The 57,671-nt window shown below is 64.7% G+C and carries 43 protein-coding genes and 1 riboswitch (1 of these 44 running past the window's edge); of the genes, 29 read left to right on the forward strand and 14 right to left on the reverse strand.

What is annotated here, in order from left to right:
• Positions 1 to 378: 378 nt before the first annotated feature.
• Both ACVOLQ_RS11060 and ACVOLQ_RS11065 read right to left on the reverse strand, forming a co-directional pair.
• Complete coding sequence (locus ACVOLQ_RS11060) at positions 379 to 1,047, reverse strand: glutaminyl-peptide cyclotransferase (RefSeq protein WP_481528036.1); 669 nt, start codon at positions 1,045 to 1,047, stop codon at positions 379 to 381.
• 47 nt (positions 1,048 to 1,094) lie between these two features.
• Positions 1,095 to 2,315, reverse strand: coding sequence for a tetratricopeptide repeat protein (locus ACVOLQ_RS11065; RefSeq protein ID WP_481528037.1), 1,221 nt, complete (start codon positions 2,313 to 2,315; stop codon positions 1,095 to 1,097).
• A 529-nt stretch (positions 2,316 to 2,844) separates the two neighbouring features.
• On the opposite strand from ACVOLQ_RS11065, the gene ppa reads away from it, so the two are divergent.
• Positions 2,845 to 3,390 (forward strand): inorganic diphosphatase, encoded by a 546-nt coding sequence (ppa, locus tag ACVOLQ_RS11070; protein ID WP_313173520.1) that lies wholly within the window; start codon positions 2,845 to 2,847, stop codon positions 3,388 to 3,390.
• 161 nt (positions 3,391 to 3,551) lie between these two features.
• Entirely contained in the window at positions 3,552 to 4,667 is a 1,116-nt protein-coding gene (locus ACVOLQ_RS11075) for an HDOD domain-containing protein (protein WP_313493889.1), read from the forward strand.
• Between the two features lie 220 nt (positions 4,668 to 4,887).
• On the opposite strand, the gene ACVOLQ_RS11080 is transcribed toward ACVOLQ_RS11075, so the two are convergent.
• From ACVOLQ_RS11080 to ggt, 9 genes are all read right to left on the reverse strand, one after another.
• On the reverse strand, positions 4,888 to 7,746 hold the full coding sequence (locus ACVOLQ_RS11080) for a TonB-dependent receptor (protein ID WP_313173522.1): 2,859 nt from the start codon (positions 7,744 to 7,746) through the stop codon (positions 4,888 to 4,890).
• A gap of 61 nt (positions 7,747 to 7,807) precedes the next feature.
• The gene (locus tag ACVOLQ_RS11085; RefSeq protein WP_313173523.1) at positions 7,808 to 8,710 is read right to left on the reverse strand and encodes a helix-turn-helix transcriptional regulator; all 903 of its coding nucleotides are present in this window, start codon (positions 8,708 to 8,710) and stop codon (positions 7,808 to 7,810) included.
• A gap of 133 nt (positions 8,711 to 8,843) precedes the next feature.
• Positions 8,844 to 11,117 carry a winged helix-turn-helix domain-containing protein gene (locus ACVOLQ_RS11090; RefSeq protein WP_481528038.1) on the reverse strand — a complete coding sequence of 758 codons (2,274 nt, stop codon included), beginning with the start codon at positions 11,115 to 11,117 and terminating at the stop codon, positions 8,844 to 8,846.
• A 242-nt stretch (positions 11,118 to 11,359) separates the two neighbouring features.
• Positions 11,360 to 12,037, reverse strand: coding sequence for an ion channel (locus ACVOLQ_RS11095; RefSeq protein ID WP_313173525.1), 678 nt, complete (start codon positions 12,035 to 12,037; stop codon positions 11,360 to 11,362).
• A 68-nt stretch (positions 12,038 to 12,105) separates the two neighbouring features.
• Positions 12,106 to 12,696 carry a DUF4136 domain-containing protein gene (locus ACVOLQ_RS11100; RefSeq protein WP_313173526.1) on the reverse strand — a complete coding sequence of 197 codons (591 nt, stop codon included), beginning with the start codon at positions 12,694 to 12,696 and terminating at the stop codon, positions 12,106 to 12,108.
• Positions 12,697 to 12,801: 105 nt separating this feature from the next.
• A complete protein-coding gene (thiC, locus tag ACVOLQ_RS11105) occupies positions 12,802 to 14,676 on the reverse strand; it encodes a phosphomethylpyrimidine synthase ThiC (protein WP_481528039.1) in 1,875 nt (624 codons plus the stop codon).
• Between the two features lie 115 nt (positions 14,677 to 14,791).
• Positions 14,792 to 14,893: riboswitch (TPP riboswitch) on the reverse strand.
• 42 nt (positions 14,894 to 14,935) lie between these two features.
• On the reverse strand, positions 14,936 to 17,314 hold the full coding sequence (locus ACVOLQ_RS11110) for an NHL repeat-containing protein (protein WP_481528040.1): 2,379 nt from the start codon (positions 17,312 to 17,314) through the stop codon (positions 14,936 to 14,938).
• Entirely contained in the window at positions 17,302 to 18,444 is a 1,143-nt protein-coding gene (locus ACVOLQ_RS11115; protein ID WP_481528041.1) for a YncE family protein, read from the reverse strand. The genes ACVOLQ_RS11110 and ACVOLQ_RS11115 overlap by 13 nt, the downstream gene beginning before the upstream one ends.
• 211 nt (positions 18,445 to 18,655) lie before the next feature.
• Positions 18,656 to 20,359 (reverse strand): gamma-glutamyltransferase, encoded by a 1,704-nt coding sequence (gene ggt, locus ACVOLQ_RS11120; protein ID WP_481528042.1) that lies wholly within the window; start codon positions 20,357 to 20,359, stop codon positions 18,656 to 18,658.
• A 153-nt stretch (positions 20,360 to 20,512) separates the two neighbouring features.
• Between ggt and ACVOLQ_RS11125 the strand changes: the two genes are divergently transcribed.
• Genes ACVOLQ_RS11125 through ACVOLQ_RS11195 form a run of 15 tightly spaced genes read left to right on the forward strand, consistent with a single transcriptional unit; the run spans position 20,513 to position 37,915 of the window.
• Positions 20,513 to 21,307 carry a prepilin-type N-terminal cleavage/methylation domain-containing protein gene (locus ACVOLQ_RS11125; protein WP_313173532.1) on the forward strand — a complete coding sequence of 265 codons (795 nt, stop codon included), beginning with the start codon at positions 20,513 to 20,515 and terminating at the stop codon, positions 21,305 to 21,307.
• Between the two features lie 4 nt (positions 21,308 to 21,311).
• Positions 21,312 to 21,887 (forward strand): hypothetical protein, encoded by a 576-nt coding sequence (locus ACVOLQ_RS11130; RefSeq protein WP_481528043.1) that lies wholly within the window; start codon positions 21,312 to 21,314, stop codon positions 21,885 to 21,887.
• On the forward strand, positions 21,884 to 23,266 hold the full coding sequence (locus ACVOLQ_RS11135) for a hypothetical protein (protein ID WP_481528044.1): 1,383 nt from the start codon (positions 21,884 to 21,886) through the stop codon (positions 23,264 to 23,266). Before ACVOLQ_RS11130 ends, ACVOLQ_RS11135 begins: the two co-directional genes overlap by 4 nt.
• Positions 23,263 to 23,787: a hypothetical protein gene (locus ACVOLQ_RS11140; protein WP_481528045.1), complete on the forward strand. Its 525-nt coding sequence runs from the start codon at positions 23,263 to 23,265 to the stop codon at positions 23,785 to 23,787. Before ACVOLQ_RS11135 ends, ACVOLQ_RS11140 begins: the two co-directional genes overlap by 4 nt.
• Entirely contained in the window at positions 23,784 to 24,404 is a 621-nt protein-coding gene (locus ACVOLQ_RS11145) for a hypothetical protein (protein ID WP_481528046.1), read from the forward strand. Before ACVOLQ_RS11140 ends, ACVOLQ_RS11145 begins: the two co-directional genes overlap by 4 nt.
• A gap of 1 nt (position 24,405) precedes the next feature.
• Complete coding sequence (locus ACVOLQ_RS11150; RefSeq protein WP_481528047.1) at positions 24,406 to 25,194, forward strand: type II secretion system protein; 789 nt, start codon at positions 24,406 to 24,408, stop codon at positions 25,192 to 25,194.
• Positions 25,184 to 26,956: a pilus (MSHA type) biogenesis protein MshL gene (mshL, locus tag ACVOLQ_RS11155; RefSeq protein WP_313173538.1), complete on the forward strand. Its 1,773-nt coding sequence runs from the start codon at positions 25,184 to 25,186 to the stop codon at positions 26,954 to 26,956. Before ACVOLQ_RS11150 ends, mshL begins: the two co-directional genes overlap by 11 nt.
• A complete protein-coding gene (locus ACVOLQ_RS11160) occupies positions 26,953 to 27,840 on the forward strand; it encodes a hypothetical protein (protein WP_481528048.1) in 888 nt (295 codons plus the stop codon). Before mshL ends, ACVOLQ_RS11160 begins: the two co-directional genes overlap by 4 nt.
• On the forward strand, positions 27,837 to 29,246 hold the full coding sequence (locus tag ACVOLQ_RS11165; protein WP_481528049.1) for an AAA family ATPase: 1,410 nt from the start codon (positions 27,837 to 27,839) through the stop codon (positions 29,244 to 29,246). Before ACVOLQ_RS11160 ends, ACVOLQ_RS11165 begins: the two co-directional genes overlap by 4 nt.
• A complete protein-coding gene (locus ACVOLQ_RS11170; RefSeq protein WP_313173541.1) occupies positions 29,233 to 30,948 on the forward strand; it encodes a GspE/PulE family protein in 1,716 nt (571 codons plus the stop codon). The genes ACVOLQ_RS11165 and ACVOLQ_RS11170 overlap by 14 nt, the downstream gene beginning before the upstream one ends.
• Positions 30,945 to 32,201 (forward strand): type II secretion system F family protein, encoded by a 1,257-nt coding sequence (locus ACVOLQ_RS11175; protein ID WP_313173542.1) that lies wholly within the window; start codon positions 30,945 to 30,947, stop codon positions 32,199 to 32,201. The genes ACVOLQ_RS11170 and ACVOLQ_RS11175 overlap by 4 nt, the downstream gene beginning before the upstream one ends.
• Before the next feature lie 14 nt (positions 32,202 to 32,215).
• A complete protein-coding gene (locus ACVOLQ_RS11180) occupies positions 32,216 to 32,896 on the forward strand; it encodes a type II secretion system protein (RefSeq protein WP_481528050.1) in 681 nt (226 codons plus the stop codon).
• Between the two features lie 14 nt (positions 32,897 to 32,910).
• The gene (locus ACVOLQ_RS11185) at positions 32,911 to 35,532 is read left to right on the forward strand and encodes a hypothetical protein (protein ID WP_481528051.1); all 2,622 of its coding nucleotides are present in this window, start codon (positions 32,911 to 32,913) and stop codon (positions 35,530 to 35,532) included.
• A complete protein-coding gene (locus ACVOLQ_RS11190) occupies positions 35,529 to 36,620 on the forward strand; it encodes a type II secretion system protein (protein WP_313492862.1) in 1,092 nt (363 codons plus the stop codon). Before ACVOLQ_RS11185 ends, ACVOLQ_RS11190 begins: the two co-directional genes overlap by 4 nt.
• A complete protein-coding gene (locus ACVOLQ_RS11195) occupies positions 36,617 to 37,915 on the forward strand; it encodes a type II secretion system protein (RefSeq protein WP_481528052.1) in 1,299 nt (432 codons plus the stop codon). The genes ACVOLQ_RS11190 and ACVOLQ_RS11195 overlap by 4 nt, the downstream gene beginning before the upstream one ends.
• A gap of 184 nt (positions 37,916 to 38,099) precedes the next feature.
• Here ACVOLQ_RS11195 and ACVOLQ_RS11200 read toward each other — a convergent pair whose 3' ends face one another.
• Complete coding sequence (locus tag ACVOLQ_RS11200) at positions 38,100 to 38,948, reverse strand: AfsR/SARP family transcriptional regulator (RefSeq protein WP_313173547.1); 849 nt, start codon at positions 38,946 to 38,948, stop codon at positions 38,100 to 38,102.
• Positions 38,949 to 39,591: 643 nt separating this feature from the next.
• Between ACVOLQ_RS11200 and ilvC the strand changes: the two genes are divergently transcribed.
• From ilvC to ACVOLQ_RS11260, 12 genes are all read left to right on the forward strand, one after another.
• Positions 39,592 to 40,566 (forward strand): ketol-acid reductoisomerase, encoded by a 975-nt coding sequence (gene ilvC, locus ACVOLQ_RS11205; RefSeq protein ID WP_313173548.1) that lies wholly within the window; start codon positions 39,592 to 39,594, stop codon positions 40,564 to 40,566.
• 38 nt (positions 40,567 to 40,604) lie between these two features.
• Positions 40,605 to 42,332 (forward strand): acetolactate synthase 2 catalytic subunit, encoded by a 1,728-nt coding sequence (gene ilvG, locus ACVOLQ_RS11210; RefSeq protein WP_313173549.1) that lies wholly within the window; start codon positions 40,605 to 40,607, stop codon positions 42,330 to 42,332.
• Entirely contained in the window at positions 42,316 to 42,567 is a 252-nt protein-coding gene (locus ACVOLQ_RS11215) for an ACT domain-containing protein (protein ID WP_313173550.1), read from the forward strand. Before ilvG ends, ACVOLQ_RS11215 begins: the two co-directional genes overlap by 17 nt.
• A gap of 111 nt (positions 42,568 to 42,678) precedes the next feature.
• Positions 42,679 to 43,779, forward strand: coding sequence for a threonine dehydratase (locus ACVOLQ_RS11220; protein ID WP_481528053.1), 1,101 nt, complete (start codon positions 42,679 to 42,681; stop codon positions 43,777 to 43,779).
• Positions 43,776 to 45,329: a 2-isopropylmalate synthase gene (locus tag ACVOLQ_RS11225; RefSeq protein WP_414717093.1), complete on the forward strand. Its 1,554-nt coding sequence runs from the start codon at positions 43,776 to 43,778 to the stop codon at positions 45,327 to 45,329. Before ACVOLQ_RS11220 ends, ACVOLQ_RS11225 begins: the two co-directional genes overlap by 4 nt.
• Positions 45,330 to 45,364: 35 nt before the next feature.
• Positions 45,365 to 46,783 carry a 3-isopropylmalate dehydratase large subunit gene (leuC, locus tag ACVOLQ_RS11230; protein ID WP_481528054.1) on the forward strand — a complete coding sequence of 473 codons (1,419 nt, stop codon included), beginning with the start codon at positions 45,365 to 45,367 and terminating at the stop codon, positions 46,781 to 46,783.
• Between the two features lie 85 nt (positions 46,784 to 46,868).
• Complete coding sequence (gene leuD, locus ACVOLQ_RS11235; protein WP_481528055.1) at positions 46,869 to 47,447, forward strand: 3-isopropylmalate dehydratase small subunit; 579 nt, start codon at positions 46,869 to 46,871, stop codon at positions 47,445 to 47,447.
• Between the two features lie 343 nt (positions 47,448 to 47,790).
• The gene (gene leuB / locus ACVOLQ_RS11240) at positions 47,791 to 48,852 is read left to right on the forward strand and encodes a 3-isopropylmalate dehydrogenase (protein ID WP_481528056.1); all 1,062 of its coding nucleotides are present in this window, start codon (positions 47,791 to 47,793) and stop codon (positions 48,850 to 48,852) included.
• Positions 48,853 to 48,981: 129 nt separating this feature from the next.
• Positions 48,982 to 50,331, forward strand: a complete 1,350-nt coding sequence (gdhA, locus tag ACVOLQ_RS11245) for an NADP-specific glutamate dehydrogenase (protein WP_313492868.1) — start codon at positions 48,982 to 48,984, stop codon at positions 50,329 to 50,331.
• A gap of 359 nt (positions 50,332 to 50,690) precedes the next feature.
• The gene (locus tag ACVOLQ_RS11250; RefSeq protein ID WP_313492869.1) at positions 50,691 to 51,959 is read left to right on the forward strand and encodes an aminotransferase class I/II-fold pyridoxal phosphate-dependent enzyme; all 1,269 of its coding nucleotides are present in this window, start codon (positions 50,691 to 50,693) and stop codon (positions 51,957 to 51,959) included.
• On the forward strand, positions 51,956 to 52,216 hold the full coding sequence (locus ACVOLQ_RS11255; RefSeq protein WP_481528057.1) for a hypothetical protein: 261 nt from the start codon (positions 51,956 to 51,958) through the stop codon (positions 52,214 to 52,216). The genes ACVOLQ_RS11250 and ACVOLQ_RS11255 overlap by 4 nt, the downstream gene beginning before the upstream one ends.
• Positions 52,216 to 53,025: a hypothetical protein gene (locus ACVOLQ_RS11260; RefSeq protein ID WP_313492870.1), complete on the forward strand. Its 810-nt coding sequence runs from the start codon at positions 52,216 to 52,218 to the stop codon at positions 53,023 to 53,025. Before ACVOLQ_RS11255 ends, ACVOLQ_RS11260 begins: the two co-directional genes overlap by 1 nt.
• Before the next feature lie 35 nt (positions 53,026 to 53,060).
• Here the strand turns inward: ACVOLQ_RS11260 and ACVOLQ_RS11265 are convergent, their stop codons facing one another.
• A complete protein-coding gene (locus ACVOLQ_RS11265) occupies positions 53,061 to 56,012 on the reverse strand; it encodes a ligand-binding sensor domain-containing protein (protein ID WP_313173127.1) in 2,952 nt (983 codons plus the stop codon).
• 143 nt (positions 56,013 to 56,155) lie between these two features.
• Positions 56,156 to 57,671: the 3' end of an efflux RND transporter permease subunit gene (locus ACVOLQ_RS11270; protein ID WP_313492872.1), read on the reverse strand. It continues 1,646 nt past the right edge of the window; the window shows 1,516 of its 3,162 coding nt (coding positions 1,647-3,162); its start codon lies off the right edge, out of view — the gene reads right to left on this strand; its stop codon occupies positions 56,156 to 56,158.

A 57,671-nucleotide genomic window follows, 5' to 3' on the forward strand; every position in this document is an offset into this window, starting at 1 on the left:
CACCCCAACCCCTCTCCCGCATGCGGGAGAGGGGCTTCTGTATCCGGCGACGTGAAGGTCGGAAGCTGCAGGTAATGTCTCCGCAACCAACGGCACCTGCAGGAGCGGCGTAAGCCGCGAAGCTGATGGCGTAGTCGTCATGTTGGTGCAGTTGGCGCCGTTGTTGGCGCCGTTGCCGTTGTTGAAGCCAACAGCGAGAAGCTGCCCTCACCCCAACCCCTCTCCCGCGCGCGGGAGAGGGGCTTTGTATCCGGCGACGGGAAGGTCGGAAGCTGCAGGCTGTGTCTCGGTAACCTGCGGCAGCTGTAGGAGCGGCGTAAGCCGCGAAGCAGATGGCGTATCAGCCACAAATGCTCGGTGGTACTGCCACCGCTCCAATCAACGCGGCCGCTTCACCGCATACACCCTGCCGTCGTTGCCGCCGCCGCAATAGAACAGCTCGCCGCCATCGCCTTCCAGGCCACTGACGCTGATCCCGTCCGGCATCTGCAGGCGTTCCAGCACCGCGCCGGTATCGGGCTGGACACGACGGATGTCGCTCTGCCCGGCCTCGCCAGTGGCATGCCAGAGTTCGCCATCCACCCACGACACGCCGGTGACGAAACGGTCGGATTCGATGGTGCGCAGGATGGCGCCATCGGCGGGATCAATCTGGTGGATTTTCCGCTGGCGGTATTGGCCTACCCACAGGCTGCCCTCCGCCCATGCCATGCCCGAATCCGTGCCACCGCCGGGTGCGGGAATCGTCGCCAGCACCTCACCACTTCGCGGGTCGATCTTGTCGATGCGCGCCTCGGCGATCTGCCAAAGATAGGTGCCGTCGAACGCCGTGCCTGCGTCACAGGGCAACGCCAGGCTGCGCACGGGTTCGCCACTACCCGGATCGAAGGCCACCAGGGCGGCACCCGTGGCAGCCCAGACGTTTTGTCCGTCGAAACTGACGCCGTTGACGGTGTCCGAGCCGGCAAACGGGCCGTACTCGCGAATCACCTCGGCGGGTCGAACCTTGCCTGCCGCCATGGCAGGGTCGAGTGCTTGTGTGTTCATCGCTGCAATCTCCTGGCATGTCCGTGTTTGGCTGCCTGGCAATCAAACTAGTCAATCGGTAGCGCAGCAGGGAGTAACAAGATCGTCGTGAATCCGCCCAGCGGCATCGCCCGCCAGCGCTGCGCGCGGCCACGCCCTTGCGCATACACGCGCCCTGCCGCCTCCAGTTCCAGCAGCGCCCGTTGCACATTGCGTTGGCTGCTGCCCAGGGCCAGTCCCAAGGCCGACGAAGACCAGGCCGCGCCATCGGCAAGCAGCGCGATCACTGCAGCCAGTTCCCCTTCGATCGGCGGCACCAGCACCCTCACCACGCTGGCGCTGCGGGGAGACAAGCGGAAACCCACAGGCGTCGCTTCAATGTGCGCCTGCACCGTGATGAGCCTGCGCAGGCGGCCGATCTCCACCCGCAACCGTGCCCGCAGCGTGTCGTCGTAATGACGCATGCCGAACGCACGCATGATCAGCACCTCGCGATCCACCTCGGCCGGCCAGGCCGCGGCCAGCGCCCGAGCAAGCGCGAGCAACACCGGCCGCCTCGCCAGTGACAACCAGCAGTCACCTATCCTGATGCCGCGCCGGCAAGCGTCCACGATCAGCGCGCCCGACTCCAGCAGCGCCTGTACCTGATCGATGCACAGCAGCTGATCGATACCGTTGCCAAGACAACGTGCCGCGGGCTGGTCCAGCTTGAGCAAGGCTTGGTCCACCTCCACCCGTAATGCGGCAATGCCTGCACCTGCGGCAGCGCTACGCGCATGCGCGAGGGCCGTGCGTGCCTGGCCGATCCGCATCCGTCGCAGGGCCAGCGTTGCCGCCGTCAATCCGGCCATGGCAGACAGCGCCGCCGGCAGTGGCTTGCTCTCCAATCGCGCCAACGCATCCGCGGCCTCCTGCAACCTGCCCAGCAACAGCCATCGCCGCGCGAGAATCAGCCAGGCCTGCAGCGCATTGGCATGATCGCCGCGCGCGTCCAGCACCCTTGCAATGGCAATCAGCGGCTCGGCGTTACCGCCGAGCTCACGCAATGCCAGCGCCACTTCGGCCTCGGCCAGCTCACAGCGCGCGCGCGCCACTACTTCGTGCCCGCCGAAGCCACGCCGCGCATTCCGCAGCAGTTCTCGCGCGCGCGGCAAATCACCCAGTTGGGCCATGGCGATCCCGCGCAGCGCCAGCGCTGGCGGATCCTCGCGCAATGCGACGTGCTTGAGTGCGGTCAGAACGTCGCCGGTGGCAAGGGCACGCGCGGACGCGGAGATCAGGGAGTCCATGGGTGCAGGCTAGCCGCGGTCGTGCGCGGATGCACTTGTTCGGCGCAGCACCGCGAGTGACGGCTGGACCGTTGTGGGGGGCCGATGGGCAGTGCCCCCCCATTGCGCCGCCTGCGTGGCGCGGCGTAATCGCCAGAAGTCCCGGCGCAGCCCCCGCGCGTGCGCTGGTGGAGTTCGGCATGCAGACACCCTGATCTTGCCTCCCTGGATGCCGTCACAGGTTTCGCCGCCCCTGCAGGGCATCCGCGCCGGTACTCGCCGCAGCGGGGGCCCTTCACTGATCAGCGGTCCGTTCAGGCCTGGCATTGCTGGACATGGACGCCGTAGCGGCAAGCCGCGGGCGCCGAACTGGCTGAGCGGGGGCGGCAGAGCGACGGGCCAGCAGGAAATGATAATGATTCCCATAACCTCCATTCAGGCAGGCGCCCTTCCGTCGGTTCAGCCCGCTCGCCGCGGTTTGGTGCGCCGCAATAGCCGTGGGCGTAGAATGGAGCTCTTTTTCAACCAACAACGATTCGGAGTCAGCGCAATGGGCCTGAAACTGGTCTCGCCGGGCAAGAACCCGCCGGAAGAAATCAACGTCATCGTCGAGATCCCGAAGGATTCGGAGCCGGTGAAGTACGAAATGGACAAGGAAAGCGGCGCGATGTTCGTCGACCGCATCCTGTCCACCCCGATGCGCTACCCCTGCAACTACGGCTTCGTGCCGCAGACCCTGTGCGGCGACGGCGACCCGGCCGACGTGCTGGTGGTGCTGCCGCTGCCGCTGGTCCCGGGTTCGGTGGTGCGCTGCCGTCCGGTTGGTGTGCTGAAGATGAGCGACGAAGCCGGTAGCGACGAGAAGATCCTGGCCGTGCCGGTTGCCAAGATCTTCAGCGGCTACGCCCATGTCGAAGATATCGCCCAGGTGTCCAGCCACTGGCTGGAGCGCATCGGTCACTTCTTCGAGCATTACAAGGACCTGGAGAAGGGCAAGTGGGTCAAGATCGAAGGCTGGGGCGATGCCGCTGAAGCCAAGCGCATCCTGAGCGAAGCCCACAAGACCTACCTCGCCACCCAGGAACAGGACGTCTGATTGCGCCCGCGCACGGTCGTAACACCCGGCCCTGCGTAGCGACAACCATCACGTTTTTCTCGTAGAGGGCATGACCCTTTGCCAGCGATTAGCTACATTGACAGGCCGGTTTCCGGCCTGTTTTTTGTTCGGATTTTGCGTTTTGTCCAAGGGGAAGTGTCTTGCGAATCCTGTTAGTCGGCGGCGAAGCCAGCCTGTCGGCCGAGCTGCTTGAGTACATCGGCGATCTCGGCGACGAGTGGGAAGTAGAGTCGGTCCCGGACGGCAGTGCCGCCATCGTCGCAGTGTCTTCCGCCACGATCGATGCGGTCATTGTTGCGCCGGTTCTGCCCGACCTGGCCCCGGCCACCCTGCTCGGCCAGATCCGGACCCTGCGTCCGGAAACCATCCGCATCGCCCTGATCGACGGCGACAACAGCCAGCGCGTGCCATCGGCGCGCATCATCGGTGTCGCCCACCGCTTCCTGCCGCTGCCGCTGCCACCCGAGATCCTGCTCGAGGCGCTGACCAGCCTGGAAGAACTGCGTGAACTGCTGGACAGCCCGCGCCTGCGCCAGGCCATCGGTCGCATCGAGAAACTGCCCTCGCCGCCGCACCTGTACCTGAGCCTGATGCACGCGCTGGAAGAGGACGAGGAGAGCAACGCGGCGGAGATCGCCAAGCTGGTTGCAGCCGACCCGGCCATTGCCGCCAAGGTGCTGCAGCTGTCCAACTCCGCGTTCTTCAACAATGGCCGCGCGATCTCCGATCTGCGCGGCGCGGTGACCCGCCTGGGCATGGCAACGCTGCGTGACCTGGTGCTGGCCAGCGAAGTTTTCGCCCTGCCCGGCATGTCCGGGCCGGATCGCAACACCATGCAATCGCGTGCCCTGCTGGCCTCGCGCCTGGCCGCGAAAATGCTGCCGTCCGCCAGCGCCGAGCTCGGCTCGACCGCGGCATTGCTGGCCGACATCGGCCTGCTGCTGCCGGGTGTGCGCGACGAGCGCCAGCCCGCCGAGGCCGACGAAAGCCGTCCCGGCCATGCGGAAGCCGGTGCCTATCTGATGGGCTTGTGGGGCCTGCCGATGCCGATCATCGAGGCGGTCGCCTTCCAGCTGCAGCCAGGCCGTTCCAATGTGCGCAGCTTCTGGGTGGCCGGTGCCGTCCACGTCGCCACCGCCCTGGCCGCTGGCACCGCGGTGGATGAGCAGTACCTGGCCAATGTCGGCGTGTTGCCCAAACTCGAACAGTGGCGTGCGATCGCCGACGAGATGATGGGCCTGAGCGTGGACGCCTGAGCCAGCGTCGCATCGGCACGCATGACCAGCAGTGAATGACAACGGCCGCCCAGCGGCCGTTGTTGTTTTTGCAGGGCGCACCCGGTTGCCGTGCCGTGCGTTGTGCAGCGCGCCCCCGCTCCCCCGGGCTGCGCGCGCCTACCCGGGCCAGGCAACACACCAAAAAGAAGGGTGGGCCTTTCGGCCCACCCTTCGTCACGCATCACAGTGCTTCAATGGATCAGAAGCGCTGGGTGTACTTCATGTACAGGAAACGGCCGATGTCGAAGCCGCCGTAGTAGGCGAAGTCGCTGTTCGGAGCCGAGTACTGCAATGCACCGCGGTGGTTGAACACGTTGTTCGCGCCCACTGCGATGGTGGCATCCCACGGCGCCTTGTAGCTGACCTGCAGGTCGTGGAAGGTGTTCGAACCGGTGGTACGCAGCGGAGCCTTCTCACCGTTCTCATAACGGTTCGGCAGGTCACACCAGCCCTCGGCCTTGGAAACGCAGGTTTCCTTCATGCCCGAGTAGTAACGCGCGGTGTAGTTCACACCGAAGTCGCCGTACTCCCAGTTCACGCCCAGGTTCGAGCGCACGCGGAAGATACCCGGCGAACCAACGTTGCCGACGATGATGTTCTGGCCCTTGCTGTTCTGGCCGACTTCGTCGTACTTGGCGGTGTAGGTGGTCTGCGAATCGATCGAGATCTGACCGAACGACATTTCCGGCAGACGGTACTTCACACCCAGGTCGTAACCTTCGGTTTCCATCTGACCCAGGTTGGCCAGGCCGTAGAACATGTCGCTGATGTGGCCATCTGCAGCACGCACGACGTTGGCGCAACGGCTGTTGTCGCCCAGCACGTAGCAGTCACGCAGGATGCGGTTGACGCTGTCGGAGATGATCATGTCCTTGATCTGGTAGTTGTACCAGTCAAGCGAGATGTCCAGACCCTGCACCCAACGCGGGCTCCACACAACACCAATGGTCTTGCTGGTCGAGGTTTCCGGCTTCAGCGCCGGGTTGGAACCGGAGATGAACTGGTCCGGCGTCTGGCACGGGTAGGTGGTGCACGGGATCAGACCCTGGCCCAGCTGGGTGTAGCCCAGCGGCACGCCAGCAGCATTACATGCTGCATTGCCGTTGACGCTGCCCGGTGCGCCGATGCCGCACGGATCGGTGTACTTCTCGAAGCTGCCACCGATGCCGCCGTACATGTTGTCGACCGACGGAGCGCGGAAGCCTTCAGCGTAGGTACCACGGACCAGCAGTTCATCCAGCGGACGCCAGGTCACGCCGAACTTGCCGTTCACGGTGTCGCCGAAGTTGCTGTAGTCCGAGTAACGGCCAGCAACGTTGATGGTCAGTTCCTTGGCGAAAGCCATGTCGGCCAGCACCGGGATGTTCAGTTCGAGGTAGACCTCGTCCAGATCATACTTGCCGTTGGTGGTGCTCTGCGGCAGGCCGGTGTACTCGCCCGACTGCATGAACGCGTCCGGCACGAAGCGGCCTTCTTCTTCACGGTGCTCGACACCGATGGCGAAGCCCAGGTCACCGGCCGGCAGGGTCACGATCGAACCCGCCAGGTCAGCGGTGAACGAGGTGGTCTTGGTGACGCCGGTGGTGGTGAAGGTCGGGAACAGGAACTCCTGCAGGTCCTTGTTGTCCAGCGAACCCGGGCCAGCAACGCCGGCCGGCAGCAGCGGGTTCCAGGCAAGGCAGCCAGCGATCGGCTTGGCAGCAGTGCCGCAACGGGCAACGCCGTCAGCGTCGATGAACGACTGGCCCAGGGCCTGACGTGCAGCAATCAGGCTCATGTCGCCGTGGTTGCTCTTGGTCGATTCGTTGCGGTTGAACAGCGCACCGACATTCCAGTCGAAGGACTTGCCGGCGAAATCGAAGAAGCCGCTGATGGTCGGCGCGAAGCGCAGGGTCTTCAGCTTGCTTTCGGTGGTACGCGGCATTTCCCACAGGCGGCGACGGAACTCGACGTCCTGGCCGATCGGGTTGAATGCGCTGTTGCCAGCCAGCGGGGTCTCGAAGGACTGCGACTGGTACGGGTAACCGGCGATCTGCTGGTCGGTGGAGCGCTCGTTGTACAGGATGTCGGCATTGAACGACACGTTGTCCGTGAAGTCATAGGTGCCATTGACGTACACCGACTTGCGCTCGATGCCGGTCTGCAGGGACATCTGCTGGTTGGCGTTGGCGTACTCGCCCGGGGTCAGCGGGTGGTAGTCGTTTTCGTTGGTCGGGTTGCCACCCGGGTTCAGGGTCTGCCAGATGACGGTCGGGCCGTCCTTCTTCTGCAGGCAATCGCCGAATACGCGCGGATCACACCACACGCCGTTCGGGCCGATCGGGCTCAGGTCGGCAGCAGTGGTGTTCGGGCCCTTGCCACCGTTGCGCGAGAACCAACGGTCCTTCGCCATCACCGGATCCTGCTTGGAGTACTCGGCCGACAGGGTCAGGCTGCCGCGCTCGCCAGCCGAACCCAGGGTGAAGGAATACTGGTTCAGGTCACCGTCGCCTTCGCCGTACTGGCCGATATAGACGTTGGCTTCAGCGCCGTCGAAGTTCTTGCGGGTGATCACGTTGACCACGCCGGCGATGGCGTCCGAACCGTAGATGGCCGAAGCGCCGTCCTTCAGGACTTCAATGCGTTCGATGGCCGACATCGGGATCTGGCTCAGATCCTGGTAGCCGCCCGAGGTAGCGCCCAGGCGCTTGCCGTTCATCAGCACCAGGGTGCGGTTGGCGCCCAGGTTGCGGATATCGATGTAGTAACCACCGACGTTCTCGCCCGAAGCCAGCGACTCCGAACGGGAGATTGCCGGGGAGCCGGCCGAGGTCATGTTCTGCAGCACGTCGGCGACCGAGGTGAAGCCCTGCTTTTCCAGGTTCTCACGGCTCAGGGTCAGGATCGGCTGCTGGGTTTCCATGTTCGCGCCACGAATGCGCGAGCCGGTGACTTCCAGGCGGTCCAGCGTGGTGGCGCCGGCAGCAGCTTCCTGCGCCGAAGCAAAAGACGGGGTCAAGGCAATAGCAATGCCGGCCGGGAGCAAGCCCAACCGCACTGCAGAATTACGAAGCTTCATCAATCTCTCCAAAGAGCTAAACAAACGACAAAGTTAGCGGTGTGTTAAACACCCCTGAACGTTACGTTCGTACTGCCGCCTTGGTTTTGCGCAAGCCATCCTTAAACTTTGCCGAATCTGGCTTCAACGCCTCCGGCGTCTCGCGGTACTGCGTGGCCGATGCGCCAAAACGTGCACGAAATGCACGTGCAAAGCTGCAACAGTTATCAAAACCGCTGGCAGAGGCCACTTCACCGATCATCATGTCGGTATCACGCAACAGCATCGCCGCGCGCTCCAGTCGCAGCCGCGCCGACAGGGACTGCGGGCTTTCTTCATACAGGCTCTGGAAAGTCTTGGACAGGTACCAGCTGGAGAAGTTCGTCAGCTCGGCCAACTCACCAATGCGTACGACGCGGTGGCTGTTGCCTTCCAGATACATGCGCGCACGCTGCATGCGACCGAACACCTGCCGCTTGCGGATGCGCGAACGCCCGGGGCAACGCTGCACCGTACCGGCGAGATCACGTTGCAACGAAGCAAGATGCAGCAGCAGCGGACGCAGCTGGTGGATGGTTGAACCCGGTGCCTGCGCCTCGCGCCATAGCCGCAGCGCCAAGCGCGCCTCGCCCAGGCTCATGCGGCCGCGCCCGGTATACACGCTGCAATCGGCCAGCGTGCCCAGCATGCGCAGCGCGTCGGTATCCAGGCTCACGCCAATGCAGATGCCGTCCCGGCCCGCCTGGATCAGCGGCCGCGATTCTTTCTCGAAGGCAATCCATTCGCGCTGACGCAGGCGGAACTTTCCTTCCTTGGATTCCACCCAGGCAGTACCGCGCAGCTGCAGCCATACCGTGAATACCGTGCCCGAGGTCTGCAGGCTGCCCAGTCGGGCCACGCCGACACAGGCTGGCCGCGGGCCATCCTCCGCAGGCTTTTCAAACGAAACCGACTGACCACGATCCACCCACGAAACCTGCCGCATGTCGCACACCATCGTTTGCTCTTATTGAGCGAACGTTTTGCCAACTTTGGCGATGTGGGTCAGGAAAGTCTGGCGAGATTGCTGCGAATTCTTCCCGATATGGCCTACGAAAAACTTACGAAACCAAATTTCCCTATGGTGACAACCACTTGGCCAAGCCCATCACCCGCCGCGGCGCACGCTGCGGAACCCGCATCATGCCGATATCGGCGTTGTCGGCGGTGGCCAAGGCGATGAAAACAGCACTGCCGTCCGGCGCCAGGCTCAGACCATTGCCGGCGCTGAAGCGCTTGGCATCCAGGCACTGGCTGGCACCGTCGCCGGCAATGGCGGTCAACCGGCTGCTGCAGTTGCGGCTGATCTCCTGGTACTCCACTGCACCATTGGCGGCCACGGCCCAGGTCCGGTAGCGCCAGCGGCTGGGCAATTCGGCGTGCACGTTTTTCACGCTGTCCTGCGCCAGATTGGATGCAGCCTGCCAGAGCCCACCACTGGCCAGGCGCGTGAACAGCACCCGCTGCGCGGCGCGGTCATAGCGCACCTGCGATACCCCTTCCAGCGATGCCAGGCGCTTCCACGGTTGTTGCCGGCGATCAAACAGGGTCAGCGCCATTCGCTCATCATCCCCGCGCTCCACCACCAACAGCGTATCGGGCGTGGGGCCATACACCGCCTGCAGCGGTTCCCGCACAGGCACCGCCAGCTTCACCCAATGACCTTCTTCCGGTGCCACCTCGTAGATGCCCGGCACACCGTCGGCATCACGGCCGGTCACCAACAGGCGCCGCCCATCCTCGGACCAGTCCATGGGCTGGCGTGCTTCAGGGCGCACGCCCTCGATCATCTGCAGCGATGCCGGCTCATCCAGACGCGCCCACCACAGCGCGAACGCACCGGAACGGTCCGAGGTGAACGCCAGCTGCGCGCCATCGGGCGACACCATCGGCTGGCCATCGCGCGCGGACGATGCAAACAGACGCTGCGGCGGCGCGTTTTCGTCGCCGAGTGGAATGCGGAACAGGCCGAACTGCGGCTGGCTGCGCACGAAGGCCAGATTGCCACCACCCCGCGACACCGCCGGGCTCTGCGCGTTGTCGATGCCCATGTCACGCAGTGCGCGCGTGGCCACATCCAGGCGATACAGGCGCGCTTCGCTGTCGATGCGACGACCAAACACCATCTCGTCCGAGCCCAACCAACTCCAGCCACGAATCTCGGCTGCGTCGTCGGTCAAACGCTGCGCATTGCTGCCGTCGGCATCCATCACCCACATATCCCCTACCTGGGGATTGCGCACGAAACCGATCTTTTTCCCGTCTGGCGAATAGCGCGGCGCATAGTCGAAGTCGTCGCTGCCCATCTCATAGCGCAGCGATGACCAGCGTCCCGATGCCAGATCCAGGCTGCGGATGCCGCGGCTGGCATAGCGCCCGGTCATCGACCCAAACAGCAGGCTCGCCCCGTCGGGGGCCCAGTCGAAGCTGAGCATGTCCGTGCCATCACAACGCGTGGCGCGACGCAGCCCGGTGCCGGTGGCCGATACCACCAGCACCTCGCAGTCGCCCTGTGGCAGGAATCGCGCAAAGGCCACATTGCGGCCATTCGGTGACCATACCGGGAAGCGATCCAGGGCGCCGGCAGGCGGCGTCAGCAGCGGCGTCGCGGTTGCATTGCTCACGCTCTGTATCCACAAGCTGGAACTGTTGTCCTGTTCGCGGGCGAACACCACCAGCGCGCCGTCGGGCGACAGCGAAGGATTCACCTCCACGCCTTCGGTCGCCGTGATCAGGCGGTAGGGACGCGCAGGACTGCCCACTACCCGATTGCCTTCGACCACCGTTGCGTCCGTCTGCGACGGCGCATCACGGCCCCACAGCAACCAGGCCATCATCAGCGTGCTCAACAACAAGGCGACACCGATCGCCAGCAAGCCGTAACGGCGCACCTTGCGCCGCGTATGGCGCGCGCCATCGTGCACAGGCGCCAGCGGCACATCCACACCCGCTGCGTCAGCCTCCTCGGGCGCATCGGCAACCGCGGCGTCCGGGCTCGATTCCCAGGCAACCGGGGCCAGCAGGCGGTAGCCGGTTTTGGCGATTGTTTCGATATAACTTGCGCCTTCGCCTGCTTCGGTTGCAGCGAAGGCCTTGCGCAGCTGGGTAACCGCCTGGGTCAGCACGTCGTTGGTCGGCATGGTGTCCGGCCAGACCTCGGCAAACAGCTCGTCGCGGGTCACCACCTGCCCAGGTCGACGCGCAAGCACCAGCAACACCCCCACCGATTTGGGCGTGAGCCGTTGGGTTCTGGATGTTGCTGGCTGGTGCACCTCGCGGGAGGAAAGCACCACCAGACACTCACCGACACGCAGTCGGTCAGAGCTTGGTTTTTCGATGAAGTTCGTTGCCATCGCGGTCGTTCAAAATCGCTGGCGGACACGCATCCTGTGTCCAGCTGTCGGGGCCCATGCCCTTCCAAGCCGCCAAGTTCCGCAAAAGGCATCAACGCACAGAGCAAATGTTTTTTCTGGAACCAATATTACTCTAACCGGGTTCCCCACGCGCCCACGCGTGGATGACATCAGGCTCTCTCTCGCCGACGTAATTACATAATCCGCTACATGATTCGCGCCGTACGGCGCGATTTTTTTATCTAGCGTTCAGTTTTCTCGGCTTTGTAAATGGTCAGGCCGACCAGCCGCGAAACCACCAAAGCAACGTACATAACGCCTGCAAACTGCTCCAGCATCACCAATGCACGGGCCTGCGGATGCACCGGCACGACATCACTCAAGCCTACCCCTGACAGCAAGCTGAAGCTGAGATAAAGCAGCTCTACCCAGCTTCGGAAATCGCCCTCGCTGGTGGCCACAAAACTGCCCGGATACACGTGCTGGCAGACTGAATAGGCGAACGCGAACGCCCACGCCAGCAGCGTAAACGTGGCGCCTGCCGCGAACAGCTCATCACGCGTCACCTTGTGATCCTGCAGCATGTAGGCGATCAAGCTGCAGGAGGTATAGAAATACAGCAGGCATTCGAATGCCTGCGCCACCGCGATCAGCGAATAACGCCCGAGCAAGGCCCCGGCGATCGAGAACACCACCGCCGGGATCGCCAGCGTCAACGCCAGCCACAGCAACAACGGGCTGCGCCTTACCACCCACACCGCCAAGCCCAGCACCAGCATGCCGAATACGCCGAACAACGCGCGCCCGGCGGGCATGTGCTCCATCGCCGGGTACAGCAGTACGCCAAGCAGTTGCACCGCCAGCAGCCACGCCGACGGGTGCCGGCGCGCCATCACGATCCATCTCAAGCGCGATTGCATATGCTCTTTCAGTGCCTCAGTGCCGGTGGCGAACGCTGCTGTTGCTGCATTGCGCGTGGGCGGGAAGATCAGGGAGCAGGATTGGCCGACATTCCAGCGCGATACGGATAGGTGGCAAAGATCGCCGCCACCGCTGCGTCAATCCGCTCGCCCCGCTGCTCCGGCTTGACCCGCCCTACCGTGCCCACCGCGACACCTTCCCAGACCAGGCGCTTCTGCCGTGCATCGACGACATCCACGTTCAATGTGCCCTCGGTGTACTGGCGCACGTCGGTGCGGTCACGCCAGTACGGCACGGCAACATAACCACGGGCGCGATAGCTGTAGTAATAGTCGTAATCCACTTCCGGCATCGTGGTGACCTGGGTCTTGTCCTGCAGGTAGGCGTTGAGGTTCACCCACAGGTCCGGATTGGCTTCATCGAACCGATAACCGCGCGCCTCCATCTGCGTGCGCACCGCGGCGCGGATGCGGTTGCTGGTGATGGTGGTATAGCCGTGCTGCTCGAGCGCCAGCGGCGTGAAGAACGCGAAACTGCGGTAGCGCGAGAAATCCGCACTGGGATCGGCCTGGCTGGCGACGCGCGGTGTACTGGCGCAGGCGCCCAGCAGGAGCAGCGTGGACAGGACGAAAAACAGCGAAACAAAGCGAAGTTTCATGGCCTACCCCTGGTGTGGACGGCTGCACGCTAGCACGTCCGTCCTCCGTGTGGCGTCAAGCATGGGCCAGGGCACCCGCGCAGGTGCCCTGGCCCGCTGGCGGGGCTATTCGGCGCGGTAGACCTGGCCGCCTTCGGCCAGGAACTGCGCGGACTTCTCGGCCATGCCCGCCGCCAGCGCCTGCGCCTCATCAACCCCCTGCTCGGCCGCGTACTCGCGCACGTCCTGGGTGATCTTCATCGAACAGAAATGCGGGCCGCACATCGAGCAGAAGTGGGCCAGTTTGTGCGCGTCCTTGGGCAGGGTTTCGTCATGGAATTCCTTGGCCTTCTCCGGATCCAGGCCCAGGTGGAACTGGTCCTCCCAGCGGAACTCGAAGCGCGCCTTGCTCAGTGCGTTGTCGCGAACCTGTGCGCCGGGATGACCCTTGGCAAGGTCAGCGGCATGGGCGGCGATCTTGTAGGCCATGATGCCGTCACGCACGTCCTGCCGGTTGGGCAGCCCAAGATGTTCCTTCGGCGTCACGTAGCAGAGCATCGCGGTGCCGTACCAGCCGATCATCGCTGCACCGATCGCACTGGTGATGTGGTCGTAACCCGGCGCGATGTCGGTGGTCAGCGGCCCGAGGGTATAGAACGGCGCTTCACCGCATTCGTGCAGCTGCTTGTCCATGTTCTGCTTGATCAGATGCATCGGCACGTGGCCGGGGCCTTCGATGATGGTCTGCACATCGTGCTTCCAGGCGATACGGGTCAGTTCACCCAGCGCTTCCAGTTCACCGAACTGGGCGGCGTCATTGGCATCGGCGATGCAACCCGGGCGCAGACCGTCGCCAAGGCTGAAGGACACGTCGTAGGCCTTCATGATGTCGCAGATGTCTTCGAAGTGCGTGTAGAGGAAGTTTTCCTTGTGGTGCGCCAGGCACCACTTGGCCATGATTGAACCACCGCGCGAGACGATGCCGGTCACGCGTTTGGCGGTAAGCGGCACGTGTCGCAGCAGCACCCCGGCGTGGATGGTGAAGTAGTCAACGCCCTGCTCGGCCTGTTCGATCAAGGTGTCGCGGAAGATCTCCCAGTTGAGCTCCTCGGCACGACCATCCACTTTCTCCAACGCCTGGTAGATCGGCACGGTACCGATCGGCACCGGCGAATTACGCACGATCCACTCGCGCGTCTCATGGATGTGCTTGCCGGTGGACAGGTCCATCACCGTGTCGCCGCCCCAGCGGATCGCCCACACCAGCTTCTCCACTTCCTCGGCGATACCCGAGGACACCGCGCTGTTGCCGATGTTGGCGTTGATCTTGGTGAGGAAATTGCGGCCGATGATCATCGGCTCACACTCGGGGTGGTTGATGTTGTTCGGCAACACCGCGCGGCCCCGCGCGATTTCATCACGCACGAATTCCGGGGTGATGATTTGCTGAATGTTGGCACCGAAACTCTGCCCCGGATGCTGCGCGAGCAGACCGGCATCACGCACCGCGTCCAGCCGCTGGTTCTCGCGGATGGCGACGTACTCCATCTCCGGGGTAACGATACCGCGGCGCGCGTAATGCATCTGGGTGACGTTGGCGGTACCAATCGCGCGGCGCGGCAGCGTGCGGCCGGGGAAACGTACGGCATCGAGTTTGGCATCGTGTTGGCGACCGCGGCCAAACTCGGAACTGAGCCCGGCCAACTGCTCGGTATCACCGCGCTCCTCGATCCAGGCGCTGCGCACCGCTGCCAGCCCCGCTGCCAGATCGATGGTGGCCTGCGGATCCGTATACGGGCCCGAGGTGTCGTACACGGTAATCGGATGGTTCTCCTCGCCGCCAAACAGGGTTGGCGTGCGGGTCTGCGCGATCTCGCGCATCGGCACCTGCAGGTCCGGGCGCGAACCGGCGACGAAGATCTTGCGCGAGCCGGGAATCGGCCGGGTCACCGACTCGGAAAGTTGCTGGGCCTGTTGCTGCAGGCTGGGCTGTGCATTCATGGGCATTCGTCCTGTCTATCCACACGCGGGGTGCGAAGGCCACGCGAGGGATTCGCATGACGGAACGAAGCGAAGGCGCACGCTGCCAAGTCCAGGCCCATCACGGGCTCATCGACTGGCAGCACACAAAGCTTCCCTACGCCGGTATGAACCGGATCAGGTTCGAAGGGTATGTCTCAACCGCAGCCCCAAGGCTGCGGTACCCCCGCTTCGGGCGCTATTAGACCTGCAAAGCCCCGCAAATCCAACCCATCTGCTGTCAGCGCACAGGATCCTCGGGTATCCCCCCCGCGCCGGGCACGGCGATGCTGAAGGGTGCCTGTGCCGGATTGCGCAAACGCATGACACCTTGTTCGTTGACGTTGATCATCAGGTCGCCTTCCGCCGAGAACGCCAGACCACCGGGCTTGTGCAGGCCGCCCGGTAGCGCACCCGCCCTGTTGCCGACCTGATCCAGCGCACCTGCTATCACGCCAGCCTTGCCATCCAGCCCGATCCGCAGCACCGTGTTGTTGCCCACGTCGCTCAGATAGACATTGCCCTGCGCGTCCACCTCGATGCGCTCGGGGCGACACCATACCCAGCTGCAACTCGCAGCCGATAGCGCCTCCCGCTCCGCGCTGCTTTTGGCTTGTGCGTAAGCGAGCTCATACGCTTTCTCCAGCGGCCGCTCCGCAACGTGGAACAGCATGCGGTGCAAACCACTTTCCGGGTCGATCCGCCAGACCGCATTCTCGTCCAATGCATACACATACCCATCAGGACCGACCGCGATGTCCTTGTAGATCACGGTTACGGCCGCGCGGGTGACCCGTTGCAGCTCGCCTGACGGAGCGATCACGTCCATCGGCCGGTGTTCATCGGAGGCCAATGTGGTGACCTGGCCCGAGCGCAGATCCAGGCGCCGCAGACGCACGTCACCGCTGCCAACGTAGGGGGTTTCATCCAGCACGTACAGCACGTTGCGCGCTTCATCCAGTGCGATGTACTTCGGCTCGTAGAAGCTGGCCCTGGCAAAGTCGCCATCGGCGCGAAACGATTCCGAATAGTTGCCGGCCAGTGTCTGGACCACCCCGTCAGGCCGTACTGCACGGATCCGCGCACTGCCACTATCGGCAACGTATACCGTTCCGTCGCGCGCCCTTGCCAGATCCGTGGGATAGGTGAAACGCGCTTCAAGCCGCGGGCCATCGCTGCGGCCCTTCTTGTCGTTCCCCGCCCACAGCGCTGCGTTCCCATCGCGATCGACCTGGAACAACGCGTTATCCAGTCTGGCGACATAGAGCGTGCCGCCATCGGGCAGCATGACAATGCTGTCGTCAAGCGAGGCCGGCAGTTTGGCCGACCTGCGTTTGTCGGTATCGCCACCTTGCCACCATGCCGAAGGCGGCGCATGTCCTGCAACCAGTGCCAGCCGACCGTCCGCTCCCAGCGTAAACAGCGCGCTTCCACCGTCAATCGCCAGCACGATGCGCCCCTTGCCATCGACAGCCACCGCGTCGATCCGGCTGTCACCATAGCCGCGATCATCCCCCGCCGCTGGCAATGCCAACAGCGTCGTGAACTCCGCTGAGCGCGGCTCAAAGCGCAGCAGCCGGTGGCGATCAATCAGCAACGGCCGCCCCTGCGGATCAATCGTCAAACCACTGAAATCCACCGGTGCCGCGTCCCTGGGCCGCGAAGGCATCGGCGGCAGGCTGCCACGTCCGGAAAACGGTACCTGCCCGATCAGCGCGGCTACCGGGCCACTGGCCGGCGGCTGGACGAGGTAGTCGGCCGGCGGCGTCCACTCGGGTACGTCCAGGCTGCCCATCACCTCGGCACGGTCGTCATGCAGGCGGAACAGCAGCTTGCCGTTGATGCCCCACAATTTTCCGTCGGCTGCCGCGGCGATCTTGCGCAGCATGATCATCTGCCCGGGTTCCCACATGCGTGCCTTGCCTTGCGTATCGATCACCAGGGTGCGCTCGCGGTAGCTGCCGCTGTCGGCGACCCAGACGCGCCCCTTGGCATCGACCGCAATGCCCGACGGATCAGGTAGCAGTGGCGCTTCCGGCGCAACGGGAGCAGCAGTCTGGCGGCTTTCGGCAGGAAGTGACGGCGGCGATGGCGGCGCGGGGGCGACCACAATGTCCACAGATCCGCCAGCACCCAAGGCAGGGGCCTCCGCCATCGGCTCGCCCTTGCGAAGCTGCAGCGCGGTGATCCGGCCCTTGGCATCCACCGCGCGCAATCCCTTGACCCGCTGCTCGACCACCAACAGGCGACCGTCGGCCAGGCGGGCCAGTTCAGACGGGCGCGTCAGCTGCTGTGCGTCGCCGCCGGCCGCCATCGGATTTGCCGTGCCGGGCTTCCCGATGATCGTGGTGACAATCCCATCCTGGCCGATCCTGCGCAACGCATTGCCTTCGGCATCGGCTACCAGCAGTGCGCCATCCTTGTCGCGGTAAGGCGTCAGCGTTCCCATGAAACGAGCGTCCAGCGCAGGACCGTCCGAATTTCCATAGGAGCCTGCCTGGCCCATTTCCCATTGCAGGACCGAGTGTTCACTGGCCCCCACTGCTGCGGCCAGCATCAGCGGCACGACCAGCAGCCATCGCGTCGACCTGGCCGACATCGCGCTCTTCAACGCATCCATTGCATCGTCTCCGTGTTCGGCTGGCAGAACAGTTCACTCAACTGCGAACGTAGCGGTTCAAGGTCCATCCGTGCGTGCACATCCAGCAGCGATACGGATGCCGTGTCTCCCGCATTGAGCACCGCGAGCAACCGCGAGTCGGGCGAGAACGCGACCTTCATCGGCCAAGCATCGGTTTGGAAGACGTGCGTCAGCAGGCCGCTGTCGCGCGCCACCACCATGGCCAACGCATTCTTGGGAAAGGTCAGCGCCAGTAGACGGCCATCGTCACTCAAAGCGATGTTCCAGGTAGTGACCTCATCGCAGAAGCGATAAGCGCGCAGCGGCGACAGCGTAGCGGCCGCGTAGTCGACGACGCCGTCTTCGTATAGCGCGACGAGATTGCCATTGTTCCGATCGACCGCCAGATCGTAAGGCGACGCCCCGCTTTCGATCAGCGCACTGCGCGAACGCTTCGCGGTATCGAACACCTCGATGCCGTCGCCGAAGATGCTGTTTACGTAGAGGTGACGCCCATCGACAGCCATCGTCAGCGCAAGCTGCCTTCCGAACGACAGGTTGCGCGCATCGCCGCCTTCCAAGGGAAGCGCATCAGCAACCACCTCGCCGGTAGCGGCATCCACCACCGACAGGGAATTGGCAACGCCGTTGAACACCCACGCCTGCGCACCATCGGGAGTCAATAACAGCGGCTGCGGAAAGCGCTGCAAGGGGGTGCTCCACAGCGCCTGCCCGCTGCGCAGATCGAAAGCAGTCAGTGCATTGATGTTCCAGGAACTGACATAAGCGCGCTGACGCTGTGCATCGACGGCAATACCCGCCGCACCGCTGCCACGGCAGAAGTTGTGTGAGCAGCCGTCACCTTCCGGCGCTTGCCATCCGCCATCACCGAACCTGCGCAGAACGCTTCTGCGTGCAACATCGACTACGACAACCGTGTTGTCTTCGTTCTCGGTGACATAAAGTTGCTGCCCATCGGCGGAGAACACCATATCGGCCGGGCCCGCTCCAACCGCAACCCGTGCGCCCGTCGCGAACTCGGGTGATGCTTCACCCGCGCCAGCCGCGAGGCTGGCAATCAGACATGCCGAAAACACCATGATCCGTGGCATTGAAACAACGTGGGACATCGCGCGACTCCGAAAGGGAATGGTGCAAGTCCGGCCGATACGCATCGTTGCTGCATATCGTCTACCGTCCATGGCTGCGCCATTCTAGCCCCACCTGCCGCTTGGCGGGGTCAACCGTCCAGACCCGCGGCCACGCAACGGAAACATCCGCCGTGGGCATCACGATGCCGAGCGCGACCATGCGCTGCGAACCACCCTGTACGGGCCGAACTCAATAGCCTGCCGCCTGGCCATCCTTGCGGCTCTCCGATGCACCGTAGTAAACGTCGCTTTCCGGGTCGCGCATGATCGCCTGGTAACCACCATAAGGGCCATCGGCGAACGTCACCCGGTGCCCCTTGCGCATCAGGCCACGCACGCTTTCCCAGCTGAAGCCGGTTTCCAGATTGATCTCACCGCCATCACTCATCACGGTGGCCTGCCCGGTTGGTTCGGTCGAGCCTTCATGCTGGATGCGCGGCGCGTCGCCGGCCTCCTGCAGGTTCATGCCGAAGTCGACCAGGTTCATCACGATCTGCGCATGCCCCTGCGGCTGCATCGCACCGCCCATCACGCCAAAGCTGGCGAACGGCTTGCCGTCCTTGGTGATGAAGGCCGGGATGATGGTCTGGAACGGGCGCTTGCCCGGCGCATAGCCATTGGGATGGTCCTTCTGCAGGACAAACATCTCGCCGCGATCCTGCAGGATGAAACCCAGCCCCGTCGGTGCCATGCCGCTACCCATGCCGCGGTAATTGGACTGGATCAGTGACACCATCATGCCGTCGGCATCAGCCACGGTCATGTAGATGGTGTCGCCCTCCTCCAGCTGCCTGGGCGTGCCCGGCTGTACTTCCTTCAAGGCCTTGTCCATCGAGATCAAGCTGCGACGCTGTGCAGCGTAGTCCTTGGATATCAGTCGCTGTACAGGCGCCGGCGAGAATGCCGGGTCCGCGTAGAAACGGGCGCGATCGGCGAAGGCCAGTTTCTTGGCTTCAACGAACAGATGGATGTGCTCGGCCGAGCCGAATGGAATCTTCGAGAAGTCATAACCTTCCAGCACATTGAGGATCTGCAGCGCTGCAATCCCCTGGCTGTTGGGTGGCAACTCCCACACGTCGTAGCCGCGATAGTTGCTGCTGACCGGCTCCACCCACTCGCCTTCATGGGCGGCCATGTCTTCATAGCTCAGATACCCCCCATTGGCCTTGAAGTAATCGCCAATACTGCGGGCGATTTCTCCTTTGTAGAAGGCATCGCGACCACCATCGGCTATTTGCTGCAAGGTATTTGCCAGGTTTGGATTGCGCCACATCTGGCCCTTGCGCGGCGCATGCCCGTCGAGGGTGAACTGTTCCTTGAAGCCCGGATACTGCGCCAGCTTCGGCACCGAGCGGTCCCAATAGTAGGCAATGACTTCCGCCACCGGGTGCCCTTCGCGCGCATAGGCGATTGCCGGTGCCAGATTCTCAGCCATCGGCTTGCGCCCGAAGCGCGCGTGCAATGCGAACCAGCCATCCACCGCGCCAGGCACCGACACCGGTAAAGGCCCGGTCGCGGGAATCTCCTTCAGGCCGCGCCGCTGGAACTCCGCCAGAGTCAGCGAGCGCGGCGAGCGGCCCGAACCATTGTAACCATGCAGCTTGTGCGTCTTCGGGTCCCAGACAATGGCGAACAGATCGCCGCCAATACCGTTGCCGGTAGGCTCCATCAAACCCAGCGCCGCATTGGCGGCGATGGCTGCGTCCACCGCCGAGCCGCCATCTTTCATCACGTCCAACGCGATCTGCGTGGCCAGTGGCTGCGACGTTGCCGCCATCGCGTGCGGCGCAATCACTTCGGAGCGGGTCGCAAATTCGTGACCGGTAACACGGTCTGCGGCACACGCAGCCGCTGATACCGTGGCGAGGGCAAGCAGAAGCGCAGTACGCAGCATGGCAGGTGACCGGCAGGAGAATGCCGGGAAGATAGCTCTTACGCACGTCTTACGCACGTCTTACGCCGCCGCCGTATCTAGTCCGCTGAAACAAACCACCCGTCGCTGCAGACCCGCGCCGGGTACACAGGTTCTTCCACAAGGGGCTCTTCAATGCAAATGCGATCCAAGCGCCATCAAGGCGGTTTCACTCTGGTCGAAATGGCCGTGGTGCTGGTCATCATCGGCGTGATCATCGGTGCGGTGATGATCGGCCGCGACGTCCAGCGCAATGCCGAATACACGCGCATCAAGCAGAAGTACGTCGATCAATGGGTCGTGGCCTACAACAGCTACCACCAACGCTTTGGTGCCCCCGTCGGCGACAACCAGGCCGCGCCGCGCTTGATGGTCGCCGGCAAGGAATACGACATCGACATGGCCAACAACACCGCCACCAAGGGTGCGATCTGCAATGGCTCGGCGTCGACCAAGAGCGACCAGCCGGTATCGGCTGCCTCGCAGGACGGTGACAAGCTGCGTGACTTCATGCGGGGCGCCGGCATCAGCTTGCCGCCGGGCCGTGGTGAGGGTTTTGAAGACCGCTATGTCTATCTGGATACCAACGGCAACCCGCAGGAGATCCAGGTCTGCTTCCAGTGGAATCCGGCAGAGACCGCCTCCGGTGCCGGCAATGTGATGGTCCTTTCCGGCCTGACCCCGGATCTTGCCCGTTCGCTGGACCAGATGATCGATGGCAAGCCCGATCCGCAGTCCGGTGCGTTCCGTCAGGTGGGCCTGAACAAGCGCAGCGTCGGCAGCAATGCCGATGCCGAGAGCATGGAGTGGAAGGGCAACAACACCAACAAGTCGGGTTCGGCCGGCTCGGCCAACTCCAACGTCGCCGGCGGTGGCGATGACACCGACCAGATCATCACCCTGGTCGCCCACTACAAGATGAATCAGTAATCCCATGACCATCGCCTCCATGCTGGGCCGGCTGCGCCGGTCACGACGTCTCTCCCTGACGATCTTTGCGGTGACCCTGCTGGCCCTTGTGGTCACCGCCGTGTGGTTCATCTCCGCGCGCAGCAGCCTGGCCCGCGCCTACGACCAGCTCAGCAACAGGAACGAGCTGCTGTCGCAGGCCCGGATGGCCCAGCAGGAGGCGCAACTGAAGGTCGACAACGCCAACTCCGCCCGCCAGTTGCTGGATCAGCTCGCCGATCTGGGCATGGAACCCATTGGCTGGGGCGAGCGATTGATAAACCTCAATCAAAGCCAGATGTCGCGCGTGGATTCGGATGCATTGCTGGGCGGCATAGCGCCCAGCCCGGATCGCATCTTTGGCGCCGACGTCTTCGAGCTTTCGGTCACCGACCCGAGCGAAGGGCTGTTCCATCTGCCCACCACCTTGTCCGATCGCCCGCCGGCACCTTTGTCGCTCACGCTACGTGGGAGCCTCCTTTTCCGCACCGCGACCGGTCCATTGGCGTCGAACGCCCCGGTGCCCCCGCCACAAAGCACGCCCGGAGGCGCGCAGCAATGAGCATGCACAGCATCGTCCAGCTAGCCGGGCGCTGGCTTTCCTTTGGCCAGGACAGCGTCGCCATCAGCGAGACCCGCCCGCGGCTGGAAGGTCCCGCGTGGCTGTTCGCCGAATTCGAAGGCGGCAATAGCGGGGTCATGTCGTTGGAAGGCAGCTCCGCCCATGCCGTAGCCCTGATCGAGAAACGCCTGCGTGCCGATGGTCTGATCGATGGCGATGCCAAGATCCTGATCCACAAGAACCGCTCGATGGGTGCCGGCTACCAGACCTTGTATACAGCGGTTCCGCTGGATACCTGGCAGCAGAGCTATGCATGGGCCGAAGCCCAGCCGGACCACTGCCTGCTGTTGCCGATCACCTCGCTGATGTGGCGCACGCTGAAGCCGGGTGAAGGCCTGATCGTGCACTGTGGACGGCAGATGAGCGTACTGGCGCTGCGCAAGCACGACATCATCCATCGCGCATCGATGGCCTACAGCGAAGATCCATCCGACCTGTCAATGACCGCCAGCGCACTTGCCCAGCAGGTTGCAGACGATCTGTCGCGCAGCGACGAGGAACGTGATCCATTGCTGTTCCGCTGGTGCTCGTTGTTGCTCCCGGCTTCCGAAGCGGAGCAGACACCGCTCAATGAGCGGCTTGCCGAGATCTTCTCGATCGCCACCGGCAGCCAGGTCAAGCAGGTGCCCATGCACATCTATCGCGATGAGCACGGCCAGTCCTGGTCCAGCGGCATTGCCTGGATGCGCACGCAGGCATCCTCGCGTGATGCGGTGAACCCCTTGCCCAGCCGCGCGGCGTACCTCGCCGAATGGGCCCTGCCAATGGCATCGGCCGCATCGCTGGTCATTGCCATTGCATTGGGTGCGTTGGGTACCCGCTGGATGCTGGCCGCGCACGGTGCCAACGAACGCAGCGAAGCCATCAGCCAGGAAATCAGCACACTGGAGCAGGAGGCCCGCCTGCTCGCCGACAAGGCAAACATGCCCGCCGGGCTGGATGGTGCCCTGCAGTTCGTCAGCAAGGCCAAGGCATTGACCGATGGCATCGATCCGGTAACCGGACTGGAATCGGTGCGCAGGGCTGCACAGGACGAGGTCCGCATCCTGCGCGTACGCGTCGAGCAGCCCGCCCCAGGCCAGGCCAATGCAGGTCCGCCGCGCATGCTGCGCGTGGATGGCATGGTCGATGCGGACCGCGGCACACCTGGCATGCAGATCGCGGCCTTCGTTGAGCGCCTGCGCCAGGAGGGCTTCGATCCAGTGCCGCTGGATCCGCAATCCGGTGGTGCAACGCGTGCCGGTGGCGGGGTCTTCTCCTACCTGCTCAAGACCACCACCCCAACCAGCGCCGACGCAGTGACGGAGCCCACCACGTGAAGAAGAAATACATCGCAATGACGGCCCTGCTTTGCTGGCTTGCGGTCTCCGGCTGGCTGGCCTCCATGGTCGTCGCCAAGCCAGCGGTCCTGTTCATTGGCAACAACGCCGAGGAGAGCGCAGAAGCTGCACGCCTGCGTGCCTCCCTGCAACGCAACAAACTGGTACTGGAAACGGCAGCAACACTGCGACCGCAGCCGCGCTTCGAGGGTAGCCAACTGATCGCGGTACCGGACAGCCCTGCAGCGGGTAGCGCGAGCCCCGCCAGCAATGGCGTGGCAGATGCCGATACCTTGTCCCTCGTGCCGGCATCGCTGTCGCTGGTGGTCACCGCGGACGGTCGCTCGACCGCGATCATCAACGGCATGCCGGTTCGCCAGGGCGCGCGGCTGGACGATGGCACCCGCGTGCTTGCCATCGGCAGCAACTGGGCGCGTGTGCGCAGCCCCGCTGGAGAGGTAAGCACCTTGCGTGTGCGCCACATCGGCCAGTCGCCTGAAGCCGCCGGAGCCAGCCGATGAATCCCTACGTCAAGATCGGCGCGATTGCCGGCAGCATGATCCTGGTGGGGGTGCTCCTGACCGTGGGACTGCGCAAGACCAGCAATGCCCCGCTCGCAGCGCCAGCCGCGACAGCGGCAACAGCAACAGCCAGCGATAGCGCCCCCCCGCCCACCGCTACCGCTGCGGAGATCACGCCGTCCGCCACCGCGACCGCAGCACCGTGGGAGACCGGGCCGCATGCACGCACCACCGCCCCGGCCCCGGCGGCCGCCACCCGCATGCCACCACCATCGCCGCCAACCTCCTCGAATGCGCAACTGCGCACGGCCATGGAGCAGATGGATCGGCAGATGACCCAGAACGAAGTGCAGGCACAGGCTTTGCTGCGGCAGCTCGATACCGCCCAGGCGACCGGCAATCTTCCTCCCGGCATGAACCCCGAAGCGGCTCGCAGCAACATCCGCATCGCCATCAGGGCCCAGCAACTCGGGCGGGAACTGGTGAGTGTCAGCCAGCAGCCAGATACGCCAGGGCGTCAGCAGCGCATGGCGCAGATAAGCAATGAGCTGATCACCCTGCGCGAGAGCCTGCGCTATGACGTCAACCAGCCCATCGCGGCCAAGCCGACGCCCTGACATGCACGGCCTCCGCCTACAACGTGGATTCAACCTCCTCGAGTTGACGATCGTGGTGGGTGTTCTTGCGTTGCTGACCAGCGCCGCAACGGGCACCTACGAGGCATTCCAGCAGTCGCGCAGCTACAGCGAGGCCAGCGCACGACTCGGTGAATCACGACAGGCGATCAAGGCGTTCGTCATCCGCAACAAACGCCTGCCCTGCCCCGACAGCAGCCCCAAGGGTGATAGCGGCCGCGAGAACGGCGGCGTGGCGGGGTGCCCATTGGGATTGAACGTCGGATGGCTGCCATACGAAAGCCTGGGACTGACGCTGCCAGAGCAACGTGCACGCATCCGTTACGCGGTCCACCGCAGCAGTACGGCGGACCTGGTGATTCCTGCTGGCAGAGGGGCCGAATTCGCCGACAAGGACGGTTCCAGCAAGCTGTTGGCAACCTTGGCAAGCGCCATGCGAGCGCCGGCCACTACACGCCAGCCGTACTACAAGATGCCGCCCGCCAATACGCCCTATCCAAGCGAGACACCCGCGAATCCGGAGGTTGCCTGCAATGGCGTCGGCGAAACGATCAACCCGGCGTTCGCGCTGATCGCGCCGGGCATGGACATGGACCAGGCCGGTGGTGCCGCTGCCGGCTTCGACACCATGAACAACGCCATCGCCACGCAGCCCGCCAGCTCGCTGTGCATGGCGCCGCCCGAGCGCCCCGCAAGCTTCCGCAATGACGACCAGACCAGTGCCGAGTCAGCCACCAGCCTGCTCGGTTGGCTGACCTCCCTTGAACGATAAGCAATCGACCCCGCATAACTCCGAGGCCTTTGAAATGACGAGCCACCACAGCAACTCACCCTGCCAGCGCCAGCCGCGCCATCTTCCCCGCCTGCTGGCCGGTGGTGTCGGCACGCTGCTGTTGGCTGCGTGCACCAACATGCCACCACGCAGCGTGCAGGATCTTCCGCCCGTCGAGCACAAGGCACTGGAGCGCACCAGCACCGCTCTCGCGGAGGAGTCCGCGAAATTCCTGGAAGCCCAGGACAAGCGCCTTGCGGCGATCGAACACAAGGGCACGGCAGCACCAAGCACCAAACCGCTGGCACCGGTGTATGACCCGCTGGAGCACAGCGTGGTCAGCATCAGCATGTTCGATGCGGATGTCGGGCAGCTGCTGTGGGCGTTGGCCGGCGAGCTGAAGATGAACCTCATCGTCGATCCCAAGGTGCTGGAGCAGAAACAACGTTCCAGCCTGCAGCTGAGCAATGTGTCGGCGCGCGAGGTGTTCAACCACATCCTCGATGCGTTCGACCTGCATGGCGAGCTGCGCGGCGGTGCGCTGGTGGTGAGCCAGACCAAGGAACGCATCTTCAACGTCGACATGCTCAACTCGGTGACGTCATTGGAGCTCAACAGCGGTGGCGACGTATTCGGCGCCGGCATGGCCGGCGAAGGCGGCGGTGGCCAGTCACTGCGTGGATCGCTGAGCATGAGCGGCAGCGTCGGCAAGGACAATGATCCTTACAAGCAGCTCGCGGCGGCACTGGACGTGATCCTGGATACCGACAAGAGCAAGCAGGCCGTTGCGCCCACCGGCCCGGACCAGCCCAAGCCGGCGGCCACCGCCAGCTACAACCTGGATGCCGGCAGCGGCACCTTGTTCGTGCGCGCACGGCCCTCGCAGATGCGCGCCGTCGAAGAACTGATCGAGCACAACAAGCAGAAGCTGCGGCGTCAGGTACTGGTCGAGGCACAGATCCTGGATGTGACACTCAACGACAGCAGCAACTACGGCGTCGACTGGAACCTGCTGCGTGATCGCGTCGCCGGCATCTATGGCGATACCGCCGCCACCATCCTGCCCGACGCCAACAGCCCGCTGTCCTATGATGGTCTCACCCGCCTGGGTCAGCAGCCGCGCACCATCACCTTCCCCAACCAGACGCTTGGCTCGGGCCTGGGCCGGGCGCTGGGGCTCAGCTACGCCACTGACACGTTCTCCGCGGCGGTGAATGTGCTGCGCGGCTTCGGCAACGTCAAAGTGCTGTCCAATCCCAGCGTGCGCGTGCGCAATGGCAGCCCCGCCTACCTGAGCGTGGGCACCAACATCCGCTATGTCACCAAGTCCACCAGCAACTTCTCCAACACCGGTGGCAGCGGTGGCTCCTACAACCAGTCCACCGACATCCAGACCGATTCGCTGTTCTCCGGCGTGGTGATCGGCGTGGCACCGATGATCCATGAGAACGGCAGCGTCGAACTGCTGGTCCATCCAATGCAGACCGAGGTCGATACCAGCAGCCTGGTCCTGCGTGAGTTCCCCAACGGCAACGCCGTTACCCTTCCACAGGTCAACGTCAAGGGCATCACCACCACGCTCAACCTGCGCGACGGTGACACGGTGATGCTCGGCGGCCTCATCGATCAGAATGCGTCGCTGGACGATCGTGGCGTACCGGGGCTGTCCGACGTGCCGGTATTCGGGCGCATGTTCGGTTCCCGCGCCAAGACCCATAGCACCCGCGAACTGGTGCTGGTATTGCGGGTGAAGGTGCTGTGAGCCTGATCTTCGACGCCCTGCGCCAAAGCGCTACGACTACGGCGACCGGCACTTCGCCGGCCGCCGCGCAGGCGCACGGCCGGACGTCGCGGAAACGTCTGTATTGGCTGGGGGCTGCGGCGTGCGTAGTACTGGGGTCGACACTGGTGCACGTATTCTCCAGCAACGCCAATCCGGTACAGGCAGCGCATCCCCACAACCTGGCTGGCGCAGTGCAGGCTGCGTCGGCAGCACCCGCCCGCCAGGTCGCCCCCGCGTCCTTGCCAAGCACGGCGCCGCCGATTCCGGCCTTGCCGCCCCTGCGCCCGGCCGCGGCAGTGGCTGGCGCGGCGCCTGCGCTGCCGCGCTCGCCCCCGTCGCCCGCCGCCGCTGCGGCGGGCGCAACCGACCGTCCCCCGATTGCTGCGGCGGCACAGGACGTCGTCCATGTGCAGTCCCAGCAGTTGAACATCACCGTCAGCAAAAGTACGGCACCAGCCGCACAGACACGGCCCGCGGCCACTACCACCAGGGACAGTGAAACCGCCATAACCCAAGCCATCCGGACGCTGCAGGAGGCTGTGGCACAAAAAGACGATGCCGCCGTCGCACTGCAGTTGCAGAGGCTGCGCCAGCTGCTGCCCGCCGATAGCCTGACCCTGCTGCGCAATGAAGCCTGGATCGCACACAACCAGGGTGACCTGCTCGCCGCGGAAGAACGCTATCGGCAGATCCTGTCGCGTGTGCCCGAAGACACCCAGGCCGGTGTGAACCTGGCGCTGCTTGAAGCGGCACGCGGGCAGACCGACAACGCACAGACACGCCTGTTGCGGCTCGCTGCGGAGAACGGCGAGTCGGCGCTGATCATCCAGGCACTGGCGCAGATCCGCGGAACGCAGCAATGAATCCGGCCACCCGCCAGCACCTGCAGCAGCTTGGCCTGCATCGTTCGCCGTTCCCGCCGACGCCGGACAGCGTCGCCTACTTCCAGACCGCTTCGGTGGAGCGCGAGCTGGTGGAGGCAAGCCATTGCCTGCGCACGCGCTCGGGCTTCGTCCTGCTCACCGGCGAGGTGGGTACCGGCAAGAGCACGTTTCTACGCCGCCTGCTGGCCGCGCTGGAAAGTGAAGACATGGTGGTCTCGCTGGTCTTCAATACCTATCTGCAGGGCAATGACCTGCTTGCGGCGGTGTTGCGTGACTTCGGCCTGTCGCCCGAAGCGAGTGCCGCCGACAACATCGATCGCCTCAATCGCTTCCTGCTCGAGCGTTGGCAGCGCCAGGTCACCTGTGTCCTGCTGATCGACGACGCCCAGAATCTGGACATCGAAAGCCTCGAGTTGCTGCGCCTGCTTACCTGTCTGGAATCCGGGCAGGAGAAGCTGCTGCAGATCGTGCTGGCCGGGCAACCGGAGTTGCTGCAGTCGCTGGCGCAGCCCGCCATCCGCCAGCTCAGCAGCCGCATCAGCAAGCATGTGCAGCTCTCGGCCTTGCCGCAGGACCGCGTTGCCGACTATGTCCATTTCCGCCTCGACAGCGCCGGTGCGGACGGCAGCATCGCGCTCGACGACGCGGCGGTAAGCGCGTTGCATCGCCTCAGCAAAGGCAACCAGCGCCACATCCACCAGATCATGGACCGCAGCCTCTATGGCCTGTACGGGCATAGCACTACGCCCAGGAAAATCGATGCGGCATTGATACGCACCGCCGCTGCCGAGGCCGGCATCCGTGCGCCGACGGCAGTGCGCAGACATACCTGGGCCCTGGCCGCTTCGCTGGGGGGCATCCTCGTGCTGGGCGCGCTCGCCCTCTCGTTGCGTCCGGCGGTCACCCACGCCGAACCGTCGGCGCCGGCGCAGCACTCCGCCATCACCCACGCTCAGCCCGATCCTGTGTATGCCAACGCCAGCTGCCTTGCCGGGCTTGGCACGGGCGCACAGCTCAGCGTCGCCGTCCGCGCCGAAGCCGCGGCGCTGCTGCAGCAACGCGCCGATTTCTGCCTGCAACGGTCAGCGCAAGGGCTGCGCGCCACCTTCGTGCCGCACATCTCCGCCACGCAACTGCTGCAGCGCCAGCCCAATACGCATGTGCAGGAACTGCAGTACAGGCTGCAACAGCAAGGCCACTATGACGGCCAGCTCGACGGCCGCTTCGGCCCCCTGACCCAGCGCGCACTTTCGCGCATGCAGCAGCGCAGCTTCCTGCCTGCAACAGGCACGCCGGACCCCTTGACCTTGCACCTGCTTTCACTCAGCAAGCCGCAAGCCACCTCCTCGAACGACATGGATCCCTCCGCCAATGGCCACGGTTGATTCCCGCATCCCCTCCGCCTCCGCCAACTCGAGCCAGGGCCTGGTAAGCCTTGAACAGGCCAAGCTGGGCGTACTGCTCAACGAGCAGGGGCTGCTTGACCCGATCCAGCTGCTGTACGCCCGCCAGAAGAACCTGGTGGAGCAGACCAGCTTCGGCCGCCTGCTGATCCGCCATGGCCTGGCCAACGAATCGGACATCGTGCGCACCCATGCAGGCATGCTGGGCATCGAGTTCGCGCCGACGGAAACCCTGCCGATCGCCGACCCGCAGATCCTGGCCATGTTCAACCGGGAACTGTGCCAGATGCGCCAGTTCCTGCCGCTGCGTCGCGACGGGGATCAACTGGAAGTCCTGCTCGGTGATGCCGACCAGGCGGCCGTGGCCCAGCTTGTGCTGCAGCGCTGTGGCCTGCGTTGCCGCTTCCTGCAAGGCGAGTACGGCAAGGTCGCGCGGTTGATCCGGCAGACCTATTACTTTGCACAGAACCCGATCGAAGCGCTGCTGGAGAAAGAGATCCGCCGCCTTGCGACGGACAACGACCACGCCTACAGCCCGGAGAAGTTGCTGGACTACCTGCTCCACCTGGCCGTGCGTGAGCGTACAACCGACATCCATATCGCGCCGTCCGAACACAGCCTGCATGTCCTGTTCCGCGTCGACGGCGTGCTGCGGCCGATGTGGGCCATGCCCAACTCGCTCAGCCGCCTGCTGGGTTACATCAAGCTCGCCTCGGAGATGGACATCTCCGAGCAGCGCCGTCCGCAGGACGGCAGCTTCCGCGCCACGGTGCTCGACTCCGCGCTGACCGTTCGCGTCTCCACCCTGATCACCGAGTCCGGCGAGCGCATGGTCATGCGCCTGCTGCCGGAGCACAGCGATCTTGCCGGCCTGGAGGAACTTGGCTTCTTCCCCGAGGATGTCGCCCTGCTGGAGCGCCTGTTCGCCAAACCGGCGGGCCTGATCCTCATCACCGGCCCTACCGGCTCGGGCAAGAGCTCATCGCTGCACGCCGCACTGCGCATGCAGTCCTTGATCGAACGCAATGTGCTGACGGTCGAAGACCCCATCGAGTACCGCGTGCCGGGTGCCGGTCAGACCGAGGTCAACCGACGCGCCGGCTATGAATTCGGTTCCGCCCTGCGCCACTTCCTGCGCCACGACCCGGACGTGATCCTGCTGGGCGAAATGCGCGACGCAGAAACCGCACAGGCGGCAATCGAAGCCGCCGCAACCGGTCACCTGGTGTTGTCGACGCTGCACGTGACCACGGTCTTCGGCGTGGTACCTCGCCTCCGTCCATTGGGCCTGGAGGCGCAGGTGATCGCGGACAACCTGCTCGCGGTTGTCAACCAGCGACTGGTCCGCCAGGTATGTCCGTTCTGTGCCGCCGATGTTCCCTTCAGCGACAAGGAGTGCGAATGGCTGGAGCTGCCCATCGGCAGCCTTGGGCGCCGCGGCCCCGGCTGCGACCGCTGCCGTGGCAGCGGCTTCTATGGCCGACTGCCGGTCTACGACATCATGATCGTCGACGAACCCCTGGCCAATGGCATTGCCGATGATGTCAGCCGCGAGGCCCTGCGCGGGCTGGCCATGGGTGCCGGCTTCAAGGGCATCGAGCAGGTCGCACGTGCACGTGTCATCGCCGGCCAGACCACCACCGAAGAAGTGTTGCGCGTGGTTGGTGTAGGCCCGTCGCCATGAACGTCTACTACTACCGACTGCTGCTCTCCAACGGCCGCGTCCGCGCAGGGGTAACCCAGCTGGCGGTCGAGCACGATGCCTCCGCACGCATGTGGCTGGAGAAGAACTTCGATGCGGTGGTGCTGAAACTCTACCGCTTCCCTGGCTGGCTGGCGGAAACCCAGCGTTCCATCACCCACCTGATCAAGCCCAGCATCAAGCCGGTGGAGCTGGCCGGCATGCTGCGCGACCTGGCGGTCATGACCAGCAGCGGCATTCCGGTCATGGAAGCACTGCGCGCAGTCGCCAACGAGGTCAGTTCCGGCCGTGCTTCCAATCCGGCCCGGCTGGCACGGCGCCTGCTGGATGAGCTGGATGCCGGTGCATCGTTGAGTGATGCCTTCGGTCGCTATCCGGATGCGTTTCCCGAGACGGTTCGCAACCTGATCATGATCGGCGATGAAACCGGCTCGATGGACAAGATGTTGATGGAAGCGGCCGACCACGTCGAACGCATCTCGCGGATGACCGCCGACACCCGCCAGGCCTTGATCTACCCGGCCTTCGTGTTCTCGGCGATCTTCGCCGCCGGTGGCTTCTGGATCTACTACGTCATCCCCAACCTGTCCGACCTCTTCAAGCAGATGAACGCCAAGCTGCCGCCGCTGACGGTCTGGGTGATGCGCAGTTCCGAGTGGCTGATCGGGCACATCGCCATGATCGCCGCCGGCATGGTGGCGCTGGCCTTCGTGCTGTGGGTGACCTGGCGCTACAGCCGGCGCTTCCGTCGCGCCGTGCACTACACACTGCACAAGCTCCCCATCGCCAAGACCATCATGTTCTCCTCAGGGCTGGCCTTCTTCACTGAATACATGGCCCTGCTGATCCGCGCCGGCGTCGACATGGTCAGCAGCCTGCAGGTGATGGAGCGCGCCATGCGTGACGAGTACTACCGTGATCGCATCATCGCCATCCGCCAGGTGCTTGAACGCGGTGACCGGGTGTCCTCGGCTATGCGCCAGGTGGGCGGTTTCCCCTCGATGATGGTGCGCATGATCAGCGTTGGCGAGGATACCGGCACCCTGGACAGCCAGTTCTCGCGGCTGTCCGAGGAGTACAGCCTGCGCCTGCAGCGCCTGATCACCAACCTGTCGGAGATCATCAAGCCGGTTGTCGTCCTGTTCGGCGGCGGCATGTTCGTTTTCCTGATCGTCGCCTTGCTGCTACCGGTCTACGACCTGGTACAGCAGGCCATCACATCGCCGCAGATGTAAGGACCGCCCCGACCATGAAATCAATCCGATCCAACCGTGGCTTCACCCTGATGGAGATGTCGGTGGTGCTGGTCATCATCGCGCTCATCCTGGGTGCGGTCACTGTCGGCCGCGACGTCTACCGCGGCGCGGTCGCCGAACGCATCAGCAGCGAGTTCGTGCAGGGCTGGATCCTCGCCTATGACCGCTACGCGAGCCAGACCGGTAGCGTGCCGAACGACGGAACCCTCACCGGCATGATTGGTGGCGGCACCGCCGCGACCGCGCTGTGCAGCACGCAGCTGGTCGACGAGATGCTCAAGGCTGGCGTGACCCTGCCACAAGGTGCAATGGAGGGCCGCCAGGATGCCTACATCTACCAGGACCGCAATGGCCTGCCGCAACGCCTGCAGGTCTGCCTGCAGGCGATCTCCGGCTGGCACGAGCCAAGCAGTTCCACCGGCTACGTCCAGCGAACACGCAACGTGCTGGTACTCCATGGTCTGACGCCGGAGCTGGCACAGCAACTGGATCAACGCATCGACGGCAAGGTCGATGCGCGCGCAGGGCGGGTACGCGAGAAGCGGCCAGGTACCAACAAAGTCGCCACCCCCACGGAGAACGCCGCCTGGTCGCGCGACGAAATGAGCAATGCAACCACCAGCATGGATGCCGCCAGCGCAACGGTCACCGCCTACATAAAAATGAGCCAGTAATCGGACCTGCAGTCATGCACAACGTCAGCCCTGATCCACTCGCCGATACCTCCACACCCCCCGCCCAACGCGGCTTTGGCCTGCTGCAGGTCATGCTGGTGCTGATGCTGGCAGGCGTGGCGGTGGCCGCCGCCACCCTGCTCCTCAACGCCAAGCGACCACTCGCCCAGGCAAGCAACCAGCAGCACACCCTGCGCTGGGCGGACGAAGCCCTCACCGCGTATGCCGCAGCACATGGACGCCTGCCCTGCCCGGCCAGCCGCTGGAGCGAGGAACCCTCCAGCGTATTGGAGAGCTGCGTTGATGATGGCAGCGCCGGCTCGCCGCAGGCCGTCGGCTTCCTTCCCGTGGCCGTACTCCCGGGTGCCATGGAACTCGGGGCCGGCATTGGACCGATCCGCTACTCGGTATCGCGTGGCGTGATCGCCACGGACCCAGCTGGCGCGCAGCACCGCCAACCGGCCCTCTCCGACACCGGCGACGCCTACATCCCGGTCAACGAGCAGGGCGAAGCCTTCGAGGACTATGTTGATCCGACCGCGGGCCTGGGCAATGGCCTGGACTTCTGCGCCGCGCTCGGCCAGAACGCCGTTTCCGGCGGCATCGCCGATGCCTACGCCACCACGAGGACCGCAGACCAGCAGTACAACCTTGCCTATGGCCTGGTAGCGGCCGGTATCACCGGCAATGAAGGCAGCCGTTTCGACAGCACCGCCTCAGCGGCGTTGCCAAGTCCCGCCAAGCCGGGTGATGTCGACTACGACGACCGCACGCTTGCCCGCACCTTCGCCGAGCTGGCGCCACTGGTGGGCTGCCGCCAGTACGCGGCACCGAACGCGATGGAGGCCCCCAGCAGCGTGGCGTTGCTGTCCATGGACGTGTTGGCCGGTGCCGTCGCCAATCATGCCACCGTCATCGATTTCCAGGACACGAATGAAGGCAACGGTGAGGCCCAGGTCCGCGATGCCACCTTCGCCCAGGTCATGGCGATCACCTCCATCGTGCTCAGCTCGCTGACGCTGGTGGATTCCATCCAATCGGCGGTATTCCACGGTGTCACCCTGGGGATCGATACCGCGATATGCATCGCCTCGCTCGGTATTGTCTGCGCGCCGTTGGGCAAGGACATCATCGCCAATATCCTCAGCGTGGGCGCCATGATCCAGTCGATCTCGGCACTGGTGCAGAACACCGTGGCGCTGGTGCCCATCGGCCTGGCCCTGGATGCGAACGTCAAGGCGCGTGATCGCGCCAAGGAATCAGGGCAGCGGCCGGACACAACCTCGGTCGAGGGGGTGCTCAAATCAATGGAAAAGATGTTGTACGGCGCCGATGCAACCGTCTGCGAGACGAAGACAGACCCCACCACCGGACTACCGATACAGCGCCGGGACCCCGCCGGAGAATTGATTTTCAACGACGCGGGCATCCCGCAATACGAGTGTGAGGAAAAAACCGGCTTCCAGCCCGGGTTGAAGCAGGATGTCGAGAGCGCAAAGGTGACCGAGCGCAACATGGTCGCCGCCGAACAGGTGTATTACGTCAACCGCATCCTGCCGTTCGAGGACGCATCGCTGGCCTCGTTGATGGTGCTGGGCCCATCCGCGGCCAAGTACAAGAGAACCACCTGTGAGTACACAGGCTCCGGCCCATACAAGAACAGCAACGGCAACTGCGTCGCGGTCATCCCACCGGAACCCGCGGGCTGGAGCTCGGTGACCCGCTTCCTGCCCAATGCGTTGCAGGATGCCAAGCTCCGTCGCGGCTATGCCCAGCGATGGACCGTGCTGCAGCGCGAGGCCAATGACATGAAGCGTGCCATCGACCAGAAGACAGCCAACCGGACGCAGTGGCTGGGATTGGTTGCGGGTGCGGAGAAGGACGCCGAAAACGTATGTCGCGGGGCCAACAACCCCGACTCCATGCAGATCTGCAAGAACTCGCGCCAGCAGGTCCATTACATGAAAACCTGCACCTATACCCTGGCCAACCCCGATGGCTCCACCCGCGTGTTCAACGAACTCAGCCCGGGTGCCGGGGAGCCGATCAACTATGACGCCCAATGCACGCCGATGATCGATCTTGACCTGCAGCGCGCAAAGGACGCGCTGGCAAACAAGGAGCGCGACCGCGACGCCACCAAACGCTCCTACGACCGGCAAAGCTCGCCCTACCTGAGGTACCCGACCAGCTGGAACAATCGCAGGGTCGTCATCGATACCAGCGTCCCGACGTTCACCTGGGACACCAGCAATGTCTGGCGCTACAACGAGCTGCCGATCGATGGCGCCAATGGCGTACATCTCATCAGCACGGAAAACGTGGTGTCCGGCGATGCCTGCGATTTCCTCAGGACGACCGGGCAATCGGGGTCCGAGTGCTCCCGCTATCCCTACTCCCGCGCCTATGGCGACTGGCTGCAGGCCAAGGAAGGTGCGGACAAGGCAATCACAAATCGCACACAGACCGAGGCCCGCTTCAAGGAGCTGGAAGCCAAATATCTCACGCTGCAGAATGCAGCAGGGCCGGGCTCAGGCAACGAGGAGGCGCTGGTAGTGGGCGCTCCCGCGCTGCTGCTGAAGGCCGACACGCGCGGCGCGGTGGGCCCAGCGCGCCCCGCGGTGGCTACGCCATGACCATCCATCGTCACGCACAACGCGGCTTCAGCCTCGTCGAGATGGCCATTGCCCTGGTGATTGCAGGGTTGATCTCGGCCGTGGTGTTCGCCTTGATACCTGCGGGCACGCAGGTGCTCAAGGCTGACAATGACGAACAACGGATGGCACAGGCCGAGCATGCCCTGCTGGGGTATCTGCGTGCCAACCTGAAGCTTCCGGCGGCGGACACCGATGGTGATGGCCGTGCCAATCCGGGCCAGACCGCCGGATGGCTACCGGTACGCGACCTGGGCCTGTCCAGCGACACGCGCATCCTCTACCAGGTGCAGGCGGATCTGCTGCCGACGCTTGGCAGCCATTTTTCCCCGCGCATCCCCGATGGCACTGCCACCAACCCGACCTCGCCGATAAACGGGCTGGACCTGTGCCTGCGCCTGATGGACCTGCAGAAAACCGCGCCGAAGCTTCCTGGCATCGAGTTTGCTGCAGCCTATGCACTGGCCATCAACAACCATCGCGCCGATGTCGGCGCGGATGTCGGCAGTGCCGCAATTGCGTTTCACCTGCCCGGGTTGCCAGACAATGCGCATCGCCTCACCCAGGCCGCCGGCATTGGCGAGCTGTCCAGCCGCCTGTCCTGCAGTGACCGCGTGGGTCGTGCGCAGGGAGCCGCGCAGTCCGCGGCAGCGGCCTACAGCACCGCTCGGGTCGCCGAGTTCAATGCCCGGTTCCGGAAGTTCGACGAGCGGACAGCGCGTGCACTGAAGGCCGCCACCGATGCCGGCATGGCCGCTGCCGGCGCCGCACTGGCATTCGCAATCTTCGATGAAACAATTGCCGCAGTGATGACCACACCAGGCGACTTCGAAACGCCGCTGAAGATCACCATCGCATTGGGCGAGCATGCCAATGCACTCACCGGCATCGGCTATGCGAGTTATCTGGTCCACCTCGCCACCGGTGAGGTGGAAGAGGCCGAGGCGGCCTTGCAAGCGGCAAAACAAGCCAAGGAAATCGCCGCCATACAGTGGCAGAAGGCCTCCGCAGCAAGCCAGGCCGCCAAGCAGAGTGCCATAGCCCTGGACAGCGCAGGAATCGATAAATGAGTCACCCCAACATTTCCTCATCCCGCGTACGTGGCTTCTCGCTGATTGAACTTACCGTATCGCTGGTGATCCTGGGCATCGTTGGCGTGCTGCTGGCACGGTGGCTGATGCTCAGCCACAGCGAGAGCCAGCAGATCATGCAACGCACGCTGCTGCAGCGCGCCGATGATGCGCTGCTGGCCTATGCGGCAAGCAATCATCACCTGCCCTGCCCGGCTGCCGATAACAACGGCATCCCCGACTGCAGCCTGGAACATGGCCAGCTGCCGTACCGGGAGCTCGGTCTCCCGGACCAGCGTGCTGCCAGCCTGCGCTACGCGGTCTATCGCAACAATGCGCTCGCCGCTGTTGATCCGGATGTGACAACCGTCAACGCCGACCTCACCGTGGCAGCCAACCGCGCGCCTACCCTGCAGGTGCTAAGCAATGCCACGTCTTCCAGCATCGCCTCCATGGTGATGCTGCCCGACACCTGCACGAAGCCGGGGGCTTGTGACGACACAGCCGACCTCGAGATCAATGGCCTGGACTTCTGCTACGCACTGCGCAGCGCGATGAATGCTGGACTGCAAGCCGGGCAGCTGCGCACCCTGCGCGCGCAGGGGAGCGGCGAGGCCATGGTGGGCAATATCGCCTATGCACTCTCCACCGCTTCACTGGACTCCGCGGCGAGCAGCGCACTGCCCTCTCCACGGCGACCTGCCAGCGTCGAACATCCCGAAAAGGTACGCGCGGTAGGCCTGGAGCAGGTGTGGACCCGGCTGCGCTGCGGTGAATCGGTGGGTGCAGCCCTCCACGCCCATGCCAATGCAGCCGCCGCTGCTGCCATCAACGTACCGGCGATGGAGGACTACGCCGAGCAGCTCTCCATCATGTCCGAGCTTGCACGGGCGTCCGACAAGAGTGCGGATGCCGACATCCAGTCCGCGGTCGCGCAGATATCCGCCGCCATGGGTGGCAGCAACGATACCGTGTCTGAAGCGTTCAATACCTATGGCGCATGGACCTGGCGCGCCGGTTTGTCCATCGTGGGGGTAGGCAGTGCGATTGGCGCCACGGTCGCCGCCGCAGCCTCCAAGGCCAAGTCGGTGGAAAGCGTCAGGACAGCGGAGAAGACCGAGGCGGCATTTGCCAGTGGCAACCCCACCGACGACGACCCCGATCGTACCGTGTACTCACTCACCAGCCGCTCGACCGAACTTGCCAGAACCATCGACCTGGAGGCACGCAGGGCGGATATGTTGGGCATATCGCCGCGGCTTCCCCAGCAGGCGGCGGCCGAAGGTCTCAAGTAGGCAAGGCCGCGGTTGTTGCATGGAACCCCGACCACCAACGCCGCCACCCAAGGCGGCGTCCAGAAAGACAAAGCACCGCCGTAACCTGTCCTGCACCGGCAGCGGACGCACCGTCATGCTGCTTTTCCGGAACGAAAAAGGCGTGCCGCGAGGCACGCCCTTGCAGTGCTCCGGGGGATGTCGCTCACGCCAGCGCGACGCGCCCCATATGCGTCCGCTCCGTCCCCATTCCGCCGCTCCGCGCGGATGCCAGTGCCCCTGCCCCGCTGGATATCTGCGCGAACAGGTGGCGTATCTCCTTGCCGGGGTCCAATCCCAGTTCGGATCGGAGCATCACTTCGAAGCGCTGATAGGCATTGACGGCGGCGCTGAGCATGCCGCTGCCGGTATAGGCCCGCATAACCCGCTGCGCGTGCGCCTCGTTCCACGGATCATGCTGGCCCAAGGCGCGCGCCATCAGCAGCGCGCGCTCCCATTGGCGGCTCGACAGCAGCTCATCACAGCACTTCTCCGCGGCCGCAACCAGCCTGCCATCCAGTTCCTGCCGACTGGTCTCCAACCAACTACGGAAATCTATGCCGGCGATATCATCCATGCCATCCAGGAAGCTGCTGTGCCTTGCCAGCATATAGACCGCCTGGCAGGGCACCGATTGCAGCAGGTCGATGTCAAAGCGCATCTCCTGGTCCCGGAACAACCCCACGCTGCCGCGCTCGATGCGCAGTATGTCCGTGCCGAGGGCTGCACTGCAGAAGCGGTTGAGATTGCTCAGCACCTGGCGCAGGTTGGTCAGTGCACTGGTTTCGCCCAGCGTCGGCCACAGCAGCGCCGCCAGCGCCGTGCGCGAATGCATGCGGTTTGACTCCATCGCCAGGTAGCCCAGCAGGGCCCAACCCTTTCGATAGATCAATGGTGCCGGCAGGCCGTCGCCCTGCCCCATCAACTGCACCAGACCCGTGACCGGTGCGCTGTTGTGCCCGCCACACCGGTTTGCGCCTATGCATGGCGTGTCCTGCTCTACTACGTGCGTCATGGTTTTGCCCCCGGTTGGCCCAGCAAATGAGGCCCTTACTTGTTAAACCGGCAAAAGCAGCGCAATCCAATCATCAATCTGCGAATGATCGCGTTCGGACCTTGGTCGGGCTGCTGCCGTGGGGCGAAATCCGCGCAATCGGCGCGCTGCGGATCGGCCCCGACGTAGGTTTCAGCCGCAACCATGCCGCTACGACGGGGCTTGCGCGGCAAATCCAGGCAATCACACCTGCAAGCGTTGACACCGCGTCTACGGGGTGGTTATCTCGACCCATGCTGCAACGCCACAACGCCACCGCTGACCTGACTTCGACCCCGGCCCACGCCGTGGCCTCGATTCTTGTACTCGTACTTATTACCGAGCCAACAGGTGCGGGGCAGACTGGCGCGTAACGTAAAGACAGCCAGATTCGACTAAAGACCCCGCGCCGACCCCGGTGCGGGGTTTTTCGTTTCCAGCTTCTATTTCATCTGAAACCATGTACCCAACCACTGACACCACGAACAAACACACCGCCAACGCTGCCTGCCGCAGCGCTGCCGCCTGCATGGTGTCTGCCCCGCCCGCCCCGGCCGCTGCGTCCTGACGCAACGGCCGTTTTTATTTCTGCATGTCTCTCTTGATCGCAAGGAACCCAAGCACCATGAGCACCAACGAACTGCCCCAGATCAAAATCGCCGTCGTCGGTTACGGCAGCCAGGGCCGCGCCCATGCCATGAACCTGCGTGAATCCGGCTTCGACGTGGTTGTCGGCCTGCGCGCTGGCGGCCCCACCGAGGTCAAGGCACAGGCCGATGGCTTCACCGTCAAGACCCCGGCCGAAGCGGTCAAGGACGCCGACCTGGTCGCCGTGCTGACCCCGGACATGGTGCAGAAGAAGCTCTACAACGAGGTGCTGGCACCGAACATGAAGCAGGGCGCCTGCCTGCTGTTCGCGCACGGCCTGAACGTGCATTTCGGCATGATCGAGCCGCGCGCCGACCTGGACGTGGTGCTGGTCGCGCCGAAGGGCCCGGGCGCACTGGTCCGTCGCGAGTACGAAATCGGCCGCGGCGTGCCGTGCATCTACGCGGTCTACCAGGACAAGAGCGGCAAGGCCGAGCAACTGGCACTGGCCTATGCCGCTGGCCTGGGCGGCGCCCGCGCCAACATCATCAAGACCACCTTCAAGGAAGAGACCGAAACCGATCTGTTCGGCGAGCAGGCCGTGCTGTGCGGTGGCGCTTCCTCGCTGGTGCAGGCCGGCTTTGAAACCCTGGTCGAAGCCGGCTACCAGCCGGAAATCGCCTACTACGAAGTGCTGCACGAACTGAAGCTGATCGTTGACCTGTTCTACGAAGGCGGCATCACCCGCATGCTGGAGTTCATCTCCGAGACCGCGCAGTACGGTGATTTCGTCAGCGGCCCGCGCGTCATCGATGCCTCAGTGAAGGCGCGCATGAAGGACGTGCTGACCGACATCCAGAACGGCACCTTCACCCGGAACTGGGAAGCCGAGTACGACGCCGGCCTGCCGAACTACAAGAAGTTCCAGCAGGCCGACATGGAACATCCGATCGAGAAGGTTGGCAAGGAACTGCGCGCCAAGATGGTTTGGCTGCAAGGTCAGACTGCGTAATCCGCGGTCCCCCACCCGCAACTGGCAAAGGTCGCTGCATGAACACTTCCACCCCCGGTGCGCCCCGTAACGGCGCACGCTGGCTGACGCAGGCCCTGGAAGCCGAAGGCGTGCAAACGCTGTTCGGCTACCCGGGCGGCACCATCATGCCGTTCTACGACGCATTGGTGGACTCCAGCCTCAAGCACATCCTGGTACGACACGAGCAGGGTGCGGCGCTTGCCGCCAATGGTTATGCCCGCGCAAGCGGCAAGGTAGGCGTATGCGTGGCCACCTCCGGCCCGGGCGCGTCCAACCTGGTCACCGGCATCGCCGACGCCATGCTCGACTCGGTACCGATGGTGTGCCTGACCGGCCAGGTCGCTACCCCGCTGCTGGGTACCGACGCGTTCCAGGAACTGGATGTGTTCGGCATGACCATGCCGATCGTCAAGCACAGCTGGCTGGTGCGCAGCGTTGATGAGCTGCCGCAGGTGGTTGCCGAGGCCTTCCGTGTCGCCCGTGAAGGGCGGCCCGGTCCGGTGCTGATCGACCTGCCCAAGGACGTGCAGCTGGGCGATGCCTCGCACCTGCCCGATCACGTGCCGGCCTCGATCGATCCGGTTCCGGCACCGTCGGCCGAGCGTTTGGCCGCTGCTGTGGAAATGATCGCCGCTGCAGAGAAGCCGGTCATCTATGGCGGTGGTGGCATCGGCCTGGCCGATGCGGTTGGCGAGTTCCGCCACTTCGTCGAAAGCTCGGGTATCCCGACCGTGCTGACCCTGCGCGGCCTGGGTGCACTGCCGGCCAATCACCCGCAGTACCTGGGCATGCTGGGCATGCACGGCACCCGCGCCGCCAACATGGCGGTGCAGGAGTCGGACCTGTTGATCGTGGTCGGCGCCCGCTTCGATGACCGCGCCACCGGCAAGCTGGCCGAGTTCGCGCCGTTCGCCCGCGTCATCCATCTGGATGCCGATGCCTACGAGATCTCCAAGCTGCGCGCGGTCGACATCGCCATCCCCGGCAACGTCAAGACCGGCCTGCAGGCGTTGACCAGCATCCGCAGCAGCTGCAACAGCTGGCGCGCACGTTGCGCCGCCAACCGTGAAAAATTCGCCGCCCGCTATGACGCCCCCGGCCACGACATCTATGCCCCGGCGCTGCTGAAGCGGCTGAGCGAAGTGGCGCCGGCGGATACCGTCATCGCCTGCGATGTCGGCCAGCACCAGATGTGGGTGGCCCAGCATTGCCGCTTCAACCACCCACGCAACCACCTGACTTCCGGTGCGCTGGGCACGATGGGCTTCGGCCTGCCGGCGGCGATGGGTGCACAGTTCGCCTGCCCCGATCGCACCGTGGTGCTGGTCTCCGGTGATGGCAGCTTCATGATGAACGTACAGGAGCTGGCCACCATCGCCCGCTGTCGCCTGCCGGTGAAGATCGTGCTGCTGGACAACGCCTCGCTGGGCATGGTCCGCCAGTGGCAGGAGCTGTTCTTCGCCGAGCGTTACAGCGAGATCGATCTGTCCGACAACCCGGATTTCGCAGCGCTGGTGCAGGTATTCGGCATCCCCGCCACCCGCATCACCCAGCGCGCACAGGTCGAAGATGCACTGGCCGCCATGCTGGATACGCCCGGCCCGGCATTGCTGCACGTGTCCATCGATGCACGCGCCAACGTGTGGCCGCTGGTGCCACCCAACAACGCCAACAGCACCATGCTGGACAGCAACCCAGCCCATGCCAAGGCAGTGCAGGAGAGTTCCAATGCAATACCGGCTTGACCTGGTGCTGAAGCCTGCCGAAGGCGCGCTGGTGCGCGTGATCGGCATGGTCGAACGGCGCGGCTTTGCCCCCAGCAACATCGCCGGCAATCGCAATGCCGACGATGCCGGCCGCTGGCACGTGCAGATGGACATCCATGGCACGCGCCCGCCGGAAACCCTGTGCCACCAGTTGCAGAAGGTCTACGACTGCGAATCCGTGCAGCTGGTACCGGTAGCAGGTGCCAGCGTATGAGCAGCGACGTAAGTGGCGTACCGGTAGTACGCCGCCACAAGCCACGGAGGCGTCTTCTTCAACGCGAACAGTCGACAGCTGGTTCGCTTGTATCCGGTGACGGCCACGTACATGCCTGACCGTGGCCGCACCGTCGCAGTTGCAACACCCGCTGACACGTTGAACGTCAGCGTCGCCGACGTATTGGCCGCGCAGGCCCGCCTGCGCCGTTTCCTGCCGCCTACCCCGCTGCATTACGCCGAACGTTTCGGCACCTGGCTCAAGCTCGAAAACCTGCAGCGCACCGGTTCCTACAAGGTGCGTGGCGCCTTGAATGCCATGCTGGCCGCGCTGGAGCGCGGCGACGAACGCCCGGTGATCTGCGCCTCGGCCGGCAACCACGCCCAGGGCGTGGCCTGGGCCTCGCACCGGCTGGGCGTGCAGGCCATCACGGTGATGCCGCATGGTGCACCGGCCACCAAGATCGCCGGCGTCCAGCACTGGGGCGCGACCGTACGCCAGCACGGCAACAGTTATGACGAAGCCTATGCCTTCGCCCGCGAGCTGGCCGAACAGAACGGCTACCGCTTCCTGTCCGCCTTCGACGATCCCGACGTGATCGCCGGCCAGGGCACGCTGGGCATCGAACTGGCACCGCATGCACCGGACGTGGTGATCGTGCCGATCGGCGGTGGTGGCCTGGCCTCGGGCGTTGCGTTGGCCTTGAAGTCGCAGGGCGTGCGCATCATCGGCGCACAGGTCGAAGGCGTGGACTCGATGGCACGCGCGATCAAGGGCGATGTGCGCGAAGTTGACCCGGTGCCGACCCTGGCCGATGGCGTCAAGGTCAAGATCCCCGGTTTCATCACCCGCCGCCTGTGCGCCAGCCTGCTCGACGACGTGGTCATCGTGCGCGAAGCCGAACTGCGCGAAACCCTGGTGCGACTGGCGCTGGAAGAGCATGTCATCGCCGAAGGCGCCGGCGCTTTGGCGCTGGCCGCCGGCCGCCGCGTCTCCGGCAAGCGTAAGTGTGCGGTGGTATCGGGCGGCAACATCGATGCCACGGTATTGTCGACCTTGTTGTCTGAAGTGCGCCCCAGTCCCCCGCGTAAACCTCGACGGCGTAACGCCGAACGACTTAGAAGCCGTGTCGTCGCAGCGACACAGCGCAGCCCCAAATCCGAACCCCCCAAAATTCCCGTTACCGCCGCAGTCGAGGAGACCCTCTGGTGAATACTCCAACCAACAACACCCCGCGAATTACCATCTTCGACACGACCCTGCGCGACGGTGAGCAATCACCCGGCTGCAGCATGACGCCACCACAGAAGCTGGTGATGGCGAGGGCGCTGGCGGAACTGGGCGTGGACGTGATCGAAACCGGCTTCCCCGCAAGTTCGCAGTCCGACCGCGAAGCCATGGCCCTGATCGGCCGCGAGGTACGCCAGCCGGTGCTGGCGGTGCTGTCGCGCTGCCTGGCCGGCGATATCGAAACCTCCATCAAGGCGTTGGAAGCCGCAGCGCGCCCGCGCCTGCACCTGTTCCTGTCCACCAGTCCGTTGCACCGCGAGCACAAGCTGCGCATCAGCAAGGAACAGGTGCTGGAGTCTGTGCACAAGCATGTGAGCATGGCGCGCGGCTATCTGGACGATGTCGAGTTCTCCGCCGAGGACGCCACCCGCACCGAACTGGACTTCCTGACCGAAGTCACCCAGGTCGCCATTGCCGCCGGTGCGCGCACCATCAACCTGCCCGACACCGTTGGCTTCACCACGCCGGAAGAGATCCGCGCGATGTTCCAGCATGTCATCGCCAATGCCGCCGGCGCCGACAAGGTGGTGTTCAGCACCCACTGCCACAACGACCTGGGCCTGGCCGTGGCCAACTCGCTGGCCGCCATCGAAGGCGGTGCACGCCAGGTGGAAGGCTCGATCAACGGCATCGGCGAGCGTGCCGGCAACTGTGCGCTGGAAGAAATCGCGATGGTGCTGAAGGTACGCAACGCCTTCTACAACTTCGATACCGGCTTCGACACCCAACGCATCGTGCCCACCTCGCAGCTGCTACAGCGCCTGGTCGGCATGCCGGTCCAGCGCAACAAGGCCATCGTCGGCGCCAATGCCTTCGCCCATGAATCCGGCATCCACCAGCACGGCATGCTGCGCAACCGCAACACCTACGAAATCATGCGTCCGGAAGACGTGGGCTGGGAGTCCTCGCAGATGGTGCTGGGCCGCCACAGTGGCCGCGCCGCGGTCGAGGCGCGCCTGCGTGCACTGGGCTACTGGCTGGAAGAAGAAGAACTGAAGCTGGTATTCGACCAGTTCAAGGCGCTGTGCGAGCAGCAGCGCGTGGTCACCGACGCCGACCTGCAGACCCTGATGCAGGGCACCTCCAGCAGCGACGGTTACCGCCTGGCCTCGATGACCATCAGCGACGTCGGCAGCCGCGCCAACGCACTGGTTGAACTGTCCGATCCGGAAGGCAACCGCGTGGCCGAAACCGCGCAGGGCGACGGCCCGGTCGATGCATTGTTCTCGGCCTTGTCGGCCGCCACCGGCATCCAGCTGACCCTGGACAGCTACCACGTGCACAGCGTCGGCATCGGCGCCGATGCCCGCGGCGAAGCCAACCTGAGCGTGCGCCACGAAGGCGAGATCCTCGAAGGCACCGGCACCAGCCGTGACATCATCGAAGCCAGCGCCCTGGCCTGGCTGGATGTCACCAACCGCCTGCTGCGCCAGCGTGAAGGCAGCAAGACCGAGGAAGCCGTCAGCGCCTGAGCGCGACGGCAGAACATAGGCAACGGAACGTACTGATGAGCTCCGCACCCAAAACCCTGTACGACAAACTGTGGGACGCCCACGTTGTCGTCCCCGAATCCGACAACGCGCCGGCCGTGCTGTATATCGACCTGCACCTGATCCACGAAGTGACCTCGCCGCAGGCCTTCACCGAACTGCGCCAGCGCGGCCTGAAGCCGCGCCGCCCGGACCGCACCAAGGCGACGATGGACCACTCCACGCCGACCCTGCCGGCCGGCCCGGACGGCAAGCTGCCCTACGCCAGCAAGGCCTCCGAGGCGCAGGTCGAAACGCTGGCCAGGAACTGCGCCGAGTACGGCATCGAGCTGTTCGACCTGTCCTCGGCCAACCGCGGCATCGTCCACGTCATCGCCCCGGAGCAGGGTTTCACCCAGCCGGGCATGACCATCGTCTGCGGTGACAGCCACACTTCCACGCATGGTGCGTTCGGCTCGCTGGCCTTCGGCATCGGCACCAGCGAAGTCGGCCACGTGCTGGCCACGCAGTGCCTGCTGCAGCGCAAAGCCAGGACCATGGCCATCACCGTTGATGGCGAACTGGCCCCGGGCGTCGGCGCCAAGGACGTGGTGCTGCACATCATCGGCGTGATCGGCGTCAACGGCGGCACCGGCCATGTGCTGGAGTTCCGCGGCTCGGCGATCCGCGCGATGGACATGGAACAGCGCATGACCCTGTGCAACATGTCGATCGAGGCTGGCGCCCGCGCCGGCATGGTGGCACCGGACCAGGTCACCTTCGACTGGGTCGGCAAGACCCCGCGTGGCCCCAAGGGCGCTGACTTCGACACCGCCGTGGCGTACTGGAAGACCCTGAACACCGACGACGGCGCGCGCTTCGATGTGGAAGTGCAGATCGATGCCGCCGACATCCGCCCGACCCTGACCTGGGGCACGCACCCGGGCACCGCGATTGCAGTGGATGCGCCGATCCCGGCCGCCAACGACGCCGCTGCGCAGAAGGGCCTGGACTACATGAAATTCGAGGCCGGCCATTCCCTGGTCGGCACGCCGGTGGACGTGGTGTTCGTCGGCTCCTGCACCAATGGCCGCCTGAGTGACATGCGCGAAGTGGCGCAGGTGCTGCGCGGCCGCCGCGTCGCCGATGGCGTACGCATGCTGGTGGTGCCGGGTTCGGAGATCGTCAAGCGCGACGCCGAGGCCGAAGGCATCCACGAGATCGTGCGCGCTGCCGGTGCCGAATGGCGTGAGCCGGGCTGCTCGATGTGCATCGCCATGAACGGTGACCTGGTCGCACCGGGCCAGCTGGCGGTGAGCACCAGCAACCGCAATTTCGAAGGCCGCCAGGGCCCGGGGTCGCGCACCCTGCTGGCTTCGCCGATGAGCGCGGCATGGGCGGCGGTGAACGGCCGTGTTGCCGACACCCGCGATCTGTTTGCCAAGGAGGTGGCGTGATGAAAATTACACAAGCACACCCTCATCCGGCGCTGCGCGCCGCCTTCTCCCGGTGGGAGAAGGGCTACGCACTGGAGCTGTACTGATGGCCGCACTGACCCGCATCGTTTCGCGCAGCGTGGTGCTGCGCCAGACCAATATCGACACCGACCAGATCATCCCGGCGCGTTTCCTGTCCACCACCGAGCGTGCCGGGCTGGGCAAGAATGCCTTCAATGATTGGCGCTGGCAGGCCGATGGCTCGCCGAATGCGGACTTCGCCTTCAACCAGCCGCACAACCAGGGCCGCGCCATCCTGCTGGCCGGGCGCAACTTCGGTTGCGGCTCCTCGCGCGAACATGCGCCGTGGGCATTGACGGATCTGGGCCTGCAGGCGATTGTCAGCAGCGAGATCGCCGACATCTTCCGTGGTAACTCATTGAAGAACGGCCTGCTGCCGATCGTGCTGGACGAAGCCGACGTGCAAGCGCTGATGCAGAACCCGGATGACGAACTGACCGTGGATGTAGCAGCGCGTGAGCTGCGCACGTCCAGCGGCAAGGCGTACAGCTTCCCGCTGGATGGCTTCTCGCAGACCTGTCTGCTGGAAGGCGTGGATCAGCTGGGCTGGCTGCTGGGCCGGGTGGATGAAATCGAGCGGTATGAGGCTGCGAAGGCAGCCTGACGAAACACCCCTCCCCTTGCTGGCGTTGCCGGCAGGGGGAGGTCGGGAGGGGGTTGGCTTCGGCTTGTAATGCGCAAGCGGCAACGGCAGAAGCTACCCCTCCCAAACCCTCCCCTGCGCCTTCGGCGCAAGGGAGGGAGTAAAACCGCATCGCCCGCAGGGCAGCGCGCGCAACCCCCCGCCCCATGCTGGCGTAGCCGGCCAGCGGAGGTCGGGAGGGGGTTGGCTTTTGGCTTGTAGTGCTCAAACGGCAACGGCAAGAGCTAACCCCTCCCCGGCCCTCCCCTGCGCCTTCGGCGCAAGGGAGGGAGCTCCCAACAACAGCAGCAACCGGAACCCCTACATGCAAGCCAATATCGTCGTACTGCCGGGTGACGGCATCGGTCCTGAAATCACCGCCGTCGCCGTCGACGTGCTCAAGGCCGTCGCCACCCGCTTCGGCCACAGCTTCAGCTTCAGCGAACACGACATCGGCGGCATTGCCATCGACAAGCACGGCGAGCCGCTGCCGGCCGCCACGCTGGAAGCCTGCAGCAAGGCCGATGCCGTGCTGCTGGGCGCCGTCGGTGGCCCCAAGTGGTCCGACCCCAATGCCAAGGTGCGCCCGGAACAAGGCCTGCTGGCCATCCGCAAGGCGCTGGGCCTGTTTGCCAACCTGCGCCCGGTACGCACCCATCCGGCCGCGCTCAACGCCTCACCGATCAAGCCGGAACTGCTCAAGGACGTGGACTTCGTGGTGGTGCGCGAGCTCACCGGCGGCATCTACTTCGGTGACAAGACCCGTGACGCCGGCAGCGCCAGCGACCTGTGCCGCTACACCGTGGTGGAAATCGAGCGCGTGCTGCGCAGCGCCTTCCGCCTGGCCCAGCAGCGCCGCGGCAAGCTGACTTCGGTGGACAAGGCCAACGTGCTGGAAACCTCGCGCCTGTGGCGCGATATCGCCGCCCGCATCGGCCGCGAAGAGTTCCCGGACGTGGAGCTGGAACACCAGTTGGTCGACTCCATGGCCATGCACCTGATCGCCAAGCCGCGCGTCTACGACGTGATCGTCACCGAGAACATGTTCGGCGACATCCTCACCGACGAGGCCTCGATGCTGGCCGGCTCGCTGGGCCTGTTGCCTTCCGCCTCGTTGGGGGAACAAGGCAAAGTCGGCATCTACGAGCCGATCCACGGTTCGGCTCCGGATATCGCCGGCAAGGGTATTGCCAACCCCTATGCCACCATCTTGAGCGCGGCGATGCTGCTGCGTCATTCGTTGGGGCTGGAAGCCGAAGCCGCCGCCATCGAACAGGCGGTCACCGCAGCACTGGATGGCGGCCACTTCACCGCCGACCTGGCCGCGCAAGGCCAGGCACTCAGCACCCGGCAAGCCGGCGCGACCGTGCTTGCGCAGTTGAAATGATGTAACTGGACGCGGCCTTTGGCCGCGTCTTTTTTTGCGGGCTGTTCCCGCCTGGTGGATACCACGCTGCTTTTTTTCTTGGACCTGTCTCCTATTGGACCCGTTCTTCAGGTCCCGCATTGAAAAGGAATGACCTTGAACTACCGTACCCCCGACGACTTCCTGGCCTATGTGGCCAAGCGCGACCCCAACCAATCCGAGTTCCTGCAGGCAGTCAAAGAGGTGGCCCACAGCCTGTGGCCCTTCCTGCAGCAGAACCCGAAATACACGCAATACGGGTTGCTGGAACGTCTGGTAGAGCCGGAGCGGGTCATCCAGTTCCGCGTCGCCTGGGCCGATGACAAGGGCCAGACCCACGTCAACCGCGCCTGGCGCGTGCAGCACAGCTCGGCGATCGGCCCGTTCAAGGGCGGCATGCGTTTCCACCCCTCGGTGAACCTGTCCATCCTCAAGTTCCTGGCCTTCGAGCAGACCTTCAAGAACGCACTGACCACCCTGCCGATGGGCGGTGGCAAGGGCGGCTCGGACTTCGATCCCAAGGGCAAGAGCGATGGCGAGGTGATGCGCTTCTGCCAGGCGCTGATGCTGGAGCTGTACCGCCACCTGGGCCCGGATACCGACGTGCCGGCCGGTGACATCGGCGTCGGCGCACGCGAGGTCGGCTTCATGGCCGGCATGATGAAGAAGCTCAGCAATGACGCCGCCTGCGTGTTCACCGGCAAGGGCCTGGCCTATGGTGGCAGCCTGATGCGGCCGGAAGCCACCGGCTTTGGCACGGTCTATTTCGTCGAGCAGATGCTGCACCACGCCAAGCGCCAGACCCATGGCGCCAAGGTGCTGGTCTCCGGCTCCGGCAATGTCGCCCAGTACGCGGCCATCAAGGCCAGCGAACTCGGCGCCAAGGTCCTGACCTTCTCCGACTCCGGCGGCACCCTGTACGCACGCGATGGCTTCGACGAGCAGGGCCTGCAGGAAGTGATGGCGTTGAAGAACGAGCGCCGCGGCCGCCTGTCCGAACTGGCCGACGATGCCCGCTTCGAATTCCTGGCCGACCGTCGCCCCTGGCATATCCCGGCCGACATCGCCCTGCCCTGCGCCACCCAGAACGAACTGGATGAAACCGACGCCCGCACCCTGGTCCACAACGGCGTGCTGTGCGTGGCCGAAGGCGCCAACATGCCGTCCACGCTGGAAGCGGTGGATGTGTTCCTGCAGGCCGGCACGCTGTATGCACCGGGCAAGGCCAGCAACGCCGGTGGCGTGGCAACGTCCGGCCTGGAAATGAGCCAGAACGCATTGCGCCTGTCCTGGCGCCATGCCGACGTCGACGAGCGCCTGCACGTGATCATGAAGGAGATCCACGCCAACTGCGTGCAGCATGGCGTGCGTGCCGATGGCAGCGTCAACTACGTGGACGGCGCCAACATCGCCGGCTTCGTCAAGGTTGCCGACGCGATGCTGGCGCAGGGTCTGTACTGAGGCAGCACCAGGAAACGCAGCACAGCAACGGCGCCCCTGGGCGCCGTTCTCTTTTACGGTACGTCATCGTTGGCCACTTCCACATGCCACCGATGCCTGCCGCAACCCACCGCACTGTACCGCCTGGTACGCGTGCAGCAGGCTGTTGGCACTGCCAACATTCACGGCGACATCAATGCACGCGCAGCGTGCAGGCCCCCTTCTCTGCCGATAGCTGCCAGCGAAAAATTCCTTCCGTACAGCACTACAACAACGGAAGCGGTGCGTGCTTGCTTATTCGAATGCAGCTTCAGGCTTGAAATATTCCGGCTATGAAGCGCTGGCTACATTCAGCGCTCCCAACGGAATGGAAGCTGGAAATGGCGATCTCCCACTCAAGCATGGACCTGCACATCGATACCGCCGGCACGTCTGCGGACGATGATGCAAGGCGCAGGAATCTCTACGGCATGCAGATCCTGGAGTGCGGCCGCAACCGCACACTGCGCGTGCTGGCTGCCGGTGGCTCGCGCTGGGTAACCGACTTTCTCTCCAACAGCCCGCTGGGGCTCAACACCCGCACCGAAGTATCACGCGCGTCCATTGATGCAATCGCCCAGTTTGGTGCCGTGCACTCCAGCGTGGCGATGGCGCGCGCGCAAACCGCGCTCACCCATGAGATCAGCCGACGCCTAGTGGAGATGAAGACCGGCGACTCACAGGCCAGAATCTATCCCACCACCCTCTCCGCCAACATCGCCACCGCCGCCGGCTTTGCCGCGGATGCCGTCGATGCCACGGCGGTCGTCCACCCGAATGCACACGCCACCGTGCACTTTGCGGTAAAGGGCGCGTTTGCAGCCAATCGCATCATCACCACCAGGAACACCGTCGCCGTTGCCAGTGCGCTGGCAAGAACCACGCGACGCGCCGTGGTTGTCATCGAAGACGGCCTGTATTCGATGGGAGGTTTTGCCGATTTCGAGGGGCTCTCACGGTTCCTCGATGACAATGCCAATGGCCAGTTGTGGTTGGATGATGCGCACTCGGTTGGCATGCATGGCAGCAACGGCCGCGGCAAGGCCATGGAAGCGCTGCAGCAGCATGCGGGACGCACCGTTGTTACCGGTTCCTTCGGCAAGGCCTTTGGCGCGGCGGGAGGTTTCATGGTCGGCCCGCGGGCCTTCGTTGGCGGCTTGCTGAAGGATTCGGTCGCCGACCGGTTCTCCTGCAACCTGGATGCCTCGGCGCAGGGCGCGATCCTGGCAGCGATGAAGATCCTGGCGACTCCCGCGGAGCATCGTCGCTTGAGCACGACCCTTGCGGCGCGCCTGGCCTTGTTCGACAGCCTGCTCGGCGCGGCTGGCATCACCACCCAGCAGGCCGGCACCGATATCGCGTTCAGGGTCATTCCCTGCCGCGATGCCGCCGCGGCCATTGCCAGTGCGGATACGCTGCTGAGCCTCCATGACGCCATCACCACCCCGGTTTACTACCCCACCATCGCCCGCGGCCAGGGAGCAATACGGATATCCCTATCCGCAGCGCATACCGTCGACCAGGTCCGCCAGCTGGGCACGGCACTGACGGCGCTGCTGGCAGCGCCGTCGCTACGCAACCGACGCAACACGCAGCAGGCAGCGCCATGAGCAAGGGGCAAGCACCGCCGACCAACCTTCCTCGCCCTGCATCGAAGATTTCCTTGTTGCCTGATCCAGGTGACGTCGGCATCGAGGACAAGCAATGCATCGCTGCGCAGCGCTTCCCAGCGCGACAGGGACAATCCGCTACGCCCGCCGCAGCCAGCAAGTGGCGCACCGTTCCGCGCCGTCTGCCCATTCCCATCACTCTTCCCCAGCGGCAATACGGCAGCTTCGCGCGTCCGACGGCGATCGGACCGGGCTGATGCGAACGCTGCTGCTCGGCGCTGTTGCCAGCCTGCTGTCCGCCATCACCGCGCTGATCGTCAGCAGCCAGGCCAGCGCATCGATCCATCCGCTATGGCTGTTGATTGCACAGTATCTGGTAGGCGCGCTGCTGAACCCGCCACAGGAGCTTCCCAAGGCTCCCCTGCGCCTGCATGCCCTGCGCAGCGTGGTGGGGGTGTGGGCGTTTGCGGCGTACTACGCCGCGCTGTCCTGGCCGGGCGCAAGCGCGATCGAGGTCTCGATGCTGCTAAACGCCGCCCCCCTGCTGGTAACGTTCCAGGCAGTGCGCGACCTGCGCGCACGTGCAGGTGCGGTGCTGGCCTTCGCCGGCCTGGCCTTGACGCTGCAACCGGGAACCGCCGGTCTCAACCTCAACGGTTCGCATCTGCTGGCCGCTTCCGCCGCGCTGGCCTATGCCGGGTCGTTCCTGACCCTGGGCCAGCTTGCGCTGGCAGGTGAACGCGCCAGCACCACCAACGGTCTCTACAACCTGTCCGCCGGCATGTTGACCCTGATCCTGCTTGCCGCCATTCGTCCTGCCTGGCCGGCATCGCTGTGGCCGGTCGCCGCGATCGGCCTGATCGCCGCCGTGCGCATCCACGTCATCACCGTCGCCGCACGCAACCCCGGTGATGCCGCCCTGGTATCGGTCCTGACCAACCTCGCTTTCTTCTGGCTGGCGCTGGCCGATATCTACCAGGGCAACATCTATGGCGCGCTCAAATGGACAGGCCTGGCGCTGGTGGCCTGCGGCATCGGCATGACACCGTTGCGCAGGCCTCGCTGATCAGCGCGAAGTCCAGCAGCACCCCTTTGCGCGGATCAGGCAAGCACCCGGTTGCGGCCTTCACGCTTGGCCCGATACAGCTGCCGGTCCGCAGCCGCCAACAGGGTACGAACGGTGTCCTGGCCGGGTCCGAGCGTGGCAACGCCGATGCTGACAGTGACTCCCACCTCGGCATCCACCTCTTCAAAGCGCAGCCGCGCCAACCGGACCCGCAATTCCTGCAGGACCTCCACCGCCGCCTGCAGCGACATGCCCGGCATTACCACCAGGAACTCCTCGCCGCCATGGCGGGCCACGAACTGGCACTTGCCCAGGCGCAGCTGCAGCAGTCCGGCGATATCCCGCAACACCTGATCTCCCGCTTCGTGCCCGTAGCGGTCGTTGATCTGCTTGAAGTGGTCGACATCGACCAGCGCCACGTTCAAGGACGTGCCATCGGCTGCCGCCTGCGACAGCGCCCTCTGCAGGTACGCATCACCCGCACGCCGGTTCGGCAGGCCGGTCAGCGCATCGTGCATGGCCTGATGCTCCAGCCGTTGCAGCAGACTTGCGCGCTCGAAATCGGCCTGCTCGAGCGCACGATTCTTCTCGCTCAGTTCCTGTGTACGCGCGGCGATCTCGTCGTTCAGGCGTTTCTGCCGCAGCCGGTAGCTGGTCGCGCGCCAGCCCAGCAACAGCAGCAGCAAACCCAGCAACGCAACGCCGCTCAACCAACGCACCCAGGGCCGCTGCCAAAGCGGGGCGGCGATATCCAGGCTCAGTACCGCCTCGCCGCCGCGGCTGGTGTTCTCCCAATCCAGCGGCAGCGACATGGCCTGGATCCGCAGCCGATAGTGTCCCGGCGGCAGATTGGTGTAGACCGCTTCGATACGGCTGCCTGCATCCACCCAGTCCCGGTCGAAGCCCTCCAGCCGATAGCGATAGCGCATCTTGTCCGGCGCGCGGAAGCCCAAACCGGCATAGGCCACGGCAATCCGGTCCACGCCGGCGGGCAAGCCATAGGCGCTGCGCAGTGGTTGCGGATCGCCATCAACCACCACGCTTTCGATGGCGACGGGGAATTTGTTGAAACGGGTATTGCCGTCCACGCGTTGCGGATCGATCACCGCCAGGCCGCCGCCAGTGGGAAACAACAGCTCCCCTTCGTTGGTGAGCCAGCCTGCCGGCGTGGATGCGCCATTGCCCTGGCTGCTGGGCATGCCATCGGTATGGTCCAGCACCTGCACCGCGAGATGGGTGCGGGCACCGGCGGCTACCGCGATCAGGTCGCGGCGGTCCAGCCGGAACACCCCCTGGTTGCTGGACAGCCACAGGTGTCCGCCACCGTCATCGATCACCCGGAAGATCTTGTCCCGCGGCAGTCCGTTGCGGTGGTCGAACACGGTGATGTCCAGCCCCCGCTTGCGCAGCAAACCGTGGTCGGTTGCCATCCACAGGTCACCATTGTCGTCCCCCAGGAAATCGAAGACATAGCGGGCAGGAAAGTCGAGATCGGCCGACCAGCCTTGCAGCTTGCCGTCCTTGCCCAGGCTCGCCATGCCACCGTTGGTGCCGATCCACAGCACACCCGAGGCATCGCGATACAAGGCATGCACGGCCAGGCTTGGCAATCCCTCCTCCAGCCCGTAGTGGCGCAGCTGCCCCTGCCGGTGATGAAACAGTCCTTCGGAACTGCCAATCCACAGACCGCCATCACTCTCGCTGAGCAGGCTGCGCACCAATGGCTGGACCGTACCGGGCAACGGAATCCGTTGCAGCACCTTTCCCGCCGCGTCCAGGTGGAACACGCCCTTGTTGTACGTGCCGGCCCACAACGCATCGCCACGTGTCGCCAAGGCCAGCACCGACGCATCGCGGCCATTGCCAGGGAGCAGCCGCACGCGGCTGATCGCCTCGTCGCGCAGCCGGTCGAGCCCTTCGGAGTGGCCAATCCAGACATTGCCGTCCGCCGATTGGATCAGCGCGCGCACATAGTCCGAGCCCAGCCCGTCCTCACTGGTCAGGCCACGCGCAGCCCCCTCGTCGATGCGGAACAAACCGTCGGTGCTGCCCGACCAGACCAGGCCCTCGCGATCGATCATCAGCGCCGGACTGACCTGGCCGGGGATCGCGATCCGTTCGATATTGCCTGCATTCCAGCGCACCAGGCGTCCAGCCGACAGGCTCAGCCATACCGCACCGCTGTTATCCAGGCGTACCGCATCCACCCGCTCGCCAGGCAGCAGATGCTGGCGGCGGCCATCGCCGTGCAGCCAATGAACGCCGTCATCGGCGGCGATCAACCAGCCGCCCTCTGCGTCGGGAAGCAGGTCACGCACCACCCATCCGGCGGTGTTGTTCCACGCGCCCAGCTGTCCCTTGCGGATCTGGTAGACGCCTTTTTCCGTGGCGACGAGCAAGGTGTCACCGCTGCCGGCATGCAGCGCGGTGATGGGCACCTCGGGCAAGCCGAGGGCACTGCCCGCATCCAGCAACTGCCCCGAAGGCAGCAACTTCAGCAGTTTGTCGTTTGCCCCGATCCAGAGGTCACCGGCGCCATCGCGCAACAGCGCGCTTACCGAGAGATGCCGGGCATCGGCGCCGCCAAGCGCTTCCCAGCGGCCGCGGTGGTAGCGATAAACGCCATCGGAAACCGTGCCGAACAGCATCGCACCATCGGCCTCGGGCAGGATGCTGAGCACCCCGGACAGCTCCATGCCGGGCGTATTCTGGCGGTCGAACACGGTGAAGCTGCGGCCATTGAAGCGGACCACGCCCTCCCACGTACCCAGCCAGATGAAGCCATCGCTGCCCTGCGCGATCGACTGCACCAGATTGTGCGGCAGCCCCTGCTCCATACCCCAGCCGGCCACGGTATGCCGGGCAGCCTGCGCGCCACCGGCCCACAGCAGGCTGCTGGCGAGTAGCACCCAAAGCAGCCCAGCCATGCGAATGCGAACGGCCTGCAGTGCGGCAATGAGCGTGGATGGGCTGTGGCGTCTGGACAAACCCGCCTCCGCAGGTCGCGTCGGCTCCCCCGCCGACGCGCCAATTTACCATCTCAAGCGTGAAATCCATCGCCGTTTCTTACGCCGTCCTTACGCAGGCCGCTTATGCGCTGGCCTGCGGTCCGATCCCGGCGGGCCGGTCCTCAGTGGCCGGCCTCGTCCGCGCGCACCCGGAACCAGGCCGCATACAGGGCCGGCAGGAATACCAGGGTCAGCACCGTACCGACGATCAGCCCGCCCATGATCGAGATCGCCATCGAGCCATAGAAGGCACTGCGCGACAGCGGGATCATCGCCAGCACTGCAGCAAGCGCAGTCAGTACGATCGGCCGGAAGCGGCGCACGGTGGCATCGATGATGGCGTGCCAGCGGTCATGGCCGGCATCGATGTCCTGCTGGATCTGGTCGATCAGGATCACCGAGTTGCGCATGATCATGCCGGCCAGGGCAATCGTGCCCAGCATCGCCACGAAGCCGAACGGCGCCTGGAACAGCAACAGGAACCAGGTCGCGCCGATGATGCCCAGCGGTGCGGTGATGAACACCATCGCCGCCCGCGAGAAGCTGCGCAGCTGCACCATCAGCAAGGTCGCCACCACCGCCAGGAACAGCGGCATGCCGGCCTTGATCGAGTCCTGGCCGCGCGCGGAGTCCTCCACCGTGCCGCCGGTTTCCAGCAGGTAGCCACTGGGCAGGGCATCACGGATCTCGCTCAAGGTCGGCACGATCTGTTCGACCACGCCTACCGGAAGCATGCTGTCGCCGATATCGGCGCGCACGGTGACGGTTGGCAGACGGTCGCGGTGCCAGATGATGCCGTCTTCGAAGGCATATTCCAGCTTGGCCACCTGCGACAGCGATACCGATTTGCCGTTGGCGGTCGGGATGGCCAGGCTGCCGAGCATGTCCAGACGCGCACGCTCGTCATCCGGGCCACGCAGCAGCATGCCGATCTGGCGATTGCCTTCGCGGTAGGTGCTCACGCTCATGCCGGACAGCGAGCTGGTCAGGAACTGTGCGATCTGCGCACTGCTCACGCCCAGTACCCGCGCGCGGTCCTGGTCGACGACCAGCCGCACCACCTTGCTCGGCTCGCTCCAGTTGAGGTTGACGTTGGTGGTATGCGGGTTCTGCCGCACCTTTTCCGCCACCTGCGCGGCTATGGCCTGCACCCGCTCGATATGCTCGCCGGAAATACGGAACTGCACCGGGTAGCCAACCGGCGGGCCGTTCTCCAGCCGGGTCACACGCAGCTGCACATCACCGAACTGGGGCACGACCTCCTTCAACAGCCAATCACGCAGCTCCTCGCGCGCCTTGGTGTCCTGCGCCAGCACCACGTACTGGGCGAAATTGGTGGCCGGCAACTGCTGGTCCAACGGCAGGTAGAAACGCGGCGAACCATTGCCGACATAACCGACGAAGTTGGCGACGCCCTTGTGGCCCTTGATCAACGCCTCGAACTTCTCGGCCTGGGCCTGGGTAGCGGTCAGCGATGCGCCTTCAGCCAGTTCGATATCCACCATCAGCTCGGGCCGGGTTGAATCCGGGAAGAACTGCTGCGGCACGAAGCGGAAGATCACCAGCGAGAACACGAACAGACCTGCCGTGGCCAGGATCACCAGCCAGCGACGCCGCAGGCAGGCATCCAGGAACACC

This window comes from Stenotrophomonas sp. STEN031 (genome assembly GCF_056759975.1).

Excerpts from the sequence above, each read along its gene's own strand:
- ilvG (WP_313173549.1), top strand. The coding sequence starts at position 40,605 with ATGAACACTTCCACCCCCGGTGCGCCCCGTAACGGCGCACGCTGGCTG.
- ACVOLQ_RS11060 (WP_481528036.1), bottom strand. The coding sequence starts at position 1,047 with ATGAACACACAAGCACTCGACCCTGCCATGGCGGCAGGCAAGGTTCGA.
- ACVOLQ_RS11195 (WP_481528052.1), top strand. The coding sequence starts at position 36,617 with ATGAGTCACCCCAACATTTCCTCATCCCGCGTACGTGGCTTCTCGCTG.
- ACVOLQ_RS11095 (WP_313173525.1), bottom strand. The coding sequence starts at position 12,037 with ATGCAATCGCGCTTGAGATGGATCGTGATGGCGCGCCGGCACCCGTCG.
- ACVOLQ_RS11065 (WP_481528037.1), bottom strand. The coding sequence starts at position 2,315 with ATGGACTCCCTGATCTCCGCGTCCGCGCGTGCCCTTGCCACCGGCGAC.
- ilvC (WP_313173548.1), top strand. The coding sequence starts at position 39,592 with ATGAGCACCAACGAACTGCCCCAGATCAAAATCGCCGTCGTCGGTTAC.
- gdhA (WP_313492868.1), top strand. The coding sequence starts at position 48,982 with ATGACCTTGAACTACCGTACCCCCGACGACTTCCTGGCCTATGTGGCC.
- ACVOLQ_RS11220 (WP_481528053.1), top strand. The coding sequence starts at position 42,679 with ATGCCTGACCGTGGCCGCACCGTCGCAGTTGCAACACCCGCTGACACG.
- ACVOLQ_RS11260 (WP_313492870.1), top strand. The coding sequence starts at position 52,216 with ATGCGAACGCTGCTGCTCGGCGCTGTTGCCAGCCTGCTGTCCGCCATC.
- ACVOLQ_RS11200 (WP_313173547.1), bottom strand. The coding sequence starts at position 38,948 with ATGACGCACGTAGTAGAGCAGGACACGCCATGCATAGGCGCAAACCGG.
- ACVOLQ_RS11170 (WP_313173541.1), top strand. The coding sequence starts at position 29,233 with ATGGCCACGGTTGATTCCCGCATCCCCTCCGCCTCCGCCAACTCGAGC.
- ACVOLQ_RS11190 (WP_313492862.1), top strand. The coding sequence starts at position 35,529 with ATGACCATCCATCGTCACGCACAACGCGGCTTCAGCCTCGTCGAGATG.
- ACVOLQ_RS11215 (WP_313173550.1), top strand. The coding sequence starts at position 42,316 with ATGCAATACCGGCTTGACCTGGTGCTGAAGCCTGCCGAAGGCGCGCTG.
- ppa (WP_313173520.1), top strand. The coding sequence starts at position 2,845 with ATGGGCCTGAAACTGGTCTCGCCGGGCAAGAACCCGCCGGAAGAAATC.
- leuC (WP_481528054.1), top strand. The coding sequence starts at position 45,365 with ATGAGCTCCGCACCCAAAACCCTGTACGACAAACTGTGGGACGCCCAC.
- ggt (WP_481528042.1), bottom strand. The coding sequence starts at position 20,359 with ATGCTGCGTACTGCGCTTCTGCTTGCCCTCGCCACGGTATCAGCGGCT.
- ACVOLQ_RS11255 (WP_481528057.1), top strand. The coding sequence starts at position 51,956 with ATGAGCAAGGGGCAAGCACCGCCGACCAACCTTCCTCGCCCTGCATCG.
- ACVOLQ_RS11115 (WP_481528041.1), bottom strand. The coding sequence starts at position 18,444 with ATGTCCCACGTTGTTTCAATGCCACGGATCATGGTGTTTTCGGCATGT.
- ACVOLQ_RS11080 (WP_313173522.1), bottom strand. The coding sequence starts at position 7,746 with ATGAAGCTTCGTAATTCTGCAGTGCGGTTGGGCTTGCTCCCGGCCGGC.
- leuD (WP_481528055.1), top strand. The coding sequence starts at position 46,869 with ATGGCCGCACTGACCCGCATCGTTTCGCGCAGCGTGGTGCTGCGCCAG.
- ACVOLQ_RS11125 (WP_313173532.1), top strand. The coding sequence starts at position 20,513 with ATGCAAATGCGATCCAAGCGCCATCAAGGCGGTTTCACTCTGGTCGAA.
- ACVOLQ_RS11110 (WP_481528040.1), bottom strand. The coding sequence starts at position 17,314 with ATGGATGCGTTGAAGAGCGCGATGTCGGCCAGGTCGACGCGATGGCTG.
- ACVOLQ_RS11090 (WP_481528038.1), bottom strand. The coding sequence starts at position 11,117 with ATGGCAACGAACTTCATCGAAAAACCAAGCTCTGACCGACTGCGTGTC.
- ACVOLQ_RS11180 (WP_481528050.1), top strand. The coding sequence starts at position 32,216 with ATGAAATCAATCCGATCCAACCGTGGCTTCACCCTGATGGAGATGTCG.
- ACVOLQ_RS11165 (WP_481528049.1), top strand. The coding sequence starts at position 27,837 with ATGAATCCGGCCACCCGCCAGCACCTGCAGCAGCTTGGCCTGCATCGT.
- ACVOLQ_RS11085 (WP_313173523.1), bottom strand. The coding sequence starts at position 8,710 with ATGCGGCAGGTTTCGTGGGTGGATCGTGGTCAGTCGGTTTCGTTTGAA.
- ACVOLQ_RS11185 (WP_481528051.1), top strand. The coding sequence starts at position 32,911 with ATGCACAACGTCAGCCCTGATCCACTCGCCGATACCTCCACACCCCCC.
- ACVOLQ_RS11130 (WP_481528043.1), top strand. The coding sequence starts at position 21,312 with ATGACCATCGCCTCCATGCTGGGCCGGCTGCGCCGGTCACGACGTCTC.
- ACVOLQ_RS11100 (WP_313173526.1), bottom strand. The coding sequence starts at position 12,696 with ATGAAACTTCGCTTTGTTTCGCTGTTTTTCGTCCTGTCCACGCTGCTC.
- leuB (WP_481528056.1), top strand. The coding sequence starts at position 47,791 with ATGCAAGCCAATATCGTCGTACTGCCGGGTGACGGCATCGGTCCTGAA.
- ACVOLQ_RS11135 (WP_481528044.1), top strand. The coding sequence starts at position 21,884 with ATGAGCATGCACAGCATCGTCCAGCTAGCCGGGCGCTGGCTTTCCTTT.
- thiC (WP_481528039.1), bottom strand. The coding sequence starts at position 14,676 with ATGAATGCACAGCCCAGCCTGCAGCAACAGGCCCAGCAACTTTCCGAG.
- ACVOLQ_RS11250 (WP_313492869.1), top strand. The coding sequence starts at position 50,691 with ATGGCGATCTCCCACTCAAGCATGGACCTGCACATCGATACCGCCGGC.
- ACVOLQ_RS11150 (WP_481528047.1), top strand. The coding sequence starts at position 24,406 with ATGCACGGCCTCCGCCTACAACGTGGATTCAACCTCCTCGAGTTGACG.
- ACVOLQ_RS11145 (WP_481528046.1), top strand. The coding sequence starts at position 23,784 with ATGAATCCCTACGTCAAGATCGGCGCGATTGCCGGCAGCATGATCCTG.
- ACVOLQ_RS11175 (WP_313173542.1), top strand. The coding sequence starts at position 30,945 with ATGAACGTCTACTACTACCGACTGCTGCTCTCCAACGGCCGCGTCCGC.